The following is a 57,671-nucleotide window of genomic DNA, read 5'->3' as shown; positions in this document are numbered from 1 at the left end:
CCACTTCCCAAATATAGGGCTCCCAATTGCGGTTGCCCCAGTAGACGGGAATATTGTGGCCGCGCCGGGCGAGCTCACTTTCCAGGCGGGCACGCAGCGCCGCGTTTTGCCCGTTGATCGGCGAGCTGCCCCCGTTGAGGCGGTAGTGCACCGCCACTTCTTCGAGGCGGTCATCCGGGATGCCGCGCCCCGCCGTGACATTGCGCAGGAAGGGCAGCACGTCCTCCTGGCCGTTGGGCCCGCCGAAAGAGGCGAGCACGATGGCATCGTAAGCGGTCGGTTCGCTCACCCAGTGCTCCCCGCGCGCGGCGGCGTGCTGCACCGCGGGGCTTCCCGCGAGAATATGCTCGCCCGGGGCGCGGGTGATGCGCGTGGCACGCGGAGCTTTCCGTTCGGCCACCAGGGCGGCGCTGGTCTGTTGGCTTTGGTAGTCCATGAATCTCCTGTGTAAGCGCTGCTTATCCGTGAACACTGCTTATTGCGCGAGCGCTGTTTACTCGGTGACGGTGCGTCACCGATCCTTCTCCGTAAATGCCGTTTACGGCGTAAACACCGTTTAGGCTTCGTAGCGCAGAATCTTGGCGAGCTCGCTGGTTTCGCACCGCCGCCCGAAGAAGAAGGGCGTTTCGTGCTTCATCCAGCGCCGCGCCTGGGTGTAGCGCATGGCGCGCATGAGATCCACAATCTGGGTGGGATCTTCGGCTTCAAAGGCGAGCATCCACTCGTAATTCGACATCCCGAAGCACGCCACCGTATTGGCAAGAATCCCCTCAAATTTCGAGGCCGCCATACCGTGTTCGCGCAAGTGGACGGCGCGTTCTTTGCCGTCCATGAGGTACCAATCGGCGTGCCGCACGAAGGGGTAGGTGCACAGCCAGGTCAGCGGCTTATCGCCCACCAGGAAAGCCGGCGCGTGCATGCGGTTGAATTCCGCGGCCACGTGCACGCCGGGAACCTGCCAGGTCACGTCGAGGTTTTCAAACAGCGGCGTGGTGCGCAGATCACGCATGAAATCCTGGAGCGGGGCGAGGTCCTTCCCGTGCACCCACACCATAAGATCGGCATGCTCATGCAAATTGGACAGATCGTAGAAGCCACGCAAGGTAACGTCCGGATGCGCGGCAATAACGTCATCAATGCGCGCCGTGGCATTCGAAAGATCCGCGGGGGCCGGGCTGCCGGCCGGGCGATGAACAACTGTGTAAATCGTGTATTCGGTATCAGGATGGTGGTCGCCGCCGGAGACGCTCCAGTTCGGTTCCACATCTGCGGGTCGTTGAGTCATGTTCCCCATCGTACTGTCTCCTAAGTCTTTCGTCACTTGACACGCGCAGAAAAACTGTATCAGATTTCGGAGACTGCCGATTTTCGCCCGGCGCGGCGCGGGTGGCTCCCCTCCAGTATCGCCGAGTTTCGATGCGAAAGACGATTATTTTGCGGGGCGCCGCACACGTGGGTGTCGCCATCTTGGTACGACGACGCCGCCCCGTTCCCACTCCCCAACCCGCAAGCACTGTTCACGTGGCGCGCGGCTGCGCCCTGAGTTTGAGCGCCGGCATCGCACGGGCTTAGCGTATTAGTTCTCCGCCCGCGCCTCGTACTGGCGCACCCCGGAACTCACCCCGGCGAAGCGGAAGGGCGCGGTGGTCTGGGGCGGCGTCAAAAAATCAGCGGAATCCGTGCGCAGGGCGCCGTGCAAAACGCGGTAGGTGGGGAAATCGATGGGTTCGCGCGCGGCCAGCATCGCGGCTACGCCTTCCGCATCCGCCTCGGTTTCCCGCAGTCGTTCGCGGTAGCCGGCCACCGGGATGCCGGTGAAGAATTCCGCCACCGCTCCCGAGCCGTAGGAGAAGAGCCCGATGGGGGTATCGGTCAGATCACCCGGGTCGGTGCCGAGCAGGGAAAGGATGCCGATATAGAGGGCTGCCGTATAGGAATTACCTATCTGGCGCCCGTAGGTGAGGCCGCTTTCGATCACCTCATCGCCGCGCGGGTCGCCCGTGTGGGCCATGAGGCGGGCGTGGGCTTTGCGGGCCATTTTCCCGAAGGGCTGGTGGTGAACGAAACGAGCCAGTTGAGCTGCGGGGATGCCGCCCTGGGCGAGGTAATCATCATAGGCTCCAGTGAGGGCATCCATATAGGCGTCCATGGAGAGGTGGCCGTCCACCAGCGGGGTGCTGGAATCATTCGGGCGCCAGAAGTCATTAATATCCGCGGTGTAAACGCCGCTCACCGCGGGGATGGTGAGGAGGCGTGGCTCCGCGCTCACCAGGAAAGCCACGGCGCCGGCGCCCTGGGTGGGTTCGCCAGCTCCGCCCGCCGCGTACCGGGCAATATCAGCGGCGATCACCAGCACTTTTTCTTTGGGGTGGCGCGCCACAATACCGAGAGCGCTCTGGAGCGCCGCGGTCCCCCCGTAGCAGGCTTCTTTCATTTCCACGGTGCGCATGTGGTGCGGCAGCCCGAGGAGTGCGTGCAGGAAAACCCCGGCGGATTTCGACTGATCCACCCCGGATTCGGTGGCGAAGATGACGGTGCGGATTCCCTCCGTGCCGGTGGCGGCCAGCAGGCGGGCCCCGGCCTGGGCTCCCAGGGTGACGGCGTCCTCATCGAGGGCCGGGATGCTCATATGCTCTTGGCCGAGCCCCACGTGATATTTACCCACGGGCACGTCCAGGGCTTCCGCCATATCCCCGAGCGGCAGGCAGTAATGCGAGGTGGCGCAGGCCAGTGCGTCAATGCCGATATTCACTTAGTCCTCCTCACCACGTGAGTGCTGTTGACCGGTAGAGCCGCCGGGCTGCCCTACCGGAACACCGTTCACGGAAACACTGTTCACAGAAGCACTGTTGGCCGGCGCGGGTGCCCCGCCGCGTTCAAATTTACGGTGTGCGTGCATGAGCTCACCCGGATTGGTTTGCGCAGCCAGCAGGGATAGCTCCCCGCACAGCACGGTGGCGGCAATCATGGCTGCCAGGCGCCGGGAATTCTCCCCGGCCGGCCGGCTGCGATCCGCCAGATCCATGCGCTCCATCACCGCTTCAATTCCGGGCAGGTCCTTGCCATTGCCCACCGTCCCCACGATGAGATGCGGAAGGGTGCAAGACACATAAAGCCCGCCTTCGCGTTCTTCCACGTGGGTGAAACCCTGGGAGCCTTCCACGATATTGGCGGCGTCCTGCCCGGTGGCCAGGTAGACCGCCAGCAGCATATTGGCATAGTGGGCATTCGCTGACCGCACCGCCCCGGCCAGCGTGGAGCCCACCCAGTTCTTGCGGTAATTCAATTCGGCAATCCGGTGCGCATCACTGCGCAGCCGCTTGGCGATCACCTCATCCGGAATGAAAATATCGGCGATGGTGCGCCGCCCGCGCCCCAAAATACCATTGACGGCGGAGGGTTTCTTATCAATGCAGTAATTGCCGGAAATGGAGCCGTAGTCCAACTCCGGGCACACCGCCAATATCGCACCCATGAGAGCTTCGGCGGCCTGGGTGGTCATATTGTGGCCCGAAGCATCCCCGGTGGAAAATTCGAAGCGCACAAAAAGTAAATTCCCCACCACTTCGGGGTGGATATCCAGCAGGCGCGCGAAGCGCGACTGCCCGGCTACCACTCGCTCCCACTCGGAGCGCCGCGCCGCGATTTCGGTGACGGCGCAGAGAGCCGCCACGGCGTCGTCGGCAATAAAAAGCACGGAACGGGACATGCGCTCATCGGCCACGCACACGCGGATGCCGCCCTCCACCATGCGCGAGACGTCCGCGCCGCGGTTGCACGAAGGCCACAGCGGCGTTTCATAGGTGGCGAGCGGGACTTCCACGGCGCCGCTGAGGACGGGGCCGGAAATGTGAATGGGGCCCACCCATTTGGTGGGGATGGGCGTGTGCGAGTCTGGGGTGATTCTCGAGTCAGTCACGCCGCTCAGTCTACCGGCTCAAAGGCGGGGGCCGGCGCGCGGCTCTCCCCCTCCGCCGTCAGCGCACCGTCCTCCGGGCGTTCGAAAACGAAAGTGTTGAGGAAGGCGCGGGCGCGCTCCGAGGCGGGGCGGGTGAAGAAACGCTCGGGACTATCGATTTCCACGATTTTCCCGGCATCCATGAAAACCACGCGGTCCGCGATCGCCCGCGCGAAATTCATTTCGTGGGTGACGAGCAGCATCGTCATCCCGCCGCCGGCCAGCTCGAGGACCACGTCGAGCACCTCGCGCACCATCTCCGGATCCAGCGAGGCGGTGATTTCGTCCAGGAGCAGCACCTCCGGCTCCATCATGAGCGCGCGCACAATCGCCACCCGCTGCTTCTGCCCGCCGGAAAGCTGACTGGGGCGCGCATCGGCGCGGTTCGCCAGCCCGACGCGTTCCAGCAGCGCCAGGGCGCGTTCGCGCGTGGGGCCGGCGGGCGCTTTGCGCACCACTCGCGGGGCCAGGAGCAGATTCTCGAGGACGGACAGGTGCGGGAACAGTTCGTAATTCTGGAAAACCATCCCGATGCGGGCACGCGCCGCGGTCCAGTCCGTGCCCGGTTCCGCGAGGTTCTGCTCGCCGTACGAAATGCTTCCGGATTGGATATCCTCCAGTCCGTTGATGGTGCGCAGTAGCGTAGATTTGCCGCATCCGGATGGGCCGACGACGACAACAACTTCGGAAGGCGCCACCTCAAGCGAGACACCTTGGAGGGCATGCACGCCATTCGGGTAGGTTTTATCGACGTCCACTAAACGCAGCGTTTGTGCATGCCCGGCCGCGCCACGCACAGCGAGCGGGCTGGGGGCGGATGCACCGCCTAAAGCGCTCGGGCTGGGGGCGGATGCGCCGCCTAAAGCGCTCGGGCTGGGGGCAGATGCGGCGCCTAGGGCGTGCGAGCCGAAGGCGAGTTCCGGGTCGAGGGGCTGGGAATATGCCGGGCTTGTCATAGTGCTAGTTTCCTTTCCAAGTGGCGTGAATAGGCTGAGATCGCGTAGCAGACCACGAAGTAAATGAGGAAGACCGCGCCGTAGATCCACAGTGCGGCATCCGGGTAGTCGAAGCGTTCCCGGTCGATAATCGACTGGGCAACTTTGAGGATTTCGATGACGCCGATGAGGGAGACGAGCGCCGTCGTTTTAATCATGCGGGTTGTGAGATTGACGGTGAGGGGAATGAGCTGGCGGATCGCTTGCGGAAGAATCACGTGGCGCTGGAGCTGGCGGGTGGAGAGCCCCAGCGCGCGGGCCGATTCGTATTGGTGGGCGGGGACGGCGGCAATGGCGCCGCGCACCAGGTCCCCCATCTCCGCCGTCCCCCACAGGGTGAAAACGATAATCGCGGCGAGCTCGCCGGACATATCGAGGTGGAAGGTGCGGGTGGAATCGAAGTAGACGATGAAGAGGAGCACCACCTGCGGGATGATGCGCAGCACCTCCACGTAGGCGCGGGTGAGGAAACGGACCAGGCGCGAGCGCGCGTCCATGACCAGGCCCAGGAGTGTGCCACATACAAGGGAAAGCGCCATCGCGATGAGGGCGATGCGCACCGAGACCCACAACCCTTGGAAGAGGAGGGAAAGATTCTCCGGGTCGAGGAGCGGGCGCCAGCCTTCCCCGCCGCTCGTCGGAACGGTGGGCGCGGGTGCGGAGGTGAAGCGAGCGGGCAGGGAGGCGAGTGCTCCGTGCGTCGTCGTAAAATACGCGGATACGGAAGCGAGGGTGGCGTTAGCGAACGGCAGCATAGCGGCGCATCCTCCCTTCCAGCCAGCGCGCCCCGAGGGCGATGGGGAGCAGAATAATCGTGTAGCACACCGTGAGGAGGAGCAGTGCTTCCTGCGTGGTGGATTGCAGGCCCATATGTTCGCGGGCCAGGTACATGAGGTCCGGAACGGCAACCACGTACACCACCGAGGTCTCCTTAATGAGGAAAATAATATTCGCGGTGAGTGCTGGCATCGCCACGGCGACGGCCTGCGGGAGCAGGACCCGGGTGAGGACCTGGCGGCGGGTCAGCCCGAGGGCGAGGGCCGATTCGCGCTGGATGCGCGGCACCGATTCCAAGCCGGACCGGAAAGCTTCCGCCATATAGGAGCCACCCAGGAACGTCAGCCCGATAATCGCGCAGCTTTCCCCGGTGAGGGTGAGGCCGATTTTCGGGAGGCCGAAATAGAGGAAGAAAAGCTGAACAAGGAGCGGGGTATTGCGCGAAAGCTCGACGTAGATGGCCACAAGCTGGCGCGCGATAGGCACCCGGAAATGCGCGAGCGCCGCGCATACCCAGCCGAGGAGGAGGGAGGCGGCCACGCCAATGGCGCCGATGCGGAGCGTGACGAGCATGGCCTGCAGGTACAGGGGCCACGCTTCGCTCAGTACTGATAGATCCATGGAGTCTCCTCGCGTGATGTTCACTCTCCCCCGGCGCGGGCCGCCCGGGCGGCTTTTGTTGGGGCCGGGCGGCCCGCGCGTGTGGGAGGAGGGAACTTTTAGCGAGCCCCTCCCTCGATGACGAGTTCATCGGGAGAGATCGCGGTGCCGTAGACCGGGGCGAGGGTCTGCTCGAAGTCCTTGTGGAAGAAGTTTTCCTTGCCGAGGTCCACGAGGTTGTTATTGATCCAGTCGCGTAGCTCGGTATTCCCCTGTTGCACGGCGGCAGCGATGGTGGATTCTTCCCCGAAGGAAGCGATCCCGGTCACGAAATCCTTGTTTTGTTCGGTGAAGGCGAGGGCTTCGGTATTATCCGTAATCCACACATCCCCACGCCCATCGGTGAGGGCATTGGTGGCCTCGGTGTACTGCTCGTACTTGGTTACCTTCCATTCCGGGTGATTCGCGGTAATCCACGCATCCTGGCTGGTGCCCTTGACGATAATAATATTTTTATTCGCGAGCTCCGCTTCCGAACGCACCGGATCCTTCGCACTGGAGACGGCACCGAAGGACACCTTCATGTAGGGGTTAGCGAAGTCCACCTGCGCGGCGCGTTCCGGAGTCACCGTGAAGTTCGCGAGGATCACATCGACTTTGCCGGACTTGAGGAATTCCACGCGCGAGGAGGCATCCACCGGGACCCACTCGACCTTGACACCCAGGTCTTTACCGAGGCGGTCACCGTAAACGATGTCGTAGCCTTCGTAGGTGTTTTTCCCGACCAGCGAGCCAAAAGGTGCCTTGTCCGCGAAGGTGCCGATGCGAATCGAGCCGGCTTCTTTGATCTGTTCGGGGGTGCGGGCCCCTACGGTGGCGCTCCCCGCGCCGGTCCCGGAACCCGCGGCGGTTCCGGCGGAGTCACCCGAGCCGGATAGATCCGGGCTGGAGCACCCGGTAAGGGCCATGGTGAGCGCCGCCAGGGCGGACAGCCCACCCAGGACGCGACGACGAATACGTGAGGTTTGTGCAATTGCCACGGTTCTTCCTTACTTGGTGTTGGGGTGACCGTGGATAATGCGGGATTTTGGGAACGAGACGCAAGGCCGTGCCACCGCGGACATCGCATTATCCACACTTGTGCTATTCCCCGGGAATTGAGCGCCGGGGTACCGCTTGTCCGCGCTGGCTTATCCGAAAATGCCCGATCTTCAGTACGGGGTAACTAACTTTTCGGGTTCCGCTGACGAACTAGCGACAGCAACACATGCAACACATGGGGCACATGCAGGTACGCACACAGGCACCGCGCATCGCGGTGTGCATCTGAGTGGTCCTGTTCGCCATGGGGATTACGTTAGGCGCTCATCGCGCAGAAATCCAGTTGAGGAAAGAACCACCCCTGTGGGACATCTCATAAGGAGGTGCTGGAGTGGGGTTATTAGGGCAGGTCAGGCGCGACTGCTGTGCGGCGTTGTTCTACACAGACACAACGCCTAGACGCGGCAACCTCATATATCTCAGCGGTCACATGAGCCTCTGCGGGAGGCGATATGTTTTTCACAGCTGTACTTCACATGTCGTACGAGCGCAGTACAGTTCCCGAAAACTATCGCACGAAATGAGCGGCGTAATACCATCCGTTACACCAAGCCAAAGAGAAGGAGATTTGACGTTCCTCAAATTATCTTGTGATATGAACGGATTACTCGCAATGCTTATCCGCAGATCTCTGCCTTTACTACCTTTTACATCTTATACATCTTATACATCTTATACATCTTATACATCTTTTACTTCTTATACATCTTAGGAAGGCGAGTCGTTGGCCCGAGTCGTGCAGATCTAACTTGCGCTTGACACCAATTCAAGATCGGCAAAATAGCCGAGCGCAGTATCCCGCATCTTCTCCACATCCGATTTGCCTATCCCGGAACAAGTTGCATAGCTTACCTTGTCACTGACATCAGCGAGCGAAAGAAGGCTTTCTATGCTCACGCCGAGAGCGACCGAGAGCTGATAAAGAACAGCTCCCTCAACATCACCCATCCCAGATTCAAGCTTCACTACGGCATCAAGCGGAAGCTGTGCCATTGCCGCAAGTGCTTCGCGCGTAAGCCCCTGATGAGTGCGATATTTTTTAACCTGCTGGCCTACCGCGAGGGTGTAATCATTCATCAACTCCATCGTCGAACTCCTTGTTGATCTGGTGTCTCCCGGATCCAGAATATTACAACCGGTCATGCCGCATAGGGGAGCCGGAGTACTTTCATCTCCAATTCACGTGGGCAACCGTTAAGGGCGGATAATCACCTTCCGGAACAAGTATTTAGTTCGCTTCATTGCCTTCAACCGCTCCGCAATAGGAGTATTCGGCCAATACCGGAATCTTACAACCTCTCCGGTTTGTTTATTCACAAGAAAACTTGGCCCGCCCTTCGACGCTACGCCCGTACCAACCATCGGGTCATAATATTCATCATCCTCACCCCACCCGTAAGAATAAATCTTGTATGTAGGGTGAAGCTCATGTACGCATTCAGCCACGATACGCTCTGCTTCCTTTGCCGTAATCACTTCTTTATTCCTCCCCAAACAAGGTATTCCACATACGACTGAAACGTCGCGGGCGAATAATCACCCTACGGAACAAGTATTTAGTTCGCTTCATTGCCTTCAACCGCGCCGCAATAGGACTATTCGGCCAATACTGATATTTCTCCACATCACCGGTCTGCTTGTTCACGAGGAAACCCGGTTCCCCCTTCGATATATGGCCTCTATCCAACACTGGAGCATAATACTCATCGTCTTCACCCCACCCGTAAGAATAAATCTTGTATGTAGGGTGAAGCTCATGTAGTCGTTCAGCGGCGATGCGTTCTGCTTCCTTTGCCGTAATCACCGCTCTCATCCTCCCGAGCAGTTTGAGGGCAAAATATCACCTTGGGAACCAAATGCCTAGTTACTTTCATTGCTTTTAACCGAGCCGCAATAGGCCGATTAGGGCGATAGTGATGCTCCTCAACTTCACCAGTCTGCTTGTTCACGAAAAAACCGGGGCGCCCCTTTATTGTCTCATATTTAGGCAATACGCTAGGACTATAATACTCATCGTCCTCCAACCACCCACGAGAATAAATCGTACATTCCGGGTAATACTTACGCAGACGCCCAGCTGCGATCCGTTCCGCTTCCTCACCCGTAATCACGTCGCCCATCCTCTCCAAACAAGGTATTCCACACATGACCTGTAGGCTCGCATCCATCCAAATGGTTCACTTGGATAGAATCGAGAACCATGTCTTTAGTGTATCTACCTCTATCAGGTTTCTGCCTCAATTGGAGAGGCGATTATCTGAACTCATTCCCCGATGGTCTCTTCCTCAACGGAGAAGATGAGCTAGTTCAATGTTCACAGATAAAGGTGGGAGAATTACCCCCGCTCGATTCACAAACGCACGTCTCAAAACGTTGGTATTTCGGGGTTTTACAAAGGCTCAGGTTTTTCTATCCCTTATTTATCTCTCACTCCGAAGTGATTGCTGATATTCGGAATTTCCCCTGGCGTACCAACAGAAAATCCGGATTATTCCACTTTTAAGCTTCAACAGACTTGGTTCCTTGGAACCCGCCGCAAACCAGCTTTGCCAGAAAACTCATTACGCCCAGGCAGCTCCACGCCGCGCATACGCCTCAAGATCGACGCCGCGCAGCCGGGCCCGTTCGGCCAGCTCCCCGGTAATGAGCACCTGGCAGTGCCGCGCCGCACTGACCGTCCGCACCCCGAGCAGCGCCAGCAGTGCGCGCACCTGATCCCGCCAGGAACGCAAACCTGCCACAGCTGCTTCCTCCCCCTGAACCGCCAGCTCAAGGAATTGGCGAGCCACGCCGGCCGCACGCGCCCCCAAAATAAGCGAACGGACAACATCCAAAGGAGTGCGCACCCCGCCCGAGGCCAGCAGGTCAAGCCCGCTTCCGGCATCCGCCTCAAGCAAGCACAGCGCAGCCGACTGTCCGAAGCCCGCCAAATACGAGTATTCACGCGCTTCCCGCCGAGAGTTTTCAATGCGGGCGAAATCCGTGCCGCCCACTCCCCCGACATCAACCACCTGCACTCCAAGATCCGCGAGCACACGCTGCGTTTCCCGCGAAATCCCGAATCCCACTTCTTTGACAATCACCGGCACGCCGGCCTGCGCCACAATCTCCTCCACCGAGGCGCGCCAACCGGAAAATTCCCGCTCGCCTTCCGGCATAACAATTTCTTGCCCGGCATTGAGATGCAGCTGGAGGGCATCCGCGCCCACAAGCTCCACCACGCGCCGAGCATCCGCACCGCTGCGCCCCACCCCAATATTGCCCATGACGAAACCGCGCGGATTTTCCTCCCGAATCACGGTAAAAGACGAAGCAGCGGCCGGATCATCAAGGACCACCGAGGCCGATCCGCTCGCCATCGGCACGCCCACTTCCCGCGCCGCGATCGCCAGCACCCGGTTAATACGCCCGGTCGCTTCCGTCCCGCCGGTCATCCCGTTGATATAGAAAGGCACCGGCCACGTGAAGGGCCCGACCTGCGTGGACAAGTCCACCGCGGCGACGTCGCACGCGCCGAGCGCGTGATGAATCGGCGCCACGCAATCAAAATCATTACGGCGGATCTCCTGAGCCCGCGCGAGAGCCACGTGCTCGTCCTTGCGCGCCGCCCGGGAAGTATCCTGCCGCGCACTGGCTCCATCGCCCGTAGCGCGCGAACCGCTCGTATCAGCCGCGCCGGCAGCATACACCGCGTTCATCCTTCCACCACCGCCAGGTTCAGCGGTTCGACGCCGCCCGCGCGCCAACCCCGATATACCGCGTCTTTATCCACATCGCTTCCCACCAGGGCAATCCCGCAGTCACCCCCGCCAGCTCCGGATGATTTGGCAGCTCCCCCCAGCTCGGCGGCGACGTCGCATAAATGAGTCAGGCGCTTGGTTTCGATGGTGATACCCGAGCTGGCGCCCAGCTGGCGCAGGAGCCGGCGCGCGGCGGTGATCTCCGCGCCGATGCTGCCGCCAGTGCGCAATTGGGTGGCCAGGCGTTCCACCACGTCCTCGTATTCGTCTAGGAAACCGGGGAAGTAGGCGCCGCGCGAGCGGGCCTGTACCCCGGAAACCAGGTGTTCGGTGGAGGCGGGCAGGCCCGTCCAGCCCACCAAAAGTTCTTCACGGGCGGGGGCGGGCAGCGATTCCACCGCCCACGGATCCCAGGCCGGGGCACTCAGGGTCTCCGTTACGCTGTGGCCACGCACGTATTCGCTCAGGCCCGCGCGGTCCGGGGAACGGTAATAGACCCAGCCGCGGTAGGTGGAAGCAGCAATATCCCCGCCCGAGGCCCGCGGAGCCCGCTCCAGAACGGACAGCAGCGCAACCTTGTAGCGTTCCTCCAGAGTGAGTTTGAGATCGTAAAAACGATTGAGCACATCCACGATGGCCACCGTCACCGCTGCCGAAGAACCCAGGCCGTATTTACGGCCATCCTCTTCCACCAGGCCGGAGGTGATATCAAGGTTGTAGTGGCGGGCTTCCAGGCCACGTTCGCTGCGCAACGCTTCCACGATGCGGATGGCGTTGGCGGCGTAATCGGAGCCGATATCATCAAAAACGGGGAGAGCATTTTCGTGGCGCCAGTAGAGCGGTGCGAAACCGTTACCGTGGGAACGCACCAGGCCAGAGCCTTCTGCCGGGGTAAGAACAACGTCAATAAAACGGTTGACCGCGATAAGGATTGCCGGCCGGCCGGCTTCCACCACGGCGTACTCCCCCGCGATGTAGAGCTTGCCCGGCGCATTGGCGTGGATGCGCGCGGAGGCCTGCTCTGTATCTGCTCCACTCAAGCTATCTGCTTCGCTCACAACACCTCCCGTGTTCTTCCCGCGTTCCTTCGGCAACTGTAACGCACCGCGGGGCTGCTCTCACGCCGGCGGCTTAAGACACCGCGCGGTGGGCATCCGGTTCCGCTACAAGGTAAGCACCGTTCCCCGCGTGAGCAATGTTTACTTCGCCGAGGGCTTCGGCGTGGCGTGCCACTTCGGCGGCGAGCTCGGGGCGGGTCAGCAGCACCACATTCGGGCCGGCATCGGCGGTGGCATACACATCCAGTCCCACGCCGCGCAGGGTGCGGGCCAGCTCAAAAACGCGCCAGGATGCGGACGTCAGGTAATGAATCGGCGGTTCGGAGCTCATAATCAGGGCGTGCATGCGCAGCGCGGATAGCTCGGTGAGCTCGCCGATGCGCCGCATATCCCCCGCCTTGCAGGCTTCCACCATCTGCGCGGCCATCTCGCGAGTGGATTCCACCCAACCGCGGTAGTACGGCGAGGTAGCGCGGGTGGTGACCATCGCTTCCCGGGAAGTAATTTTCTTGTGAGCAGTGTTTAATACCACCGAGACCATGGCCAGCGGTGGGGCCGGGATTTCTTCGGCGAAAGATTCTTCATCTGTTCCGGCATGCCAGAGCGCCACCCCGCTAATAACCGAACGCGACGCCGATCCCGAACCACGCCGAGCTAGGCGAGAGAGGTGAGCGGTGTTTACATCCATCCCGTATTCGGTGGTGGCCGCGAGCGCCAGGGCCGCGAATCCGGAAGCCGAGGAAGCCATTCCGGCGCCGGTTGGCGCTTCGTTATCGCTGATGACCAGCAGTTTTTCGCTGCGCCCGGCCTGTGCGCGGATAACATCGAGCACTCGCTCTACCCGGCTAAGCGCCTTTTCGCTCGCTTCCTGGCCGTTGAGAATGAGTCGGTCACGCTGGGCGGCGGGGGCGAGGCGGGCTGTCGTCGTCGTCGGAAAAATATCGAGGGTGAGGGAAACGGACGGTGCGGCGGGAAGCATGAGCTCGTCATCCGCTTTCCCCCAGTATTTGATGAGGGCGATATTCGGGTGGGCGCGCGCAGTGCTCATTTGCTGGCCTCCACCCAGGTGGACCAGGCGTTTGCCGCACCCGCAGCGCTCAGCGCCGCGGCGATGTCTTTCGCGTGAGCACTGTTCTCTGCCAGGGCGATGACGCACCCACCGATCCCGCCGCCGGTCATCTTCGCGCCGAGCGCCCCGGCGCTGTGAGCAGCGTTTACCATGCTGTCTAGTTCCGGGGAGGAGACGCCCAGTTGCGCGAGGGTTGCGTGGGCGCGCCACATATTCTCCCCCATGTTCGCCCAGTCCCCCGTTGCGAGCTGCATTTCCGCGTCCGCCGCGTATCCGGCCAGGCGAGCGACCAGGGCCTCCACTTTGGCCGGGAACTTTTCGCGCAGCTCACGCACCGAACCGACGGCCTGCCGGGTGGCGCCGGGCACCCCGGAATCACCGATAACCACGTGGAGGGGGCGCGCCACGATGAGGGGCGTGACGTCCGGGCGCTGGAATTTAATAACAGTATCGGCGACGACGCCGTGGGCATCCATCCCGGAAGGGCGACCGTGGGCCACCCGTTCGGCTACCTGGATGAGGAGGAAACGCTCGGCGGGTGAGAGGCGCACTCCCGCGGCGTCGGCGATGGCCGACACGATAGCGGCAGCGACCGCGGCCGAGGAACCTAGCCCGCGCTCGTAAGGAATATCGGAATAAATGGTGACGTGGGCGGAGCTGCCCGGAGCCACGAAATCGAGGCCGGCGTCAATAGCGGCAACCACGGGGCTCAGGCGCTCCGGGGCGGTGGCGGCCGGGCCACGATAAAGTTCGGAACTGATGGTTGATTCGCCGGTGGTGATGGTGGCGTTGGCGATGACGGGAAGTACGTGAACGGGCAGGGAGATGGCCGGGGCGCCGTAGACCACGGCATGTTCGCCGAATAGGATCGCCTTGCCGTGCGCGCGGCCGACCCCGATGCGTACCTTGGGGATACGGGTTTGGGTATCGAACGCGAAGGATTGCGATTGGCTCAACTGTGCGGCTCCTTGTCACGGCCGCGAGCGGCCTACCTGTACTTGCCCTGGCTGCGCGGGGCACGGCTCCGCGCTGGTCATTCCCCTATGGTACCGAGAATTTGGTGGAGTGACGGTGAGGATAGCGCGCGCCACGTTTTCCGCGATTTTTCGCGCACGGCGAGTTTTCACCGCGTTCATGTGGGAAATACCGTGAGTGCATGGGTTTCTGCTAGAGAAGTCGCGGATCTCAAGTGGTGAAAAAGTGGGGGCGGAACGATAATCGCTCCGCCCCCACTTCGCTCGCGATGCTTACTCACTCGCGATACTTATTGCATACGCGCCAAGGGTTCGGAAACTTCTCCGGCGATGGCATCACGCCAGGCTTCCAAAAGCCTCAGGAATGCGGTGGCTCCCGGATCTTGAAGCCCGATTGAGCGGTCCTGCAGCCACGAGGCTCGGCCACGGCGCGATTGCAAATCGCGGGTTGTGATGACGGCTTCGGCAGCAGCCTTGATCGCTGCGTCCGTTGCGTCCGCGTCTTCCGCACAATCACGCACCGCATCGCACGCCGGAACAATGGCATCGAGGATCGTCTTGTCCCCCACCTTGCTCTTTCCGCGCTGAGCGATACTCTCCGCAGCAGCGCGCATGAATGCTTCAGCATCGGTTCGTGAGATCTCTTCTTTATCACCCCAGATCTTCGATCCAGCGAGAAGCCCACCGGCAACGAGCGCAGCCATCGTGGATGGGTTCGCATTCGCGAAAGCCTTCGCGCAGGTTCGCGTCACCTGCGAGGGCTTCTGGTTAGGATCGGCCGATTCCAACGCACCAATGACCGCATTGGCACCGGCCGAAATCGTAATACCCAAATCGCCGTCACCTAATAGCTGATCAAGATCCCTTAATTCATCCGCAGAATTGATAAGCAAACCCAATGCTTCTTTGATAGTCGAGATAAGTTCGGGAGTTTTCATTAGTGTTCCTTTTGTTCGAAGAAGGGCGAGTGTGCAGGCGCGTCGAGGAGCTCGAGAATCTCATCATCGAGCTTGAGGAGCGAAATCGATGCTCCTGCCATCTCCAAACTGGTTGCGTATTCGCCAATGTACTTGCGTTCGATCACAACATCCTTGGCCGTCAGCTGCTGATGCACGCGGCGGTAAAGAACATAGAGTTCTTCCAAGGGAGTTGCTCCCAAGCCATTGACGAGGACAGCCACCCGATCACCCGCCGTGATCTCCAGATCCGCGGCAATAGCCTCGAGAATTTCATCGGCGATCTCGTCAGCGGTGCGGAGCGGTTCGCGCCGAATTCCCGGTTCGCCGTGGATGCCGATTCCCATTTCCATCTCGCCATCGGGAAGGTCGAAACTCGGCTCACCCGTTGTGGGAAGAATCGTAGGAGACAGGCCCACACCCATGGTTGCCGTGCGAGACACCGTCTTCTCCGCGATTGCGGCGACCGTCTCAAGGTCATCGCCGCGTTCGGCCGAAGCTCCGGCGGTCTTGTAGGCGAAGAAGATTCCCGCAACACCGCGGCGATCTTCAGCCTTTTCCTTCGGCTGGGAAGCTACGTCATCCCGACCGAGCACCGTTTTAATCTCGATATCGTCAAGCTCAGCTAAATCGGTAGCGAGATCGAAGTTAAAGACGTCTCCTCCGTAGTTTCCATAAAGGAAGAGCACACCCTTGCCGCCGTCTACGGCCTTCGCTGCTTCGTAGCATTGCTGCGAGGACGGGGAGGAGAAAACGTTGCCGATGGCTACGCCCGAACACAGCCCCTTGCCGACGTACCCTTTGAAAAGCGGAAGATGGCCCGAGCCGCCGCCCGTCACAATTCCTACCTGCCCGGCGACCGGAGCGTCTGCACGCACGAGAATTCGCAGATCGTCGCCCGGGGTCTTCAGGTCTTCCGGCGCAGCTAGAAGGATGCCTTCGACCATTTCATCGACAAACTTATTCGGATCATTAATAATCTTTTTCATGATAATCCTTTGTGTTGGAAGGGGACTTAAACTTTCTTAGGGGTTGATCTATGGAAAACTTTCCTCCAGTCGATTTTGTCTATGACCAATACAGCAACCAGAATGACGCCTTGAGCAATCGCGTACTGGAATGGTGATAAACGCATAGCAGTAAAGCCAGACCGAACAATCTGAAGAGTGAGGGCCGCCAGAAATACTCCGAAGACTGTGGCGTATCCACCCGAAGGGTTCGTTCCCCCGAGCACCGCGATCACAATGACGAGTAGGACGTAGGAAGCGCCGTAATCTGCTGAGGCAGTTGGGTTACGCGCGATAAACACAACGCCCGCTAACGCGCCGATGAATCCGGTCAGCACATAGCTGCGCATCAGCAACGTGCTTGATTTGATTCCGGAATAACGCGCCGCAACCGGATTGGCGCCCTGCAGTTCAAGGCGCAGGCCCAGAGGTGTGCGATTGAGCAAGAATCCTACAACCAAGGCAACTGCAAGGAATACGAAGAACAATGTAGGTATGCCGGCAACCGCACTGACCCCGAAAGCTGTGAGGGCACTCGGTGAGCCGTACAGCGTTTTACCGCCAGTCCACACCACCGCCAGACCGTTGAAGATCTGCATTGTTCCCAGTGTTGCCAGAATCGGAGTAACACCAATTTTTGCGATGAGGAACCCATTGAATGCACCAGCTGCCACACCAACCAGAATTCCCAGCAGGATAATGAGAATCCCCAGATTTTCAGCCATGGCTGGATCACTATTCGCCACCGCTGTGAACGTCGTTGAGATAGTGATAGCAGTGAGGTTCGCGATGGAAACCAGGGAAAGATCGATTCCACCCGTCACCATTGAAATCATCATCGCAATGGAGAGCAAGCCAATTTCAGGAACGGCAAGAGCCATATTCTGGACGTTCACCATGGAAAGGAATGTTTCCGGGTTCGCAATAGCAAACACCACAAAGGTTCCCACCAGTAGCAACGACATCTGGGTGGTAGATCGGTTCATACGGAACGTCGAGTGAAATCTCTTTGTTGACCGGTCGATCTTTTCATTGAGCGACGAAATCTTATTCGTCGGATCTTTTACTTCTGTCATCATTTCACTGTCTCTTCCGGAAGAACACCAACCTGTTTCCGCGCACGTTTAGCGGAGATGGCCTGGATACTGACACCCACGATGAGGAGTACACCGACCGCCGCACGCTGCCACGCGCTTGGAACGCCCACGAGGATGAGGGAGTTATTGATGAGCTGCACTAGCAGCACGCCGAGAACGGTGCCCTTGACTGAGCCGTATCCGCCAAAGATCGACGCGCCGCCCAGCACAACAGCGGCGATAATATCGAGCTCACCTCCGATGAGTTCTTTCGGGCTAGCGGAGCGCCCCATGACCATATAGATAACGCCCCCGATCGCGGCCATCACGCCAACGATCATGTACACCCGCATCTGAACACTTTTGACGTTAATGCCCGCACGACGCGCGGATTCTTCGTCACCACCAATGGCGTAGATAAACCGCCCGAACATGGTTCTGTTCAGGAGCCAGCTAACTGCCAAGGTCAGCACCACCGCCGGAATAATCATGACGTGGAGTAAGGCCACACCATTTGCGGTGGGCAGGGTAACGAGGTTAACCGTGGAGGCGCTTGCCATTCCAGCAGGAAGATCGGCAATATACCGCGAGCCAACGTAGGTCATGAGGACACCTTGGAAAATGCCCTGCGTACCTAGGGTCACGATGAGCGTTGGGAGCCGGAATTTCGAGATGATGTAACCGTTGACGAGACCCAGCAACGTTCCGAGCACCATCGCGAAGAGGAAAGAACCAATCAGACCGAAATCCACCGCAAAGGTTAACTGTGCGGTCACCGTCGCATAGGCGGAGAAGACCGCAATCGCCGCGAAGGATACGTCAATCCCGCCCGAGATAATAACAAGCAGAACGCCGAGCGCGAAAATAAGTGGAACAATCGACGACCTAATAATCGCGAAGAGTGTCGAGATTTGTAGGAAATCCCTACTCACAATTGACATCACGACGACGAGGACGATGAGAACAGCAAGGAGAATTCCCTCGTTATTCTGGCCCCGTAGCTGCGACCAGATCGGAGTTTTACCCGCTCGTGTTATTTGTTTTCTCATGCGACTACTCGCTCTCTGATCGTCTCAACCGTCACCTCATCGCCTACGAGCTCGCTGCTGATGCGCCCCGCCGTCGTAATAAATACGCGGTTACAGCACGCAACGAGTTCTGGCGCGTCGTCGGAAATAATGATGATCGCGATTCCGTTTTCCGCCTGTTCGCGCAGAATCTGAAGGATCTCAGCCTTGGAACCGACATCCACGCCGACCGTCGGGCCGTTGAGAATAAGAACCTTCGGCTCCCGCGCAAGCCATTTCGCTACGACGACGCGTTGTGCATTACCACCCGAAAGTGATCGAACCGGGGCCGCAACATTCGGAGCCTTGATCTTCAAGGACTTGAAGTATTGGCCAATCGTTTCGCGAATGTCTTTTTTCTGGAGAGTTCCCGTCTTCGATGTGTGGCGATCAATCGACGCCGCGATCATGTTGTCGGAAATGGGTTTATCTAGGAAGAGGCCCTCCGTGAGTCGGTCTTCAGGAACATATCCGATCTGGGCTTTGAGGGAATCTTGAATCGAGGTGATTTTGACCGGCTTCCCCTCAACCGAAATTTCCCCGGAGTCATGGGGAAGGATGCCGAAGAGAGCTTCGGCGATCTCGGAACGCCCGGAACCCAGTAGGCCCGTGAAACCGACGACCTCCCCGGCGCGCACGTCAAAGGAAATATCCGCGAGCCGGCCCGGCGACGACAGCCCGCGAACTCGCAGCATCGGTTCGCCTTCTTTGGGAGTCACCACATGCCGGGAAACATCAAGGGTCTTTCCGGTCATGTATTCGGCGATTTTCTCGTTATCGAAATCCTCAACGGCGCTTTCGATGACGTTCTCACCGGATCGCATAATGGAAATCCTGGATGCGATCTGAGTTACCTCATCGAGCTTGTGAGATACGAAGACTAAAGCAACGCCCTGGGAGCGCAGATTCTCCACCACCGCAAAGAGTCTCTTCACCTCGCGTTGCGTCAGAGCTGTTGTTGGTTCATCCATGATGAGCAACCGAGCATCCGAGCACAGCGCTCGACAAATTGCCGTCAGCTGGCGATCAGCAACGGATAAAGACTCCACTTCGGCATCGAGATCGAGGTGAACCTTCAGGCTGTCGATAACTTCTTTGGCTCGAGCTCGAGCAGATGACCGGTTAAAGATCTTCCTCCGCTTCGATACCGAGCGGGTTACCACAATGTTTTCCGCAACTGAAAGATTGGGGAAGAGCGAGAAATCTTGGTAAATAACCTGGATTCCCAACTCCATCGCCTCGAGCGGTGTCAGCTTGCTGTACGAATGCCCTTCGACAACAATCTGTCCGCTATCGGGTGAGAGAACTCCAGAAATGACCTTAATCAGAGTGGATTTACCGCAACCGTTCTCGCCAGCCAAACACAGTACTTCACCGGATTTCACTTTCAACGAGACACCGGCGAGTGCAGTAACACCGTCGAAGGTCTTCACTATGTCTCTTGCCTCTAAGAAATAAGAAGCATCAGACTGAGCTGAAGTGTTCACGTACACTCCTCCTAGTGAGGTCGCAGGCCGAAGTAACTTCCCGAAGAAACTTCGGCCCGCGACCAATTCGATTAACTTCTAGAACTTGAACTGTTTAGCCTTCTCGGCATCGGCCTCAATTGAGGCATCACCAACCCAAACGTTGTCGTACCCTTCGAGCTTCTTGAGGGAGCGATATCCCTCAATTCCCAGATCGGTACCCGTTTCGATGGTTTCGCCATTCGCGAGCCGCTTGGCAATTTCAAGCTGGGCCTTGCCGGCAAGAGCGGGATCCCAGAAGAAAATCTTGTCAATAGAGCCGTTAGCAAGGTACTTCGAGGCAGCGGAAGGAATGGACGTTCCCATCACGCACACCTTGTCCTGAAGACCAGCTTCCTCTACCGCACGCGCGATTCCGGGCACGTCATTGCCCGCAGAGCCCTGGAATGCCTTGATATCCGGGTACTTACCAAGAATTTCCTTAGCCTTTTCGTATGCGGCGGTTTCGTTGTCGGTACTCTCAATAGGAGTCTCGACGCGCTGCATATTCGGGAACTTTTCCTGCTGGTACTTATAGGCAGCCTCAACCCATTCCATATGAGTCTTAGCCGTCAGCCCGCCAACGAACTGAACGTACTTGCCTTCGCCACCGGTGCATTGCCCGATGTTTTCCATAATCTGTTCGCCGTAGCTCACGTTATCGAAGGCTTCGATGTCAATATCAACATTCTGAATTCCGGTGGCTTCGTGGGCGACCACCTTAATTCCTTGCTGCTTAGCCTGCGCCAAAACAGCGGATAGCGCTTCGGGGGAATTCGGAACGACGGTGATCGCGGCGGGTTTCTGCGCGATCAGGTCCTGGATCACCTGGATTTGTTTCTCAGGACTGACGTCGTCGCCACCTTCGGTGCGGGTATCGTAACCGTTTTCCTTACCCCACTCGACGACGCCTTCATCCATGCGATCAAACCAAGCGATTCCCTTCACCTTGACAACGGTGACCATCGTCTTGTTATCCGGGGAGCCAGCACCGGCTTCCCCTCCAGAATTATTCCCCGCTCCGCCAACCGAGCCACAAGCAGATAAGAACAGACTGCCCGTGGCAAGCATTGCGAGACATGTACGGAGCTTCATGTGCACCTCCTAATTTTGGTGGAATCACTTGATTCCAACGGATCACGCCTTTATGACCTCAACATATGCGCGCACCACTGCGCACGCTTGCCATATTACAACAGTTTTTTGCTCGGTACCAGCTTTTTATTGCGCGATTTCGCGCACGTAATAGTTCGTTTTCCTGTAGAATTATCGACGTGATCCGTTTCCGTACCGTTAGGACGGATATGATATCTACGCGTACTGCTTCGTCCGTGTGGCGGTACGTTCCCGTTAAAAAACGTTAAAATATAAGCGAGGTGCATGGAAATGGAGTTTTTAGCACCTCACCATTCATTTTAGGAGGCGCTATGGGTCGACGAGACCAGATCCTGCGAATTCTCCAAGACACGGGTTTTCAATCAGTCGCTTCGCTCGCAAAACGTTTTCACGTTAATGTGTCGACAATTCGCCGTGACCTTGACTGGCTTTCCGAACATGGCGAAATACAACGCACGCACGGGGGCGCGCTACCTGCCATGGATGATTCTGACGACGATATCCCCATTGCTCACTTACGAGAGAAACGCGCTATTGGCCCGGCAATGGCCGAAAGGCTTCTCGAAGGGCAAACGGTATTCATTGACACGGGAAGCACCTGCCTGGAAGTCGCGAAAGCACTGCAACATAGAAATCTGACCGTCGTCACCCACGATCTTCTCGTCGGGATGGAAATCCTCAAAAAGCCATCCCTCAATCTGGTTTTTATCGGCGGTGATCTCCTACCCATGAAAACTCATATGTGGGGTCCCGTTGCCGTGGACCAGCTGGATCGCATCCGAGTCAACGTTGCCGTTTTTGGGGCAAGCTCGGTGATGGAAAGTGGAGTCTACGGAAATTCCAGCTACAACCTCGAGCTCCTGCGAAAAATTCGGTCAATCGCATCAGAAGCATTCTTCGTCGCAGATTCGACTAAGTTTGGGCGCGAAGCGCTTTACAAAGTTCTAGGTTTGGAAAGCTTTACTGCTGGGATCACGGATGCACTCATGGATCCACTCAAAGCGGCTTCCTACCCGATTCCACTTATTCGCGCGCCCTTCCCCGCCCGACATGAGGAAAAAGATTCACCTGAAAACGAGAAATAGGGAGATGAGGCCGTGCCCGCCGCAAATGCGGGCACGGATATTGAACGCCATGGTGACGTACGGATAAAAAACACTCACCATGGCACTTCATATTTGCCACCACACCACAAAACCCGACTTCCTGACGCGGCTCAATGGAGTCAGGCGCTCAGCAATTTGTATCTTCTACTCATCTCATCTGTGCAGAAAACGGCGGGCGAACATTTCCGCCCGCCCGCCGTTACTTTGACTATGTGCTACGCCTGCAGATTTTGTTCGATCCGGTAGTAGACCGAGTTCCAGCGCAGGTGCTCGCTAAACGAGTGGTACTTGGTGTTCTCGTCGATCACCGCTAGTTCGACACCCGCGATCTTCGCGAACGCACGCCATACATCAATACCAACCTGGGTAGTAAGCGCGGTATGGTGAGCCGCCCCCGTCTCCAGCCAGCAACGAGTTGAGGTTTGGAAATCCGGAAGAGGCTGCCATACCGCCCGCGCAACAGGAAGATTAGGCAAGGGCTTATCCGGCTCAACAACCTTCACCTTATTCGCAACCAAACGGAAACGATCTCGCACATCCGACATCGCGATAACCACGCCTTCAGCCGGAGAAGCAGTGAAGACTAACCGCACCGGGTCATCCTTACCGCCAATACCGAGCTCGTGGATCTCCAGCTTCGGCTTGTCGTTCGTAATACTCGGGCATACCTCAAGCATGTGGGCACCGAGAATCTTTTCCTCGCCACGAACCAAGTTATAGGAGTAGTCCTCCATCAGAGAAGCACCACCCGGAAGTCCGTACCCCATGACCTTCGCCAGGCGCACCAGAACAGCGGTCTTCCAGTCACCTTCAGCACCAAAGCCATACCCGTCGGCCATCAAACGCTGCACGGCAAGCCCGGGCAATTGCTTGAGAGCTCCTAGATCTTCGAACGTATCGGTGAACGCGCCGGCTCCTGCTTCTTCCAGGAAGGCCCGCAATGCGATTTCCTGACGAGCCCCATACCGGAGCGATTCAGCGCGTTCCCCACCCGGACGCAACTGTGGATCAACATCATAGGACTCAAGGTATGCCTCGATGAGTTCGTCTACATCGGATTCACTGACCTTATCGATGGCTTCTACTAGCTCGTTGATACCCCAGGTATTAATCGAAGTACCGAAACGGATTTCCGCTTCGGTCTTATCCCCTTCGGTCACTGCGACGTTGCGCATATTATCTCCGAAACGCACCACCCGCAGGTGTTGTGCTTCGTTCCAGCCCACCGCGGCTCGCACCCAGGTGCCGACTTCTTCATGGACTTCCGTATCGGTGTAATGGCCTACCACTGTTGTTCGAGCGACCCCCATGCGGGTGAGGATGTATCCGAATTCGCGGTCCCCGTGGGCGGCCTGGTTGAGATTCATGAAGTCCATGTCCATGCGTTCCCAGGGCATGACCTTGTCAATCTGGGTATGCAAGTGCAGCAGCGGTTTACGGGATGCTTCCAGGCCGCGTACCCACATCTTTGCCGGGGAGAAAGTATGCATCCAGGCGATAACCCCAACAACATCATCGTTCGCGCCGGCTTCAAGGAAGGTACGGAGAATATCCTCCGATGTTGTCAAAACTGGCTTCCACACGATTTTCACCGGGATATCCGGTGAATCATTGAGCGTAGTCGCTATGGTTTGCGACTGGGACGCTACCTGATCCAAGGTCTCCGGACCGTAGAGGAATTGACTCCCCGTCAGGAACCAGATCTCTTTATTTTCGAAGGGATTCTTCATCGTTACTCCTTTGTATCGGATTGGTATTGGTTAAAACTCTTTTCGTGTTTTCTTGCCACGTTTTATTTGCGGAGGTTTATTGTCCGTAGATGTTGCTGTACCGGTCATACAACCGGTCGATATTCTCTTGCGCGATCACGACAGGCTCTCCCAAACTCTTGGCCACATGCACGGTCTTCGCTACTTCCTCAACCATCGCAGCAGCCTTCACCGCCGCCTCCGCTGTCGCCCCGATAGTGAAAGGCCCATGGTTTTGCATCAACACCGCAGGCGAACGCGAACCACGAAGCGTTGCTACGATCCCACGCCCAATCGAATCATCACCAATAACAGCGAAAGGACCAACAGGGATGGGGCCCCCGAACTCGTCAGCCATCATCGTCAACACACAAGGAATCTCTTCCCCACGCGCCGCCCACGCCGTCGCATACGTCGAATGCGTATGAACAATCCCCCCAACCTCGGGCATATGCGCATACACATACGCATGAGCCGCGGTATCCGACGACGGCGCATAATCACCCTCAACAAGGTTTCCTTCTAGATCACAAACAACCATCTTCTCCGGGCTAAGCTCGTGATACCGCACCCCAGACGGCTTGATCACCAACAAATCATCCAAGCTCGGAGTCTGCCCCACAACAACCCTCTGGGACACATTCCCCGCCGTCCACACCACCAGATTCCAGCGAATCAGCTCACCATGCAGATCACTAACAACCTTGCGGGTCACCGCGATTTTCTCTCGCACATCACTCGAGTACTGTTTCACGACACGTCTCCTTCCACGTTGATCGGAGTATCTTCCTCACTTGCGGGCATCCAGGCCGGTAGACAATCAACCGCTCGTTCTACTATCGGCAAACCCGCTTCGTACAGGTCAAGGAACCTGGCAAAGCCTTCTACCTCTGCCCGCGCTGGTGCAATCGTGGAAGCAGTAGAAGAAGCAAATATTTCTTCATCCAGGAAATCAGCAAGGTTTCCACCCCCGCGTGCGGTGAACAAGGCCAGTAACGCCATCCCCCACGCGCCACCCTCAGCCGCGCCCTCACGCACAGTAATCGGTGTACCTGTCGCTGCGGCCAGGAGGCGTTGCATGACTAGTTTCGTTCTGAACACTCCCCCATGAGCACATAAAACATCTAGCCCAGCATTCTCACCACCTAAAACCCGCAACCCTAGTGCTAGGGCAGCGAACGTGGAATACACCTGGGCACGCATGAAATTACCCAAACTCAACACTGCCCCCGGGGAGCGGGTAACTACCGGGCGGCCCTCATCTAGTTTCACGATAGGTTCACCGGCCAGGTTATTGAACGCGAGAATACCTCCCGCGTCTGTTTCTCCTTCGAGTGCTGCGCCCAGGACTGCTTCATATACCGCGTCAAGACTCACATCGCCACTAGGGTTGAGCCGGCTGGCTACCTGGGCGAATAACTCGACCCAGCGGGCTAGTTCATCAGCGCCGTTATTACAATGCACCATCGCCACCGGATCACCCACCGGGGTAGTCACCGGGTCAATCTCCGGGTGTGCAGAAGTAAGTGCCTGCTCGAGGACAGCCATCAAGAAAATCGAGGTACCAACCGAAACATTGCCCGTACGCGGTCGCACCGCATTGGTTGCAACCATGCCCGTACCCGCATCCCCCTCGGGTGGAGCAAACCTGATACCAGGCTGGAGCACCCCAGACGGGTCAAGAAGCCGAGCACCCTCAGCAGTAAGCGTGCCCGCTTCCTCGCCGGCAACCATCACACGCGGCAACAAGCCCTCTACAGCTATACCGGTCGCGTCCTTAAACAAGGCTAAACACCGCGGATCATAACCAGGCCGCCCGGCCTTGCTGGCATCCTCGCTGCGGGTGATGGGGAACATTCCAGAGGCATCCCCCACCCCCAACACTTTCTCACCAGTCAGGTGCCAATGCACATAACCCGACAGCGTCGTCAAAAACGCTACCCGGTCGACATGTTCTTCCTTATCGAGTAGGGCTTGATAGTAGTGAGAAATCGACCACCGCAGCGGGACTGTCACCCCGAAAAGATCCGTCAGCTTCCCGGCCGCTTCTCCTGTCGTGGTATCCCGCCAGGTCCGGAACGGAACAAGAAGCTCATCGTTTTTATCGAAAGCCAGGTATCCGTGCATCATCGCGGAAATACCAATAGCCACAAACCGCTGTGGGCGCACCCCGAATTTCTGCTCGCACTCATCGGCGAGCATCGCGTAAGCACCCGCAACACCCTCCCACACAGAATCGAGCGGGTACGTCCAATGCCCATCCTTGAAATGGTTCTCCCACGCGAAGACACCCTGCGCGATCTGACGCCCACTAGGTAAAACAGCACACGCTTTAATCCGGGTAGAACCAAGCTCAATACCAAGCCCAACCTTGCCACCGCGCAGCAATTCCTGGGTATCACGTTGTTCCATCACGTCACTCTCCTTCGAGTACGCAGTCGAGATTGTCTACGGATTTAGTTCATACAAGTAAATCCAGCACGAGCCTATCCGGGGTGTCATCTATCTGCCACCACCGAGTGTTATCGCTAACATCTTGCTGCCAGTCTAACGTCACATCCTCAAAAATAGCAAGGGCGATAAAACTCTATTGACGATATAAACTGCATGAGTGCGATTACTCGCCATTCCAGCGGTCTTCGAAACGGAACCGTGTCCGCCAGCCTGGCAATGTAACACAAGAATGGCGGTGGTGAATTCACCTATTAAACGCGAAGGAGAACCTCGTGGCTCAGATCAAACGGGCACCCTCAATGGCAGAAGTTGCCCAAATCGCGGGAGTTTCTCACCAAACCGTTTCCCGCGTGGTCAACGATTTCCCCGGAGTCCGCCCCGAAACACGCCAGCGCGTCCAGGATGCTATCGCCACACTCGGATACCGCAGGAACAACTCCGCACGCACTCTGGCAACCAACCAGTCCTTCCTCATCGGGGTTATCGCCGTTGGATCCTTCCTCTTCGGCCCCACTCACACCCTCGCTTCTCTTGAACAAGCAGCACGCCATCACGGCTACACCACTCTGCTCGGCACCATCCGCACCGCCAATGAGCAAGAATTCGGGGAAGTCATCAACCAATTCCTCGAACGCTCCGTTGACGCCATCATCGTCATTGCCGCCCGCGAGTCCATGTCACGCTACGCCGAACAATTCGAAAACAACGTCCCCATCATCATGGTCGGCCCCGAAGTTGAAGGCACTGATTCACTATCAGCCTTGAGCGTTGATCAAAGCGGTGGAGCCCGCGCCGCCATCCGCCACCTAGCCCAACTTGGCCACAGCCATATCCTCCTCCTCAACGGCCCCGAGGACTGGACAGATGCCCAACTCCGTCGCCGTGCCGCACTGTCCCAGGCACGCGAACTTGGTGTGAGGATCCAGGAAACCGACGGGGATTGGAGCGCCAAATCAGGCTTCCAAGCAGGAATCACCCTGGCCACGCAAGAACCAGCAAACCGCCCCACCGCAGTCTTTTCCGCAAACGATGAGATGGCTTTAGGACTCCTGGCCGCCTTACATAAATGTGGGATAAGCGTTCCACGCGATATGTCAGTGGTTGGATTCGATAACGTATCCGGCACGGAGTACTACACCCCAGCCCTCACCACCGTTGGCCAGGACTTCGCCACACTCGGTCAACGCGTCATCGATGCTGTCCTAGACCTGATTTCCGGGAAAGAACCCGACGTTTCTCCGGTTCCCGCACGCCTGATCGTACGAGACTCCACTTCACCGGCAGTAACCCAGACGGACTAATCAATCCAAAAGGGAGTCCAAATCACCACTCCGCCGTGCGGACCAAAAGTAGATACCCTCCGTTACGCAAATAGACCTTAAGCCCTTGACGAAGCGTCCCCCACTCTCTTAGGCTGAAACCAGCGTAGACGTTAGCGCTAACATTCTGCATTCCTCTCGCCATAATGACGTGGGCGGGACGTAGGGAGACTGCGTAGTCTCGGAGGGGCTGTTATGACTACAGATAAAAAGATTTCTGGACGCTTCATTTATTTCTTCGGAGCATTCGGCGGAATTCTCTTTGGATATGACATTGGCGTGATGACCGGCGCTTTGCCATTCCTCCTTACAGATTGGGAACTGGCCGATTCCGCTTCTATCGTGGGGTGGATTACCTCCGGCGTTATGTTTGGGGCCATTTTTGGTGGAGCTTTGGCCGGTCAACTATCGGACCGATTTGGCCGCCGCAATATGATTCTCGCCGCTGCCGTTATCTTCTGCGTTGGCTCAATCCTCTGCGGTATCGCACCTGATGAAGGTGCCGTTTACCTCATCATCATGCGCATTCTCTTGGGCCTCGCGGTCGGCGCGGCCTCCGCGCTTGTCCCTGCGTATATGTCCGAGCTCGCCCCGGCGAAATTGCGCGGTAATCTCTCGGGATTGAACCAGACGATGATCGTTTCTGGAATGCTCCTGTCCTACATCGTGGATTACTTGCTCAAGGGACTGGAACACTCCCTCGCTTGGCGGCTTATGCTCACCGCGGCAGCAGTCCCTGCCGTCATCCTTTTCTTCGGCGTCTTGCGCCTTCCCGAGTCTCCCCGATTCCTCGTCCGGCGCGGAAAAATTGAAGAAGCACGACAAGTACTTAGCTATGTTCGCAACGCCGACGAAATCGACGCCGAAATTGAGCAAATCAGGAATACCGCAACCATCGAAAGCGCTAATGCAGCAGCTTCAAGCTGGGGAACGCTATTCAGCTCTCGCTACCGTTACCTCGTCATGGCCGGCGTTGGTGTCGCAGCGTTCCAGCAGTTCCAGGGCGCAAATGCGATCTTCTACTACATTCCGCTCATTGTCGAAGAAGCCACGGGAGTACCCGCTTCTGATGCACTGATGTGGGCAATCGTGCAAGGCGTAATCTTGGTAGCCGGTTCCCTGGTATTCATCGCCATCGCTGAACGCTTTAACCGCCGCACCCTTCTTACGCTAGGCGGAACGCTCATGGCACTCTCGTTCATCATGCCGGCCGTCATCAACTGGATCGCGCCGGGTGCGCATCCCATGATCATCGTCGCGTTCCTGAGCTTGTACGTTGCGTTCTACTCATTCACCTGGGCACCGTTGACCTGGGTTCTTGTCGGCGAGATCTTCCCCTTGGCAGTGCGCGGTCGGGCCTCCGGACTAGCCTCTTCCTTCAACTGGATCGGATCCTTTGTTGTCGGTCTCATCTTCCCGATTATGACCGCCAAGATGGCACAGGAATACGTGTTCCTCGTCTTCGGAATTATCTGCGTTTTCGGTGTTCTCTTCGTGCGATTCTGCGTCCCTGAGACCCGCGGTAAGTCCCTCGAAGAAATCGAAAATGAATCAACAGTCCAGCACAGTCGCTAGAGTCACCCGTATAAACTCATCTGTCCGTCGGTGAGACTAATCCCACTCTTTCCGATGGCAGAGCTACCATATTCAGTTTCGGCCCTCAGGATTCGCGTCTACGGCGATGTCCTGAGGGCCGATTCTATGTCTATCGCGGGCTTGTCAACCGTCATCAACGGCCGCTTGCAAGCTATCAGTTACCGGTACGTTTTGTATTGTTCCTGCGCTCCTCAGTCCGCCCCAGCCAGGCGAAACACCCGATGCCAAGGAACCACAACGGGAGCGTGTAAAGGATATAGCGGGAACCGTTATCGAAGAAGAACAGTACAAAATCCGCGATGCTCGCGAGCGCGATGGCAATGATTCCCACCCAGGTCAGTACGCCGCCGCGATCCTTCTTTTTGCGCTTCGCCACGAGGGCTCCTCTCTCCGCAGATATGGCTTATACCAACCGCCGGAAACGGCATTGCAGCCTAGGCCGGCCCCCGCCTCCCCTACCAGCGATACAACTCAGGCTCGTTTCGCCTGCTTGCTTCCAAACATTCAAAACGAGCCTGAACTCTGGGGTGGCCAACGGGGCTTGAACCCGCGACCTCCTGGACCACAACCAGGTGCTCTGCCAGCTGAGCTATGGCCACCATTTCGGCGAAAGAACGCCGATAAACAACTATAGCCGGTCACCGCGCGCAAAGACAATTCAGCGGCGGTGATAGCGGCCACGTTGTGAGCCGAATCGGCGCCCCGCCCGGCTGCGCCGTCGTGCTATTTAGTACCGCTACCAGGCCGTACGCACCGCAATCGCGTCCGCGAAACGATTGAGGTGACTCTCATCAAGCGACAGGTAAAGCGAGCCGTCGATCAGGGAAATCTCCATAACGTAAAACTCGTTCGGATCCCCCGGCGCGGCCGGCACGATATCCACGCGGTTGAAAAGCAGCAGGTGGTCGCGCCCGGTATGTTCGCGGATGAGCCCGTGCAGCACATTGCGCACCCGCTCGCCCCAGCGCCATTCCGATTCGCGCGCCGCGGAAACCGAGACCACTTCTTCCTGGATTTGGTCCGCGCTGCGGAAACGTGGGTGGAGCAGCGGAGCCTTTTCCACCCGGTAGGAAGCCAGACCGTTGAGGAAGATGAGCGAGACCTCACCGGTGCGGTCGATATTCTCCAGGTAGCGCTGCACCATCACGCTGCGCCCTTTGGCCAGTTCGTGCTGGGCGTGCAGAATCGCCTGGGAGCGCGAAGCCGGATCGGTGGCGGTATAGCGCCCCGTGCCGCGCCCGCCCGAGGACACCGCGGGCTTGACCACAAAATCGCCGTGCGCCGGGAAACGGGTATGGACCTGGTGTTTCGTGAGGTTTTCCTCCGGTTCCAGCCAGGTGGTGGGAATGGTCGGCAAACCCGCCGCTTCCAATTCCCGCAGGTAATGCTTATCAGAATTCCACGCCATAATTTCAGCGTGGTTGAGAATCCGTGGAACGGAGCGGGCCCAGGAAATGAAAGCCTGCGGATCGCGCCCGTAATCACGAACTGAGCGGACAACGACGACTCCGGCGTTATTCCAGTCGTAATCGGGATCGTTCCACGCTACGACGCGCGGTTCGATATGGCGCTCACGCAGGGCATCGGGCAGGCCGGCCTCGTCCACGTCGAGCTTCGGTAAGTCTTTGCTCGTTGCAAGAGTAACAATGGGATCAGACACACTCTAACTCTACCCCGGCTAGTCTTATGGCGTGGCGATCCTTGACTCTTCTCCTTTATTAACAATTTTCGTTGTGGTGGCCCTCGGCTCCATCCTCGGGGCAATTCCGCTGGGCCGGATACGTATCGGCGCGGCCGGCGCGCTCTTTGTGGGCTTGGCCATGTCTGCGCGCTTCCCCGAACTCGGGGCGGGTATGGACGTGGTGCAGTCCCTCGGGCTCTCCCTTTTCGTGTACACGGTGGGCATCGCCTCGGGCGCGGCCTTTTTCGCGCAGCTGCGGCGCAATCTTTCCTTGCTCCTGGCGTCCGTGGTTGCGGTGTTCCTCGCCGCGGGCACCGCCGTGGTGATGGGCATTCTTTTCGGTATCGAACGACCGTTTTTGGCGGGCCTTTTCACAGGGGCGACGACGGCGGCACCGGCGCTCGCCACCGCTACCCGACTCACGGACGGTTCCACACAGCCCGCTATCGGATATGCCTTCGGGTATCCCCTGGCGGTCATTATCGGCATTATCCTGGTTTCCCTCATCGTGGGGCGGGCCTGGCCGGGGCTGCGCGATACCCCCTCGCTAGCCGGGAGTTCGCTCGATCCGCGCACCATAACCGTGGAACACCCCATGAACCTGCGCGATATTCCCGAGTGGGCCGACGGGCGCGTGCGGGTATCGTATTTGCGGCGCGGCGAGCGCGTGCGGGTGGCCCTCCCCGGTGAGGACCTTGAGGTAGGGGACGACGTCGTTGTTGTTGGTTTGGCGGCGGATGTGGAGGCGGCCGCCGCACACCTCGGGCATTTGCGCAGCGAACACTTAGCCGATGATCGCAGCCACGTGGATTTCAACCGCCTGGTGGTGTCCAATCCGGATGTGGCGGCGCGTTCCATCGGGGAACTCAACCTGCCCGCCAAATACGGCGCGGTGGTGACCCGGGTGCGGCGCGGGGACCTGGAGCTGCTGGCCCGCGATGATTTCATCCTGGAGCCGGGCGACCGGGTCACCGTGGTGGCCCCGCGCGAACGCTGGGATGCCATCGCGGATCTTTTTGGGGATTCCGAGCGCTCCATTTCCGAGATCGACGTGCTGAGCCTATCGGTGGGGATGGTGGCCGGGTTGCTGCTCGGCTTCGTGACCTTCCCGCTGCCGGGCGGTCAGGTGTTCCAACTGGGTACCGCGGCCGGGCCGCTCATCGCGGGAATGTTCTTGGGGGCGGCGCGGCGCACCGGGCCCTTTGTGTGGGCCATGCCGGAGGCCGCGAATCTGACGATGCGCCAGCTGGGGCTCACCCTGTTTTTAGCGGGTCTGGGGCTAACGGCCGGGCCCGGTTTCGCGCAGATCGTGGTCTCCCCGCAGGCGGTGGGCGCGGCGGTGACGGTCTGCGTGATCACGCTGGTATCCTGCGCGGCACTGCTGGTGGCCGGCGCCTGGGTGCTGCGGCTTTCCGCGCCGCGGACCGCCGGGGCTATTGCCGGTTTCCTGGGCCAGCCCGCGGTGCTGGATGCGGCCACCTCCCGAGTGGGCGATGAGCGCATCGATAATGCCTACGCCACTCTCTTCGCTTTCTCGATTGTGGTCAAGATTTTCCTGGTGCCCGCGGTATTGGTGCTGTAGCGGGCCACCACTAAGGTGAGCCGCGGCGGGGAAGCGAGTGGGCGGGCCGGGCGGCGGCGTCGTACCGCGGCTAAAGTAGGGACGAAGATACGAAACCGTTTCCGGAAAATACGGGAAGTGAGGCGTGAGATGCGCGATATGGTGCGCAAGGCGGCGGCGAGTGCGGCGGCGCTGGGCCTGGCGGGCGCGGGGGCGCTGCTGCTGGGCGGCTGCGATGCTGGTGAGACCACCGAGGCCGGGAGTTTTATGCGGCAGGCGGGTGCGTCTATGTACGTGGTGAGCGTGGACGGGCGCGAGCTGATCTCCAAGGTGGTGGATTGCAACGGCGGGGAATCCCAGGTGATGACCGGGCTTTTCGAGCCAGCGAATAACCTCGTGACCTGGAAGGATATCGACGGTAAGGAGATCGGTACCTCGGTGGCGCATTTCGCCGAGGACGGGAAGAGCATCACGCTGGCCAATGAGGCCACCCCGAATGCCGGGGCCACCTACGTGCGCGAGGGCACGCCGGAAGCCGAGCTCATGGCGCGCGGGCAGAAAAGCGAGTGCGCGCCGAAGTAGAGAGCTCGGCTTATCCGGCGTGTGCTACCGGTTTTTAGGATGCTCGTGGCATTCCGGGTGCGACCGGTATTCCACGGACTACCGGCATTTCGGGTGCTATTAGCATCCCGGGGTGTAACCGATATTCCGTTGCTACCGGCATTCGAGGGCGAAACGCTTGAGGTCGCTCAGAACCTCGCGGCTCTCCTCCAGCCACACCTGCCCCACCGGGAAGACGTGGCCCAGGGTGGCCCCGCGCGGGGGCCGGTAGGAATGGCATTCCACCGGGATTCCCTTGCGGGAGAGATAGCCGGCAAAGAGCAGGGTCTCGAATTCGATAAAGTCATCTGAACTCGTGACCAGATAAGCCGGTGGGAGCTCGCAGCGCGAAACGAGCTTTTCGGCGCACAGTAGCTCTTCGCCGAGCACCTGCACGGCGCGGTCGATGAAGCCCCCCATCTCCGTCAGATAGGCGAGAGTGGGAGTGGCGGCGTCGTCGTTCCCACCATCGCGGCGGCCGGAAACGAAAGGCACCAGATCCGAGAGGTCGAAAAGACCGGAGACGAAAGCCATGCCCGCGACGGCGAGCCGCTCCTCCCCCAGAACGGAAGGCGCCGGAGAGTGCGGCGCGGTGCCCGTTGCGTCAGGCGACGTTCCCGGCGCAACCGGCGCAAGAGCAGATGCGTCCAGGGCCGCGAAAATTTCAGGATTACGCAAGGCCGCAACCGCGTACAGCCCCAGGGTCGCGCCGGCGGAATCCCCCGTGATTACAACCGAATCCGGATCAATCGGGTAATCATCGAGGTGCCGCGCAATCCAGGCGCAACCCGCGAGCACATCGCGGAGCTGGTCGAGGAAATCAGCAGCCGGGGCGAGCCGGTAGCTCAGCGAGAAAACCGCGCAACCCCGCTCCGCGAGATGGACTCCGAAATTCTTGTTGAGATCCTTCGTTCCGTAGACGAAACCGCCTCCGTGAATATCGATGTAGACCGGCAGCGCTTTGCCGCCGCGCAGGTACGCATCGTGGGGAAGGTAGAGATCCAGGCGGTGGAAGGGGTTGGTTTCCCCGTCGGGAAGATAGGGAATATCCGCGATGACATCTACCGTGTCCGGGATGTGCCAGCGTTCGCACCGCACGATATCAACATCGAGAACGAATGATTTCCGCACCTCGATGGCGCGTTGCCGGATCGCGGCGTCAACGCCGGCCAGATCCTCATCAATAGGCGTCCACGTGCGGGCCCGGGCAATATTCTCCGGGGTATCAGGATGCATGTGTTGTCCTCACTACTTGGTTCATGAGCACTCGGCTATTCAGCACTCGGCTATTCAGCACTTGGCTCATGACACTTGAGTTAATTGCACTCGATTAATTGGCGCGCGGCTACTCCGCCGGCATATCTTCGAGCTCAACACCGGCAGTTTCCGGAAGCGCCTTCATCACGAAGATCAAGCTCACGGCAGCGAAGACGGCGTAAAGCAAGTAGACGTTACCCGTGCCAATGGCATCTTTCAAGGGCGGGAAAGTGGTCGAGACCAGGAAGTTCGCGATCCAGTTCACCGCGCTTGCCACCGCAACGCCGAGGGCGCGGATGTTGTTCGGGAAAATCTCCCCGAGCACAACCCACATGACCGGGCCCCAGGTGAAGCAGAAGGCCAGGTAGAAGATGTAGACCGAGACCAGGGTAATCGGACCCCACATGCCCGGCAGGGTGATGGATGCGCCGTCGACTTCGGCCTGGTAGAAACCAAGGGCGGCAACTCCCAGGAAGATCGTCATGACGGTGGAGCCGGTGATGAGCAGGAAACGGCGGCCCACCTTGTCAACGATGAACATCGCCAGGATGGTCGCGATGATCGCGCCGATGGTCCGGTAAACCGAAATATTCAGGGCGAGCTGTTCGCTGAAACCAACCGACTTCCAGAGCGAGGAATCGTAGTAGAGGATGATATTGACGCCGGAGAGCTGCTGGAGGGCAGCGACCGCCATGGCGATCCAGACCACCTTGCGCAGCCCGAAAGTCTTGCCGCGCAGGTCGGAGAGCTTCGCAGCTTTTTCGCCGGAGAGGGTTGCGCGGATTTCCCGGACTTTGCCTTCCGGATCCTGTTCGCCGGTGAGGCGCTTCAAAATCGCGGCAGCTTCCTCATCGCGGCCCTTCATAACGAGGAATCGCGGGGATTCGGGGAGTTTGAGGGAGACGATGAGCATAATGAGGGCCGGCACGATCATGCTGAGGAGCATGATGCGCCAGGTGGGCATCCCGAACCAGAAGGTTTCGTCGGCACCGCCCGAAGCCTTCGCGTAGGTGGCATTCACCACCACGGCGGCGAGGATACCGAAAGCAATGGCCATCTGCTGGAAGGAACCGAGGAATCCTCGCATCTGAGCCGGCGCGACCTCAGCGATGTAGGCCGGGCCGATCACCGAGGCGAGGCCAACGCCAAGACCGCCAATGAATCGGAAAATAATGAAGATCCAGACGCTCGGGGCGATCGCGGAGAAAATCGAGCACACCACGAACAGGATTGCCGCGATGAAAATTGTGGGGACACGGCCCAGGCGATCAGCAATATGGCTGGTAAACCATGCGCCGATCACGCACCCGAAGAGGGCGCAGGAAACCGAGATACCACTCATGAAGGCGCTCAGGTCCCAGCCGGTTCGGGAACCGGCGATGGAATCGACCGCACCGTTGATAACGGATGTGTCGTATCCGAAGAGAAAACCGCCGACGGCGGCGGCCAGGCAAACAATAATAATGCGGCGTTTGATGACCGGGTCCAGCGGGGCTTTTGCCGCTGGCGCCGGGGTACCGGACTGTGCCGGGCTACCGGACTTTGCCGGGGTGCCGCGCTGTTCTTTATTACGCGTCATTGCGCATCTTCCTCTCTATCAACCGCCTCCTTCTCCCATTCGAAGGAGGCACTGTCGAAAGCCGGGGTAAGTGCGTAGCGTGAAGCGCCTGCGTGCTACTTCCTGCTTCGCGTGAATCTTGGCTGGTGTTGTGCTTCTCAGCCGTTGTGATTCTTGGCTGTTCCTTACCCCTCGCGCCACTGAGCCTAGGCGAAATTTTCCGGGCGGTAGTGCCGAAATGTGGCACACTCTATGCTCAAACGTGACATGGTTGGCGGCCTCGCACCTTTTCTCACGAAGAATGGGGTCATCACCTCATATCTGGGAGCTATCCCCTTATACCTGGGAACTATCCCCTCATACCTAACCAGATTCCAGGGCGGCTCGCTACTATGAGAGATGAATCCGCGAGGAGTTAAGCATGATGGATAATCGCATACACAGCCCGAGGGAGCCCATCCTCAATCGTGCTTTTTGTGAGGTAGGTTCCATGCCTGCCGAATACCCAGCGCTGGTGCTGGTCCACCGCCACCCGGAAGTGGTTCCGACCCACTGGCATTCGGGAGTTGAGGTCAATTACGTTGTGGAGGGTGGCGGGAGCGTGACTATCGATTCGCGCGTTGAGGCCCTCCACCCGGGAAAACTCTGCATTATCAGCCCCTATACTCCCCATTCGTTTATTACGGAATCGCGCGGCGGGAAAGCGCCACTCATTCTGTCCATTACGTATGACAGCAGCCGCATTGAACGAATTTATAAGAAGGCTGATCTTTATGTGATGTCCGTGGATTCAGCGCGGGCGCGTGATGAGGATCGCCAAGCGCTCATTGACTTATGCCTGCGCATGATCGACACCACCCGCATGCTCGGTCCGGAACGGGTTTTCGGAATTAACGCGATTCTTTTCGACATCCTATTTTTGCTCTACCAGAACTTCGTTGTTCGGTGCCGCCCGCGCGGAGTGCGCCGCGCTACCGACACCACGATTCTCGCGATTGTGAGCGATATCGAGCGCCGCCACAAGGAACCGCTGACCGCCGCAAGCGTGGCCGAAGCGCACGGCTATTCGCGCGAGCATTTCAGCCGACTTTTCCGGCTTAGCACCGGAATGACCTTCAAACAGTACGTGACGCAATTGCGGGTCGAGGACGCGTATTACCTACTCATGGAGGAGCAGGTCCCCACCCTGGAAGATATTGCCCAGCGGGTCGGTTTCCCCAGCACCCGGGCGCTCAATCGCGCTTTTGTGGAGCGGCACGGGATGACGCCGCTGGAATATCGCAGAACGCGGTTAGGGACGAGCAGGTAAAAAACGCACGGGGAAGAAAACGCGGCGAGGAAAAGCGGTTGGCAATGCAGTGGGCAATGCGGTTGGCAAAGGGCAGCCACCGGGAGGAATAATCCCGGGGCTGCCCTTCACCTCGATTTTTACGGTTAGCGGCGCGGAAGCCGCTTCAGCAGGCTAGGCGGCCGGAGTTTCGGCCGGAGCCTCTGCCGGCGTTTCTGCCGGAGCTGCCGAAGCCGGCTTAGCCGAACCAATCTGAACCTTGCGCCCCTGCGAACCCGCGGTGGTCTTCACCGAGACGGTCAGCACGCCATCACTCAGATCCGCATCCACCGTGGTGGTATCCACCGCCTGGTCAAAGCCGAGGCTGCGGGAGACGGACCGCGTGCGCGTACCGCCCTCAATTTCCTCTTCCTGCGAGGCCTTGAGGGTGATGTGATCCGGGTAAACGTTGAGGTCAATATCCTCCGGAGCGAACCCGGGAACATCGAAGAGAACTTCGTAGCCGTCCTCAGTTTGCTTGAGCTGCGAACGGTATTGCAGCGCGAGATTCTCCAGATCGGAACGCCGCCCGTTCACCATCCGAGTGGGAACGGCGAAAAAGCCATCAAAGGGGCTGAGGAACCGGTCCACCGCGTTGGACACTGTGCGATCAATATCGTATGCCATGGTCAATCCTTCTTTCACTTCTATGAACGACGACGCCGCGCGCCTTGCGGCGCCCGGGCCTATCGCCCTGACACCAACCTCAACCTCCACCGCCCTGTATTTGTTCCACTCAGGAGTAATTGTTCACTCTAGGCTCAATAGTAGTTGAGTCAGTAGCGCTCAGGTTTAGAGAAGGTACATACCGCGACCGCCACCTAACGCGCGCGGCGTATATCCCGGATGAAAGCAAGGAAGAAAAGAAGGCCAGCCCCGGCGAGCGCGGCACCCAGGCCGGTATAGAAGAAAGCAATGAAGGAATCAGGCAGGAGTCCGCTGGCACGCAGGCCAATTCCGCCACCCATCATGATGGCCATAACGAGGTAGGAGCGTGCGTCAAAGAAGTGCCACAAGGGCCGCGCCGGGCGCGGATGGGAGCGAATACGCCGGATATGTTTCCCGGCAACTTTGGCGAACATCGCCCCGAAGGCAACGAAGACGAGCATTGGAAGCAGGCAGATCCAGGGCGCACCCATGGTGGAGCCCGCAATACTCTCCACTCCAATGCGCGCGACGTTCACTCCTGCCAGGCACCACACCCCGCCAGCAAACGCAATCAGCCCGCTCTTAGAAATCCGGAAATAGGGACAGTCGCTCATGAATACTCCTCTACCGCAGTCACAGCTGCCGGGCGCGCGATTCGCGCCGTTCACACAGCCAGTGCCGCTCAGTTTGCGCCACCCAGGTCGAGCTACTAGTTCGCGCCGCTCGCACCACCCAGCTCGAGCCACTAGTTCGCACCGCTCGCACCAACCACACCGGTCCGTTCACGCCGCTCGCGCCAGCCGCTTAGTTCGCGATCAAGAATAACGCGACAGGTGTCGCTTAGATAGTTGCGGGACGGATCCGCAATTCCGCCCTACGCGTAGCCCTAAAACGCTCCTATGCCGCAGTGCTGAGAAGTGGTGGCGTAAAACCAATCCGCGACGTACGCTAGTCACATGACCGTTTTCCGCACGATAATGCGGAAAACCCCGTAGCTTGAACACTACGGGGCCTGCTGTACACCGCCTGGGACTCGAACCCAGAACCCACTGATTAAGAGTCAGTTGCTCTGCCAATTGAGCTAGCGGTGCTCGTTATTCTTTTATGTTTGCCGCCCGCGGCAACGAATAGATACTTTACTCAGGCCCACCACCCAGCGCAAGTTAAGAAGCCTATCTAAAGCTGTTTCCTCCCTCACACCACTTCCGCACCGCCAGATAAGCGCGAGATAGCGCGCTTCTCACCACCCTACAAACGGTATGCCACGCGATTGCGGCAACCCTTAACCCGGAGATTAAGGGTCTACAGGCACTCGCCCGGCGCGCTATCGCAGCCACCCATTTCACGCCCATGCCCCCCGCTTGCGCGAGGAAGAGATACCAGCGGTATTCCCCTTGTTGTAATCCTTGGAATTACCCCTCGCTTGCACGGGGAACAGTGCATGAAAGAAAACATCGCCGGCCTTGACCTAGAATTACCCCCGCTAACACGGGGAACAGAATGACATCGTCCGCTTCCTTGGCAGCCTCATCGTCCGCGCCTATCCCGGTAACTAGCATGCCACCCCGATCAAGGACAGGGCGACTGCCGGTTCCTTTACTGCGCAGGGAAAGCCCTGCTCATGGGCGGCGGCGTCGTACATAAGAGTGAGACTGCCGGTACCTGCAGCATATACAGCGCGTGGGTCCCGTTTGCACAGGAAAGATTCGAACGCGGTCACATCGCTATCTATTTCTTCAGAATTTACTGGATGAACACCGCGCATCCGTTTCGGCAGATTTTTATGTCGTAGGAGTGTGGCACCCTTAAGTCATGAGTTCACAGCAGTCAGATCAGCCCGGGGCCGCGGCGTCGCGCCCTCGTCCGCAACTCAATGTTGCCCTGGACCTTCTGGAGGATAAGTATGGGCTCAATCCGCCTGATGACGCGCTTTATGAGGCGTTCACCCAGTGGGCGGAAAGCACCGGGCGGCCGCTTTACCCCCATCAGGAAGAGGCGCTGCTCGCCGCTATTGATGATGCTCATATGATTGTCTCCACGCCCACCGGCTCGGGGAAATCGCTCATTGCGCTCACCGCCATTTTCTGCGGGCTCGCGCGCGGGAAAACCGCGTATTACACCGCGCCTCTCAAGGCTTTGGTATCGGAAAAGTTTTTCGAACTCATCAATGTTTTCGGCGCAGATAACGTGGGAATGGTGACCGGGGATTCCACCATTAATGCCGGCGCTCCCGTGGTGTGTGCCACCGCCGAAATCGTGGCGAACCTGAGTCTGCGTGATGGTGCGGCTGCGGATATCGGCGTGCTGGTCCAGGATGAATTCCACTACTACTCCGATCCGCAACGCGGTTGGGCCTGGCAAGTACCGCTTCTGGAACTCACCCATACCCAGCAAGTCCTTCTTTCCGCCACGTTGGGGGATACCACGTGGCTGGCGGAGGATCTTGAGAAGCGCACCGGGCGCGCCGTCGAACTTATGAGTAACGCGGAACGGCCGGTACCGCTGTCCTTCTCGTATTCCTATCAGCCGCTCGGTGAGCTCCTCCTGGAACTCACCTCCACGCATCGGGCGCCCGTGTATGTGGTGCATTTTTCGCAGCGGGAAGCGGTGGCGCAGGCCCAAGCTCTCCTCACCCACGCGCTCGTTTCCAAGGAACAGAAAGCCCGCATCCAAGAAGCCCTCGGGGATTTCTCCTTCGGGCCGGGTTTCGGGAAAATTCTCTCTAAGCTGCTCCGTTCCGGTATCGGCGTGCACCACGCGGGCCTCCTCCCCCGCTACCGTCGGCTCGTGGAAAAGCTGGCGCAAGCGGGCCTGCTTCCGGTTATTTCCGGTACAGATACCCTCGGGGTCGGTATCAACGTTCCTATTCGCACCGTTGTGATGACGGGGCTGGCTAAATTTGATGGCCAGCGCAATCGGCACCTGAGCGCACGTGAATTCCACCAGATCGCGGGCCGGGCCGGGCGGGCCGGGTTTGATACCAAAGGCGATGTGATCGTGCAGGCACCCGAATTTGAAATTGAAAATGCCCGGCTGGTGGCCCGTGCCGGGGATGATCCGGTCAAACAGCGCCGCATTCAAAAGAAGAAGCCCCCGGAAAATACGGTGCTGTGGTCGGAAAAAACCTTTGAGTACCTCAAGGGTGCCGCTCCGGAAACTCTGACGTCCCAGATGCGGGTCTCCCACTCGCTCATGCTCAATTTGTTCCAGCGTCCGGGGGATAACGTCGCGGCCGTCACCACGTTACTCACGGATAATCACGAACCGCGCACGGCATCCAACCAGCTTATCCGGCAAGCCATCCGCATCTATATGTCTCTGGAGCGCGCCGGGGTGATCCTCCATCACACTCCGCAATGGCTGGCTGAGCACCCGGGCCACTCCCCCATCGAATACGCGCGCGAAGTTCCTTTTGATTTTGCTTTGAACCAGCCGCTGGCACCCTTCGCGCTGGCTGCGCTGGATATTCTTGATCCGGACAGCCCCGAGTACGCCCTTGATGTCATCTCGGTTATCGAAGCGGTCCAAGATAACCCCATGCAGGTTCTATACGCGCAGGAACGCGCGGCGCGCGGGCGTGCCATCGGGCGCATGAAAGCCGCGGGTATCGGCTATGACGAACGCATGGCCGAAGCAGATAAAATCACCTGGCCGCAACCCCTCGCGGAAGAACTAGGCGCAGCGCTCCAGATCTACCGGCAAACCAACCCGTGGGTGGATGATTTCCAGCTCTCCCCCAAGTCCATCGTGCGGGAAATGATCGAAAACGCGATCACCTTCTCCGAATTTATTTCTCGCTATGACCTGGCCCGTTCCGAAGGAACCCTGCTGCGTTATCTCACGGACACCTACAAAGCACTCCGGCAAACCGTTCCGCTGGAAGCCCGCACCCCGGATCTTGAAGACATGACCGGCTGGCTGGGCGGCCTGGTGCGCTCGGTGGATTCCAGTCTGCTGGACGAATGGGAAGCCCTGCGCGATGGCCGAATCACCGCCACGGAGATCGCCAATCTTGACAGCGGCGCAGGGGGCGCCCGCGAGCGAGCTTTCGGGGCGGATGAGGATGGCAAAGTCACGCTCTCGCGTAGCCCGCACGCACTGCGAGTCTCCATCCGCAATGCACTCTTCCGCTTCGTGGAAGCCGTGGCGCACGAAAATCTCGACTGGCTTGATCGAGCCGCCCTGGATGATGGGGCCGGTGTGGCCCGCGGGGACGGCATCCCGCTCTGGCTGGGCGGCCCGGTCTGGGATGGCGATACCTGGATGGATGCTACCGACGCCTACTTCGATTCCTACCAAGAGATCGGCATTGGGCCCGAAGCACGCTCCGCACAACTCGTCACCATGCTGGAACACCCCGACCGAGCAGATTTCATCACCGCCGGCGTCCCTGCGGAACACGTGGATAGCGTTATGGACAACCTGAGCTCCGCCACCGGGCGCCTGCGCGCCTGGTTAGTGCGTCAAGTTTTTGACGACGGCGCAGGTGACAACGCCTGGGGATTCTGGGCAGTTGTGGACCTTGAGGCAAGCGATGCTGCTGGGCATGCCGTCCTCGACGTTATTAGCGTGGGAGAACTATGAGGCCGCTACCGGTTCAAAGCCGCTACCCGGCACTGAAAGCCTGACGCCAGTTCTGGGGCGATTGTTTCAGTTATGAAACCGCTCATGCAGTTCTGAGATCATTTCACCAGTTATGAGATTATTTCACCAGTTCGCGGCACAGAGACCTACCATAAACACCGGCGGATACTCGATACCTGTGGAGTTGATACAAAACATGACATACACGGAGCACGACAAGCTTGCTCACCTCGCTGAACTATCCAGCATCACCCCAACCGCGGAGGAAATCCCCGGGCGCATCAACCTCGTGCGTGACGCCCTACGCGGAGCGGAAGAAGCTGCCGGAATACCGCTCGGCACCGCCCGACTCCAAATCGTGGTGAAACACCAGCCCATCACCGCCATCCGCGCCGCGCTCGCCGCCGGCTCCCGCCTCATGGGTCAAAACTTCATCCAACAACTACAGGACGTAGAAGCCCAGCTCGCGGTGCCCGAAACGGCACCAGACTCAACTGAACGCCTCATTCATGACGCCAGCACCTGGGAAGGAAGCGGCACCGCCCCGGCCAGCGCTGGCAACCCACCCCACTGGACCCACGTCATCGGCCACGTGCAATCCAATAAGGCCGGGCGGGCCCTCGAACTGGCCGATTGCATCGAAACCGTGGACAGCCTCAAATTAGCCCAGCGCCTCAACCGGCTCCAAGGCTGCCTGCTTGAGGAAGGCCACGCCCACGGGCCCTTCTCCATTTACGTGCAAGTCAATTCCTCCGGAGCCACCAGCCAATACGGAATCGACCCCGAGCAAGTAGAAGAACTCGTCGGCCAGATCGCGCAGCTCCCCCACCTGCGGATAGACGGCCTCATGACCATCGGCGCGAATACCAGCGACGTACGGGAAATCTCCCGCTCCTTCGCGCTCGTGCGCGAACTGCGCGACCAGCTCCAGCGCGAGCACCCCACCGTACGCGAACTCTCCATGGGCATGACCAACGATATGGGCATCGCCGTGGCGGAAGGCTCCACCCAGGTGCGGGTCGGCAGCGCCATTTTCGGGCCCCGGCCCGCGGCCTGACTAGCGCTAGTATTCCGGCGCGCCCGCGCCCTAACGACGGCTATGATTCTGGTGCGCCCGCGCCCTAACTACGCGCCGAAACCGGCACAACCATCGGAGTACCCGTCACCGGATCTGGGATCACCACCGCGGTCAGCCCGTAAATCTCCGCGATATTCTCCGGAGTAAACACTTCCTCAGCCGAACCCGAAAAAACAATACGCCCGTCCTTCATGGCGATGACATGGGAGGCGTAACGCGCCGCCTGATTCAGATCATGCAGAACCGCAACCAAAGTCCGCCCCTCCCGATTCAGGCGGGCACACAAATCCAATAGCTCAATCTGGTAGGCAATATCCAAATACGTCGTCGGCTCATCCAAAAAAATAATCGGAGTATCCTGGGCCAGCACCATCGCCACCCACACCCGCTGGCGCTCCCCACCAGACAGCTCCCCCAGCAGCGCATCAGCAAAATCCGCGGTCCCCGTAGCCGCCAAAGCCCGAGCAACAGCCTCCTCATCACGCTCCGAAGGCCGCGAAAACACGCCCTGATGCGGGTAACGCCCCCGCCCTACCAGCTCGGCAACCGTAATCCCCTCAGGAATATGCGGCGACTGCGGTAGCAACGCCAGCTCCCGCGCGAAATCCCGCGAACCCATCGCCGCAATGTCCCGCCCATCCAGCAGCACCCTGCCGCTCGCCGGTGCAAGCAACCGCGCCAAACCCCGCAACAACGTGGACTTCCCGCACCCGTTCGCCCCCACAATCACCGTGAACGACCCATCCGGAATCGCCACATTCAGGTCCCGCGCCACCGCCACATCGCCGTAGCCGAGGCAGAGATCCTCCCCGCGCAGCCGCGCGGCACCGGTAGAAACGCCGACAGCCGCACTATCCGCAGCGCTGGCAGCCTCGCTGCCTGAGGCCCCGGAGGCCGCACCCATATCCACGCCCTCGTTCTCACGCATAGTTATCGCCCCTTCCGTTGCGATAGCACCACAACCAGCACATACATCCCACCGACCACCGTGGTAATCGCCCCCACCGGAACCGGCCGAGCCAGCGCAAATTGGGCGAACAGATCAGCCAGAAACAAAATCGAGGCACCCGCCAGCGCGCTATGCACGAGCGAAATTCCGCCCCGCCCAGCCACCACCCGCCCCACCTGCGGAGCAGCTAAGGCCACAAAAGCAATGGGTCCGGCCGCCGCCGTCACCACACACGTCAAAGCAATACCGACCGCGAGGATCCCCCGGCGAGCCTTCTCGACCGGCAGGCCATGGGCAGCTGCGGCGTCGTCGCCCAATTCCAGTTGCCGCAAGGGCCGCACGCAACACGCCACCAGCGGCACCAGGCACGCAAGAATTCCCAGCGCCGGCCCCACATTCGCCCACGACGCCTGCCCGAGCGACCCGGCGCCCCACACCGCGAGGCTGAGCGCCACCTCGTCCGAAGCCCGCAAGAGCAACCAGGTATTCGCCGCGCTGAGCATTGCCGTCATGCCAATCCCCACGATAATAAGGCGAAATCCGGACACGCCGTTGCGGTAGGCCAGTGCATAAATAATTATTCCGACGACGACGCCACCTGCCAGCGCGCCCATACTCACCGCGAGGGCTCCGCCCACGAGGAATGTCCGGGTGAGAATAACGCCGGTATAGGCGCCAGCGTTGAAACCGATAATATCCGGCGAACCGAGCGGGTTACGGGTGAGAATTTGGAAGAGCGCGCCCGAAAGCCCGAGCGCTGCCCCAAAGGCGACCGCGGCGAGGATGCGTGGCAGGCGCCAGGTAAGAACAACCTGGGCCGCGAAATCCCCCTGACCTGCAGCCACCGCCCTCATCGAATCCGGGGAGAAACAGGCGGCCACCTCCGCCGGAGTGAGAGGTAAATCGCCGAGGAGCAGAGCCCCGAGGCAACCGACCACCAGGACGAGGCTCACCACGGCCGCAACCAGGCGGGAACGGCGTCGTCGTGCCGCGGTGGAGCGAGAACGCTGGAGCCGCGCGGTTACTGGCACTACGGGGCTTAGCTCTGGCGCGGCGGGAACGGACTGCGGCGCGGCACCCGTATGCGGTGCGGCGGGTTGCGGCGCTGCGGGCTGCGGCGCTGCGGGCTGCGGCGGCGTACTCATAGCGTGAAAGCCTTTCGCCGGCGGACGAGGTAGATGAGGACCGGGGCGCCCAGGAAAGCGCTCACCACGGAGACCGGCAGTTCGCCACTGGGAAGGATGATACGCGCGAGAATATCCGAGGCGAGGAGCAGGGCCGGCGCCCAGATTGCGGACAGTCCCACGACCCACCGTTGATCCGCGCCGGCAAAAGAGCGGATGGCATGCGGTGCCATGAGGCCGATGAAGGCGATGGGGCCGGCGATGGCAACCGCTCCTCCGGTGAGGAGCGTCATCGCCGCTATGCCTGCCAGGCGAATGGTGGTGACGTTCGCGCCGAGGGCCCGGGCGGTATCGTCGCCGAGGGCGATGATATTGAGAGCCGGGGTGAGCGCGGCGGCCACGATGAGCCCGAGAGCGAGGAGCGGGAGGACCGGCAGGATCACCTCCCAGGGGCGGTTTTCCAGCGTGCCGGCCGTCCAGACGAGGATTTCGTTGAAAGTGCGCGGGTCGGCCAAGCGCAGGACACCCACGACGCCGTTGAGCACAGCAGAAAGCGCCACCCCGGCCAGGATGAGGCGCACCGGATCCGCGCGACCGGTACGCTGCAATCCGATCAGGAGCACCACCGCGGTGGCCGCGAGCGCACCCGCCACCGCCCACCACATGTAGACGCTCGGCCGGCTGATGCCCGCGAGCGCGATGGCGAGGGTGACCGCAAAACCGGCACCGGCCGAAACCCCGAGGATTCCCGGTTCGGCCAGCGGGTTGCGCGAAATTGCCTGGATAAGAGCGCCGGCAACCCCGAGTGCGGTACCGATAGCGATGGCGGCGACGGTGCGCGGCGGGCGCAAAGTAAGCACTGCTTGCGCGTCCATGGAATCGCGGTCCGCGCCGGAGAGGATAGTAAACAGTGTTCCCGGGGAGATGGGGCGGGCGCCGATGCAGATGGAGAGGATGGCTAGCACGAGAACAGCGATCACTCCGACGAGGAGAGCCGCGGCGCGCCGGCGCGCGATGGTGCGTCCAGGGGCGGCGTGGGCGGCTCGGGAACTGCGGGGAGGCGTGCCACCTCCGGAGTGGCCGGCCGCGGCAGGGGCCCGGCCCGGGTTCCGGTGATCCGCGGATGTCGCGGGAGCGGGACAGGCGCGGCGTCGTACCGAAAAACGCAGGTGGGCGGTGCTGTTCATAACGAGAACAGGCTACCCCAATTAAACAACGCCAGCGTATCCTAATAGGGCATCTGTGGTTTCAGTGACAACCACACGACCACCGCAGCCGCAGGTGCGTCCGGCCGCGAGTGCGGCATCCACGAAAGGAAGTTATGAAGAAGTCCCTGACCGCGTGGGCAGGCACCGTCCTGGTGGCTTGCCTGGCTTTTGCCGGATGCGGTTCTCAGAAGAGTAATGATTCTGCCGATTCTTCGGCGTCCCCTGCCTCGTCCTCCTCCGCGGCGGCAAGTTCCGCGGCGGATGGGACCACCACAAACGAGGCCGTGTTCCCCGCAACGATTGATACAAAATTCGGACCCGTCACCGTCAAGGAAGCCCCGCAGCGCGTGGTCGCTCTGGGCTGGGGCGATGCCGAAGTGGCGCTTTCGCTGGGCGTGCAGCCGGTGGGCGCGGCCGACTGGCTGGCTTTCGGCGGCAACGGCGTGGGCCCGTGGGTGAGCGAATCGTACGAGAAAGCCCCGGAAATTCTGGGCACCATGGAGCTTTCGTATGAGAAGATCGCGGCGCTCAAGCCGGATCTCATTCTCGATGTGAAGACCTCGGGCGATAAGGAACGCCACGATAAGCTTTCCCAAATCGCCACGACGGTCTCGCTGCCGGAGGGCGCGGATAATTGGCTGACGTCCACGAAGGACCAGGTCACCATGATCGGCGCGGCGCTGGGCAAGCCGAAGGCCGCCGCGGCACAGCTGGACGCGGTGGAGAAGAAGTTTGCCGAGGTCACGGCCGCGCACCCGGATTGGCAGGGTAAGTCGGTGACTGTGGCGACCAAGACTTCCGAGGGCTGGGGCGCCTACCTGAAGGGCGATACCCGCCTGGAGTTCATGACGAAACTGGGCTTCGTGCAGAATCCGAAGGTGCAGGAGCTGGCCACCGCCGATAGTGGTTTCGCCGTGCAGCTGTCCGCCGAGCAGCTCGATGCTATCGATGCGGATCTGATTGCGGCGTTCCCGATTTTCATTGATACCGCGCAGATTACCGACGACGCCACCTGGCAGAAGGTCCCGGCGGTTGCTGCCGGCCACGCCTTCGTGGTGGACGGCGACCTCTCCAATGCGTTCTCCCTGGGCACCCCGGCCGCGCAGCTGTGGGCTCTGGATAAGCTGACGCCGCTTATTGAGAAGGCTGTGAAGTAAATACTCTTGCGGCGAAGCGCCTGAGGCTGCCCGCTCATGGACGATAATCCTAAAGCTTCCACCATGGGCGTGCGCATAGATACGCACGGAGCGCCCCGGAAAAACCACTCATATGAGTGATCTTTCCGGGGCGTTTTCTGTGGCGCGAAGTAACGCCGTGACGCGCGGGCGGGTTCGCAGCCGCGACATGCCGGCATTCGCCGCCACTTCGCGTCGCGACGCAACGGAACCTAGCGTTCCAGCAGCTCAGCTACCCGATTGAGCCACTCCTTCCGTTCTGTCACCACGTCCACCATGCTCGCGGTGCCGGGCAATGCTCCCGGCCCGCTATCGGGCATATGTGGGGCCCGCGAATAGGTCCACACCTGTTTTTTCGGTTTCTCGAAAGACGGGTCACACACCGGGATCCGGCTGAGCATGTCGTCCGCGCCGCGTCCCAGATAGAACGGGAACGACGGCGCAAAGGCTTTCTTCCCCAAGTAGGTAACGAAAGCAGGACTGCGCAGCGCGGCGTCCACCTCCTCCTGATGCCCCGGGCAGGTGACTCGCACGAGGAACTCGGCTCCGGCCAAGTAGGTGCGGCGGATGACCGCGTTCGAGTTTTGCTGGTCCGGGGTGAACGCCAGGTTTTTGTCCGAATCACTTTGTTTCCGGATCCACAACTGGCGTGTTCGGAACTCAAGCTCGTCATTGCGGAGGCCGCTTTTAGTAGCACGGGGATTAATGGTCTGAAATTCATTGATGAGACGACCGGGGCGATCAACCCTTACTGCAAAATCAGCTCCTTCCAGCCACTCTGGCCATTCTTCGCGCGGAGCGCCTAGAGCGCCCGCGAGGAGACCAAGGAGACCGGACCGGGTAGGCCTAAGTTCCGAATTGACCACGTTCCCCGTCACTCGCGGCCCCGCCCAGGATTGCACGGGACCCGCTAGACGCAGGAATGTTGGATTACTCATTCTGGCCACCCAAGATCCACGCCACGACCGTGTCAACCAGGCCGTCCTTCGAGGTGGGCTCCACTCCAAACAGCTCTTCCAGCTGGGGGAACGTTCCCGTAAGGGCCAGTGCGCTCCCGAAGTTATCAGGATCGAAACGGCGAGCAGCATGGAATTGGTCCCCGAGAGCCCGCACGGACGGCTCCAGGTATCCGCCTTGGGAGCTGGTCTTCACCGGCGTTTCAAAGCTGTAGGCGCAGCGGTAGCGCTGCTCTTCAGCAAGGACGACGACGGGCTGCGTGTAGGGCGCCGTGGAATGCTCCTTACCGCGCGGTTGGCCGTAAATAAGAGCGGTAATCATCTCGCGTAGGTTTTCCTCCGCCTCCGGCTTGCCAAAAGCGGTCCAGCTAACTTGAAGCTGTTCGCGATCAATGGTTACCGTGCGGTAGAAAATACCGCTGGTAAATTGGCTGATCCCTAGGTAGGTTGCCCCACTGCGGGATTCGTCCCCGGCGAACTTATTCTGCTCCCGAATATCGTCAACGGTCGAGAAATAGTCAGTGCCAATGGTGGCAGCGTGGGTGGTCACGGCAGGAGATACGCTCAGCGCCGCTTCTGTACCCTTCTCAGGTTTCGCCGCAAACATACGCCCAAAAGCGGCGATGGCCAGGGAACCGGTGCAACCGTTAAGCACGAACTCCGTATCAGGATCGACTTCGCCAGCCACAACCTGCGCCGCAACCTGAATCTCTTCCCCACTCAACCAGATCGAACGATCCGCTTCAGCAGCTCCCGCACCATCATCGGCATCAGCTTTCGCCTGCTTCTTCGTGAATTGACCGACGAGAGCACGAGCCTTTGTCAAGGTTTTCTTCGGGTCTAGATCGGGGGAAAGCTCGAGGGCGGCGTCGCGAATAACTTCCTCAAGCTTGCCAGAGCGCACTGAAACGTCAAGGCTGGCCTTTTCGTAAGCAACGCGTGCACCACGTTTGATGGCCTGCGAGGAATGCATGGCGCGGAGAACACCGCCCTCCATGAGGCGCTTGGGGGTTCCCGAATCGTCACGATTGAGATTCGAGTAGCTGATCGGAGTAAGGAAATGCAGGGTTAGGTGACGGTACATGATTGGTCCTCTCGGTTATGGTTTTAGTTTTCAGAAGCTTTGGCAGGAACGGTTTCAGGTTGATCTGAAACCGCAAGTTGAGGTGCGGAATAGAATTCCTCTATTACTCGCATTCGAATGTGCTGAGATTGAGGTGACAGGCCGTTCCCCCAGCGCATCAACGTATCGGCAATATCGAAATAATTGACGGGAGGAACTGGGCCAGGAATCGTTGAGGCCACCTCAAAAATTCGTTTGATGGATCGGGCTGCTTCTTCCATATCTTGGGTATGCAGGTAAGCCAGACGCGCGGCAATCATTCCTGGATTATCTGGTGAAACTGATTGTGCGCGTCCGTTTTTGTTCTCAGCGGTTGCCACGCGATATGCCCACCGCCCCAAACTGTTGCGGCGCTTACCCTCACTGGAATGAGGCACCCGGTCATATTCCGCGGCCAGGGCTGCTACCCGCAGCAAGGCATTACGTTGCTCGGGGCGTGCATCTTCTGGCACCGCAGGTAGTACATAGGGATAAGCACGCACTTGAGTGAACGGTGTTGCGCCCTGCCGAATTGCTGCACGCGCGGCGCGATAGTCAGGATCTTTACGCCGTTGCAAGATTTCGTACAGTAACGCCTTCCAAGGCTCCCGTTGCGGGGTATCTATCTGCGTCATTGTTATTTCTCCTCATAAGCCGTGGAAACATCAAATTGTTTTGTGACAGCCCGAATATGGCGAGCAACATTCGAATAAACTGCCGCGAAGAGCGCCAGATCTTGACCCCGGTAGGGTGCGATCGCTTCTTCGAAAGCTCCGAGCGCAACCTGAGCAGCCCCGCCGCGAGCCGCACGGATTTCTTCAGGACGCCGCTCAGCGGACGCCACTTGAGAAAGGAAATCTTCATAAGAGCGGGTGATCGCGCGCCAGAAAATATCCGATGCCGAATCCCGATAGTTTTCAAGCGAGTCAAGAACCGTAGGCAAGCCATTAGGCGCGACGGAGACTGCCCCGCGTGCGCGTCGGAAAGGTTGGATCACACAATAGTGCAGAGCCTGGATGAACTCTGCATGGCGCCGAACTTGGCCCTGTGCTCGATCAGATAGCCCGAAAGCCCATAGACGCGGATCTGCCACATCAACCCGCGAGGAACGGATAACTGGAGAAGAGGCGGTTCCTTCGATGTAATGGCGGATAAATATCAACCGACAGTCAGAGGAAGAAACAATGCGATCATGCGCTTCTGCCACTTGTGCCAGCCTGCCGCGGGCAGCCCACTCCACTGCTAGATCCGTCGCGTCCCTCCCAACGTCCATCCGCTGAGCTTTTAACTCGCCGGACTTATTAGGCAAATACAGGTAGAAGGGATCGCTCTGATCGCGCTCAACCCAATAGGCTTTTCGACTTTCTTTCGTTGATCCTGCTTCTGGAGGAACCCAGGCCGGTGGAACGCCACCTATGCGCACACCGGCGAGCTCGTTATCCTCCCAGTAACAGGCAGCACTATTGGATGACCAGGTAGCCCGCCATAGCGGATGATCAGTTCCGCCCCGAGATCCGGTTCGATCTGCCCATGCTGGTAAACCGTCGCCTTCTACCCATGAGCGTGGGATCATCGCTAAAAGCGTATGAAGAAGCGATGAGCCTTCCCAAATCAGTTCGGTAGCCGTCATTCCTGCGCCGACAAAATGGAAACCAGGACTTCCCATTTCAGCTTTTTGACCAGCATAAGAGTTATTTCCAGCTGGCGAATAGCAGTGATAGGCGAGAAGGTAAAGCGCTGCATCTTCCAGGGAAAGGGTGTCGCGCTGCGTTAGCAGACTCCAGAATTCTTCACCTTGATCGGAGATCATGGAAGGTAGCAGCTTCTTGAGCCGCAGCTCCCCTTTCCCGAGCTTGCGCTCATTATCTTTCGCATTACGCATCGGCTCCGCCGGCCGTTGCATAAATGGCTGCTGGTCATCGAATAACAAGGCCCCCGGTGCGAGTATGTCGATGGCTTTGTCAATCGCCTCGGGTTCAAGCCCCTCCGAGAGAATGCGTTCCCATTCGATCCGGAATGGATCCCGCTGGGTGTGATTGGACTGCCTTAAAACCACGGCAACAACTGCCGCTAGCAGTCGCAACTCTGCACCATACACATAGCCCGGGACGGTCTTATCCAGGACCACCGGTTCGCGGCCCATTTTTTTGTCGGAGGGCTCTTTTAGAATATGAGCATCGAGAAGCGCATCACGAACCGTCAAGCGCCCGCGTGGCGTAACCAGTAACGGAATGTCCGTCAAAGCATTGATCTTTTCCATGCTTCCTCTCCTTTGAGATGGAATGAGACTAACAAGAGTGGAAAGCTTTGTCAATCCATTTGACCCGTCTTTACAATTGCGTTTCTCCCCGCTAATATGAAACTCAAGATAAGGGAGAAACCCAGCCTCGAAAACGCTGTTACCCCCGCTTACGCGGGGAAAGCGGCCTATCTAGGCAATCCATTAGACCCTGAAATACCCACGCTAGCCGTGGAAACCGCTCGCTAAGAGCCTAGTCGACGGAGACGAATATGGCAGATCAACACACATCGGAACCCCAGCCGATCTTCCTAACAAAAGTACCGGTGCACACCCTTCTCTCACGCGTTGCCCTTCACAAACCAGAGCGCGGATGGACACTGAAGGACCCGCAAGTACGCCACCGCGCGATCATGGCGCTCTTCCCACAGACCAACGCGGAACACCCCCGGGCGGAAATGGGGATTCTTTTCCGCTTGGATCACGTTCCCGGAGATGCCCCATTCTTCCTTATCCAATCCCGCGAACCGGTGCCGCAACTCAACCTCCCCCACGAGGCCGCGATGAAAGAGGTTGAACTCAAGGAACTCCCAGCTGGAACTCCAGTTTCGTTCCGGATCGCTATCAATGCGATTCAACGCATTGGCACCGGGGGAACTCGGTCAATTCCGCTCGACGGGGAGGAACCTGCCCCTGGAGTCCCAAGTCTCTCTGAATGGCTGAGCGCAAAACTATCCCCTGCCCTCACGAATACAGAGATCATTGACGCGCGGCGCGAAGTTCTCACCACCGGTTCGGGAAAAGACAAACAACGTGCCGTCCAGATTGATACGATCAACGGAGTTGCCACCGTGGGAGATAGTGGAGCACTACTCGCAGCCCAAACCAACGGAGTTGGACGTGCAAAAAGCTACGGCTGCGGACTCCTCTCCATCCAGGCACTATCGTGACGGGCACACACCCCAGCATATGGGCCAAGCAGCGCGGTACGGAAACGTCCTACCCACTTCTTGCCCACTTGCTGGATACCGCAACTACTGCCGGAGTCCTCTATGAGACTTGGCTGAGGCCCGGTCTGCGCAAAGTTCTCGGACCTGCGGGGAAACGGGAAGTGGTGGAATGGGTGGCCGGATCGCATGACATTGGAAAAGCCTGTCCGGTATTCCAGTACCAGCAAACCCAAAAGGGACCGCAGTGGGATGAGATTCGGACCGCACTCCGTACTAACGAACCGCAACTTGGTGACATTTCCGAGTGGTCTCGAAACTTCTACGAGGATTACGCTCCCGATATCCGCCACCACCAGAAAATGTCAGCGCTCCTGCTTCATGGGACGAAGATCAATCCGGACGCATACGCAGCGCCATCGTGGAGATTCCTCTCCGCACTTGGGCATCACGGCCGCTTTGAGACCCCATCCTGGAACACTGAAGAGACCGACTACCTTTTCGAAGATATGGAAAGCACCGGCTGGCTTGCCCTGGCCGATGATCTCCTCACTTGCTTGGAAGAAGGCATCGGCATAACCCGGGCTGATCTTCCGGCCGAGCTTTCACCAACCGCAACAATCTTACTCTCCGGCCTCACCGTGCTAGCCGACCGCATTGCCTCAGGCACCGAATGGGTAGCCGCCCAACAGGAACTCCTCGCGGCCGGAAAACTCACCCTTGATGACCCAGCCGGGTGGATTACCGCGTGCCGTGCCCGCGCTCGCGCTCGCATCGAAGAAACCGTCGGGGTGTACCACGGCTGGGAATCCGCAGAGCAAAGTCAACGGGCAATCCTCGGTAACCGCACGCCCCGCCCACTCCAAGAAGAAGCCACCCGGGTAGGTGGCGGACTGTGGAATGTTATGGCGCCCACCGGCGTGGGCAAAACCGAAGCGGCCCTACTCCGGCATGCCACCGCGAACGAACGCCTTATTTTCCTGCTTCCCACCCAAGCCACCTCGAATGCGCTCATGCGTCGCATACAGCGCTACTACGCAGATACTCCCAATGTGGCTTCGCTCGCGCATTCCCTCGCCTCCACCGAAGATTTTTATAATCAACCGGTCACCATGGGGGAGGACTCCGGTGCTACCCCGCGTACCAGCAGAACCACATCCACAGAGAATGGCGCTAGCACGGCCGGCCTTTTCCCCACCGACTTCGTTCGCTCCGGAAGCTCCCGCCTCCTGGCACCCGTATGCGTCGGCACTGTGGACCAGGCACTCCTGGGCGCCCTGCCGGCAAAATGGACCCACTTGCGGCTCCTCGCCCTGGCCAATGCCCACGTTGTTGTGGATGAGGTTCATACGCTCGATCAGTACCAGAGCGGTCTCCTCAGCAACCTTCTGCTCTGGCTGCGCGCCACAAAGACCCGGGTCACCTTCCTCTCCGCAACCCTTGCCTCCGCACAACGTGCCACCTACCTCGAGGCTTATACAGGCCAACCCCCGCACGACGCCGCACAATTCCCGCTGCTCGAAAATACGGATACCAACGGAACCCAGCTGCGGAGTATTCGCCCCGACGGTCCGCCCCGCACCCTCGCGATTGACCGCAGTACCGAAAAATACTGCCAGCTCACCACCTTCCACCGTGATTGGGTGCGCGAACAGCGCCGGCGTTACCCCCAGGCCCGCATCGGAGTCATTTGCAATACGGTTGCGCGCGCTCAGGAGCTCACCCGAGCCCTCGCCGCCGAGGGCAACGTTGTTATCCTCCATTCCCGCATGACAGCTGAGCATCGTCGTCGTAACGCTGAACTCCTCGAACGCGAAATCGGATCGGGCAGCGCGGGCGCCGCGCTCACGGTCATCGGAACGCAAGCAATCGAAGCATCGCTGGACATCGACCTCGACCTGCTCCGCACTGAGCTATGCCCGGCCGCATCCCTCATTCAGCGTGCCGGGCGCCTGTGGCGTTCCGCCGATCCGAACCGCGCCACCCGGGTGCCGGGACTGAGCGGGCCGCGAGTGTCCGTCGTCGCTATTAATGGCAGCGAGGGGCAGCAGCTACCGTACCTGGCCAGTGAACTGGCGCGCGTGGAGAAATGGCTTAAGGCTCATACTGACATCCGGATTCCGGAGGATTGCCAGGAATTTGTGGACACCGGCACTCTGCTGCTGGCGGATATCGAGGAAGATAAACCCGATGAACTCAATGAATTCGCGAAGAAATCGCTGGCGGCAATCCGCGCCCGGAACGCTACGTACGATATGAAGGAGTGCCTGAGCGAAGGCTCCCAGGTGAAATCCTTCGCTGCCATGACGCAGCGTGATAAAAACCTCGGGGACGAGCGTTCAACCAGACTCATCGAAGTAGAAACCACCCGCTTGATTGTATGCGGTGATCCGGATATTATTCCCGGCGCCTGGACCGGGGACCCTGAAGATTTGATGAAGCTGCGCGGCAGTGACCGTGAAGGCATACGCCGCGCCTTGCGTGCGTCCGTTCCGGTCACGGTTACTGGTCGTGCGAAAACGCTGTTTACGGATGCGGCGTCGCTTGAAAATGCGCCGTCGCTACTTTGCCGCTACCACGTTTTAAACGACGGCGCAGCCCATTACGACCCGCTCATCGGGCTCGTTGTGCCGGGTAGCATTCCGGATCCCACGTGCTCTGGCACGCCCGCACAGCCCACCACCGGGAAGGAGTGAACATGGCTTACTCAGATGAGGCTCTGGCCTTCCGCACTATTAAGGCGAGCGAGCAGGTGCGCCTCGAGGACCGAGTTTCCTTCCTCTACCTCGAATACGTGCAAATTCGCCAATCGCGCACGGGCGTGGTGGCTTATGACGCTGGCCGGGAAGGAAAGAACGGGTCCTTGGAAGGAACCCGCGCGCGGGCAATCCAACTCCCCATCGCCGGGTTAGCAGTGCTTACTTTGGGCCCCGGAACCTCGATTTCGAGCGCGGCACTCACTTCTTGTGCTCGCGCCGGAACCACCGTTCTTATCACCGGTGGGGGAGGTGTGCCCCTGTATACCCATGCCACGCCGCTGACCTCAAGTGCGCGGTGGGCCATTGCGCAAGCTCGGTTGGTGAGTAACGAAGCCCGGCAGCGCGAAGCCGCGCTGGTGCTCTACAAAAAGCAGCTGGGGGTGGAGAATGCGCCTGGTAGTTCTATCGCAACGATGCGCGGCCTGGAGGGGCAGCTCATGCGCAATACCTACCGCACTATGGCGGCAAAATATGGAACCGGGAGCTTCACGCGTGATACTTCCTCGGATGACCCGGTCAATGCCGGCCTCAACTTAGCGAACTCAATCCTCTACGGGTGCGCAGCTTCGGTGTGTGCGGCGCTGGGAATCAACCCGGCGCTGGGGATTATTCACCGCGGTGATGCGCGTTCCTTACTATTTGACCTCGCGGATCTGTACAAACCAAGCGTAACGATTCCCCTAGTTTTCGCGGCGGCGCGCGAAGAAGACCCCATGACGGCGGTCCGCAAAGCGGTGCGGAGAGCTATCGTGGACCACCGGATTCTTCCCGATATGCTCGCCACCATCATGGACATCCTCCAGCCTTTCCTGCCCGCACGCGACGACGACCGGCTTATCTCCGGAAATAACGTCGAAGTTTCCGGCCACACCCAATACGGATAGGAGACCGGAATGTTCGTTGTTGTTAATGCGGTGGCCATTCCAGATCACCTGCGCGGATACTTGAGCAGATTTCTTTCCGAGGTGACCACTGGATTGTACGTGGGCGTTGTTTCCGCGCGAGTGCGGGACAATTTGTGGGAAAGTGCGGTATCCGCCGCGGGTACCGGCAGCCTCACTCTTATTTATAACGACGCCGCCCGGGAGCAAGGCTTCGCTCTGCGCAGCACGGGAACCGGCAGTCGCCCAGTCCTTGATCTGGACGGCATGCTACTTATCGGGACGGGTGCGGAGGAAGCAGTTGGTACGGAAGCGGATGATGTAGATCTGCCAGGTGCTTCGCTTAGCTCTCCTGATTCGGTTAGCACCGCGCCGATTCATCGCGAACGGAGGAACCGGGTTCGCAAGCGCACGGTCACGATAGCCAAGCGGGATGATCGGGAGCACGAGCCCGTGTCCGATAAAGATAAGCATAACGGAATAAGCTAAATTTGATGAGTGGGAACTGACGTGGTTGCTGCGCCCAGCGCACCGGTGTACCTCCCGGAGATCCGCAAATCTGGAACTCTGTTCCATTGCGATTTCCAGGTCCGCCGCCGATAAACAACCAGGTCAGGCAGTCTGTTCCCCGCGCGAGCGGGGGTAATTCCAAGGGATACTTCAAAGAGCTGCGCTGAGCGGCCTGTTCCCCGCGCGAGCGGGGGTAATTCCGCCCTCGAATAAGCAAGCTACCCGCCCGGCGCCTGTTCCCCGCGCGAGCGGGGGTAATTCCGCGGCTACCGCGCTTGACGGTGTTGCTAGTTTCTGTTCCCCGC

48 protein-coding genes, 2 tRNA genes and 1 pseudogene (1 of these 51 running past the window's edge) are annotated in these 57,671 nt (G+C 59.3%); 13 read left to right on the top strand and 38 right to left on the bottom strand.

The window, feature by feature from the left end; genetic code table 11:
• The 20 genes and pseudogenes from ACRQEC_RS08515 to ACRQEC_RS08420 form a co-directional block, all read right to left on the bottom strand.
• Nucleotides 1-436: the 5' end (the start) of a ferrochelatase gene (locus tag ACRQEC_RS08515; protein WP_301575424.1), read on the bottom strand. The gene continues 830 nt to the left of window position 1, outside the view; the window shows 436 of its 1,266 coding nt (coding positions 1-436); its start codon is at nucleotides 434-436; the stop codon falls past the left edge of the window.
• Between the two features lie 120 nt (nucleotides 437-556).
• Nucleotides 557-1,285 carry a hydrogen peroxide-dependent heme synthase gene (gene hemQ, locus ACRQEC_RS08510; RefSeq protein ID WP_284890460.1) on the bottom strand — a complete coding sequence of 243 codons (729 nt, stop codon included), beginning with the start codon at nucleotides 1,283-1,285 and terminating at the stop codon, nucleotides 557-559.
• Nucleotides 1,286-1,576: 291 nt separating this feature from the next.
• Complete coding sequence (locus ACRQEC_RS08505; RefSeq protein WP_284890462.1) at nucleotides 1,577-2,752, bottom strand: hydroxymethylglutaryl-CoA synthase; 1,176 nt, start codon at nucleotides 2,750-2,752, stop codon at nucleotides 1,577-1,579.
• Entirely contained in the window at nucleotides 2,753-3,919 is a 1,167-nt protein-coding gene (locus ACRQEC_RS08500; RefSeq protein WP_284890463.1) for a hydroxymethylglutaryl-coenzyme A reductase family protein, read from the bottom strand.
• Between the two features lie 5 nt (nucleotides 3,920-3,924).
• A complete protein-coding gene (locus ACRQEC_RS08495) occupies nucleotides 3,925-4,914 on the bottom strand; it encodes an amino acid ABC transporter ATP-binding protein (protein WP_284890464.1) in 990 nt (329 codons plus the stop codon).
• Entirely contained in the window at nucleotides 4,911-5,708 is a 798-nt protein-coding gene (locus tag ACRQEC_RS08490; protein WP_284890465.1) for an amino acid ABC transporter permease, read from the bottom strand. Before ACRQEC_RS08490 ends, ACRQEC_RS08495 begins: the two co-directional genes overlap by 4 nt.
• Complete coding sequence (locus ACRQEC_RS08485) at nucleotides 5,692-6,351, bottom strand: amino acid ABC transporter permease (RefSeq protein ID WP_284890466.1); 660 nt, start codon at nucleotides 6,349-6,351, stop codon at nucleotides 5,692-5,694. Before ACRQEC_RS08485 ends, ACRQEC_RS08490 begins: the two co-directional genes overlap by 17 nt.
• Before the next feature lie 98 nt (nucleotides 6,352-6,449).
• The gene (locus ACRQEC_RS08480) at nucleotides 6,450-7,370 is read right to left on the bottom strand and encodes a transporter substrate-binding domain-containing protein (protein WP_284890467.1); all 921 of its coding nucleotides are present in this window, start codon (nucleotides 7,368-7,370) and stop codon (nucleotides 6,450-6,452) included.
• 805 nt (nucleotides 7,371-8,175) lie between these two features.
• Nucleotides 8,176-8,517: a helix-turn-helix domain-containing protein gene (locus tag ACRQEC_RS08475; RefSeq protein WP_284890468.1), complete on the bottom strand. Its 342-nt coding sequence runs from the start codon at nucleotides 8,515-8,517 to the stop codon at nucleotides 8,176-8,178.
• 394 nt (nucleotides 8,518-8,911) lie between these two features.
• Nucleotides 8,912-9,235 carry a hypothetical protein gene (locus ACRQEC_RS08470; RefSeq protein ID WP_284890470.1) on the bottom strand — a complete coding sequence of 108 codons (324 nt, stop codon included), beginning with the start codon at nucleotides 9,233-9,235 and terminating at the stop codon, nucleotides 8,912-8,914.
• A gap of 757 nt (nucleotides 9,236-9,992) precedes the next feature.
• Complete coding sequence (gene fni / locus ACRQEC_RS08465; protein WP_284890472.1) at nucleotides 9,993-11,129, bottom strand: type 2 isopentenyl-diphosphate Delta-isomerase; 1,137 nt, start codon at nucleotides 11,127-11,129, stop codon at nucleotides 9,993-9,995.
• A complete protein-coding gene (locus ACRQEC_RS08460) occupies nucleotides 11,126-12,229 on the bottom strand; it encodes a phosphomevalonate kinase (protein ID WP_284890474.1) in 1,104 nt (367 codons plus the stop codon). The genes fni and ACRQEC_RS08460 overlap by 4 nt, the downstream gene beginning before the upstream one ends.
• 73 nt (nucleotides 12,230-12,302) lie before the next feature.
• Nucleotides 12,303-13,277, bottom strand: a complete 975-nt coding sequence (gene mvaD, locus ACRQEC_RS08455; RefSeq protein WP_284890476.1) for a diphosphomevalonate decarboxylase — start codon at nucleotides 13,275-13,277, stop codon at nucleotides 12,303-12,305.
• A complete protein-coding gene (gene mvk, locus ACRQEC_RS08450; protein WP_284890477.1) occupies nucleotides 13,274-14,254 on the bottom strand; it encodes a mevalonate kinase in 981 nt (326 codons plus the stop codon). The genes mvaD and mvk overlap by 4 nt, the downstream gene beginning before the upstream one ends.
• 308 nt (nucleotides 14,255-14,562) lie before the next feature.
• Entirely contained in the window at nucleotides 14,563-15,210 is a 648-nt protein-coding gene (locus tag ACRQEC_RS08445; protein ID WP_026428450.1) for a DAK2 domain-containing protein, read from the bottom strand.
• A complete protein-coding gene (locus ACRQEC_RS08440) occupies nucleotides 15,210-16,217 on the bottom strand; it encodes a dihydroxyacetone kinase subunit DhaK (protein ID WP_284890478.1) in 1,008 nt (335 codons plus the stop codon). The genes ACRQEC_RS08445 and ACRQEC_RS08440 overlap by 1 nt, the downstream gene beginning before the upstream one ends.
• A 26-nt stretch (nucleotides 16,218-16,243) precedes the next feature.
• The gene (locus ACRQEC_RS08435) at nucleotides 16,244-17,314 is read right to left on the bottom strand and encodes an ABC transporter permease (RefSeq protein ID WP_284890480.1); all 1,071 of its coding nucleotides are present in this window, start codon (nucleotides 17,312-17,314) and stop codon (nucleotides 16,244-16,246) included.
• Nucleotides 17,311-18,276 (bottom strand): annotated as a pseudogene (locus ACRQEC_RS08430) (ABC transporter permease); the annotation flags it as partial. The pseudogene ACRQEC_RS08430 and the gene ACRQEC_RS08435, both read right to left, overlap by 4 nt.
• 80 nt (nucleotides 18,277-18,356) lie before the next feature.
• On the bottom strand, nucleotides 18,357-19,811 hold the full coding sequence (locus ACRQEC_RS08425) for a sugar ABC transporter ATP-binding protein (RefSeq protein ID WP_435734007.1): 1,455 nt from the start codon (nucleotides 19,809-19,811) through the stop codon (nucleotides 18,357-18,359).
• A gap of 132 nt (nucleotides 19,812-19,943) precedes the next feature.
• On the bottom strand, nucleotides 19,944-20,978 hold the full coding sequence (locus tag ACRQEC_RS08420) for a substrate-binding domain-containing protein (protein ID WP_026428445.1): 1,035 nt from the start codon (nucleotides 20,976-20,978) through the stop codon (nucleotides 19,944-19,946).
• Between the two features lie 332 nt (nucleotides 20,979-21,310).
• On the opposite strand from ACRQEC_RS08420, the gene ACRQEC_RS08415 reads away from it, so the two are divergent.
• Nucleotides 21,311-22,084, top strand: coding sequence for a DeoR/GlpR family DNA-binding transcription regulator (locus tag ACRQEC_RS08415; protein ID WP_284890483.1), 774 nt, complete (start codon nucleotides 21,311-21,313; stop codon nucleotides 22,082-22,084).
• 236 nt (nucleotides 22,085-22,320) lie between these two features.
• Here ACRQEC_RS08415 and araA read toward each other — a convergent pair whose 3' ends face one another.
• The 3 genes from araA to ACRQEC_RS08400 form a co-directional block, all read right to left on the bottom strand.
• Nucleotides 22,321-23,835, bottom strand: a complete 1,515-nt coding sequence (gene araA, locus ACRQEC_RS08410) for an L-arabinose isomerase (protein WP_284890484.1) — start codon at nucleotides 23,833-23,835, stop codon at nucleotides 22,321-22,323.
• A gap of 76 nt (nucleotides 23,836-23,911) precedes the next feature.
• Nucleotides 23,912-24,607: an L-ribulose-5-phosphate 4-epimerase gene (locus tag ACRQEC_RS08405; protein WP_284890485.1), complete on the bottom strand. Its 696-nt coding sequence runs from the start codon at nucleotides 24,605-24,607 to the stop codon at nucleotides 23,912-23,914.
• Nucleotides 24,604-26,265, bottom strand: a complete 1,662-nt coding sequence (locus ACRQEC_RS08400; protein WP_284890512.1) for a xylulokinase — start codon at nucleotides 26,263-26,265, stop codon at nucleotides 24,604-24,606. Before ACRQEC_RS08400 ends, ACRQEC_RS08405 begins: the two co-directional genes overlap by 4 nt.
• A gap of 314 nt (nucleotides 26,266-26,579) precedes the next feature.
• On the opposite strand from ACRQEC_RS08400, the gene ACRQEC_RS08395 reads away from it, so the two are divergent.
• On the top strand, nucleotides 26,580-27,608 hold the full coding sequence (locus ACRQEC_RS08395) for a LacI family DNA-binding transcriptional regulator (protein ID WP_284890486.1): 1,029 nt from the start codon (nucleotides 26,580-26,582) through the stop codon (nucleotides 27,606-27,608).
• Between the two features lie 213 nt (nucleotides 27,609-27,821).
• Nucleotides 27,822-29,201 (top strand): sugar porter family MFS transporter, encoded by a 1,380-nt coding sequence (locus ACRQEC_RS08390; protein WP_284890487.1) that lies wholly within the window; start codon nucleotides 27,822-27,824, stop codon nucleotides 29,199-29,201.
• A 175-nt stretch (nucleotides 29,202-29,376) separates the two neighbouring features.
• On the opposite strand, the gene ACRQEC_RS08385 is transcribed toward ACRQEC_RS08390, so the two are convergent.
• The 3 genes from ACRQEC_RS08385 to ACRQEC_RS08375 form a co-directional block, all read right to left on the bottom strand.
• Nucleotides 29,377-29,598 (bottom strand): hypothetical protein, encoded by a 222-nt coding sequence (locus ACRQEC_RS08385; RefSeq protein ID WP_284890488.1) that lies wholly within the window; start codon nucleotides 29,596-29,598, stop codon nucleotides 29,377-29,379.
• Nucleotides 29,599-29,745: 147 nt separating this feature from the next.
• Nucleotides 29,746-29,821, bottom strand: a tRNA-His gene (locus ACRQEC_RS08380).
• 137 nt (nucleotides 29,822-29,958) lie between these two features.
• Entirely contained in the window at nucleotides 29,959-30,882 is a 924-nt protein-coding gene (locus ACRQEC_RS08375) for an ATP-grasp domain-containing protein (protein ID WP_274733471.1), read from the bottom strand.
• A gap of 31 nt (nucleotides 30,883-30,913) precedes the next feature.
• Here ACRQEC_RS08375 and ACRQEC_RS08370 point away from each other — a divergent pair, with 31 nt between their 5' ends.
• Nucleotides 30,914-32,485, top strand: coding sequence for an aspartate:alanine exchanger family transporter (locus ACRQEC_RS08370; RefSeq protein ID WP_284890489.1), 1,572 nt, complete (start codon nucleotides 30,914-30,916; stop codon nucleotides 32,483-32,485).
• A 129-nt stretch (nucleotides 32,486-32,614) separates the two neighbouring features.
• The gene (locus ACRQEC_RS08365; protein WP_026429582.1) at nucleotides 32,615-33,046 is read left to right on the top strand and encodes a hypothetical protein; all 432 of its coding nucleotides are present in this window, start codon (nucleotides 32,615-32,617) and stop codon (nucleotides 33,044-33,046) included.
• A gap of 132 nt (nucleotides 33,047-33,178) precedes the next feature.
• Here ACRQEC_RS08365 and ACRQEC_RS08360 read toward each other — a convergent pair whose 3' ends face one another.
• Together ACRQEC_RS08360 and ACRQEC_RS08355 are read right to left on the bottom strand one after the other, a co-directional pair.
• Nucleotides 33,179-34,300: an alpha/beta hydrolase gene (locus ACRQEC_RS08360; protein WP_284890491.1), complete on the bottom strand. Its 1,122-nt coding sequence runs from the start codon at nucleotides 34,298-34,300 to the stop codon at nucleotides 33,179-33,181.
• A gap of 109 nt (nucleotides 34,301-34,409) precedes the next feature.
• Nucleotides 34,410-35,900: a sugar porter family MFS transporter gene (locus ACRQEC_RS08355; protein ID WP_284890492.1), complete on the bottom strand. Its 1,491-nt coding sequence runs from the start codon at nucleotides 35,898-35,900 to the stop codon at nucleotides 34,410-34,412.
• Between the two features lie 400 nt (nucleotides 35,901-36,300).
• On the opposite strand from ACRQEC_RS08355, the gene ACRQEC_RS08350 reads away from it, so the two are divergent.
• Nucleotides 36,301-37,188 (top strand): AraC family transcriptional regulator, encoded by an 888-nt coding sequence (locus ACRQEC_RS08350; RefSeq protein WP_301575422.1) that lies wholly within the window; start codon nucleotides 36,301-36,303, stop codon nucleotides 37,186-37,188.
• 153 nt (nucleotides 37,189-37,341) lie between these two features.
• On the opposite strand, the gene ACRQEC_RS08345 is transcribed toward ACRQEC_RS08350, so the two are convergent.
• The 3 genes from ACRQEC_RS08345 to ACRQEC_RS08335 form a co-directional block, all read right to left on the bottom strand.
• Nucleotides 37,342-37,833: an Hsp20/alpha crystallin family protein gene (locus tag ACRQEC_RS08345; protein WP_301575421.1), complete on the bottom strand. Its 492-nt coding sequence runs from the start codon at nucleotides 37,831-37,833 to the stop codon at nucleotides 37,342-37,344.
• Nucleotides 37,834-38,027: 194 nt separating this feature from the next.
• Nucleotides 38,028-38,468 carry a hypothetical protein gene (locus ACRQEC_RS08340; protein WP_284890495.1) on the bottom strand — a complete coding sequence of 147 codons (441 nt, stop codon included), beginning with the start codon at nucleotides 38,466-38,468 and terminating at the stop codon, nucleotides 38,028-38,030.
• Nucleotides 38,469-38,872: 404 nt separating this feature from the next.
• Nucleotides 38,873-38,945: transfer RNA gene (locus tag ACRQEC_RS08335), tRNA-Lys, on the bottom strand.
• A 721-nt stretch (nucleotides 38,946-39,666) separates the two neighbouring features.
• Here ACRQEC_RS08335 and ACRQEC_RS08330 point away from each other — a divergent pair.
• The gene (locus ACRQEC_RS08330) at nucleotides 39,667-42,438 is read left to right on the top strand and encodes a DEAD/DEAH box helicase (protein ID WP_284890496.1); all 2,772 of its coding nucleotides are present in this window, start codon (nucleotides 39,667-39,669) and stop codon (nucleotides 42,436-42,438) included.
• A 196-nt stretch (nucleotides 42,439-42,634) separates the two neighbouring features.
• Nucleotides 42,635-43,495, top strand: a complete 861-nt coding sequence (locus ACRQEC_RS08325; protein WP_284890497.1) for a YggS family pyridoxal phosphate-dependent enzyme — start codon at nucleotides 42,635-42,637, stop codon at nucleotides 43,493-43,495.
• Nucleotides 43,496-43,559: 64 nt separating this feature from the next.
• Here ACRQEC_RS08325 and ACRQEC_RS08320 read toward each other — a convergent pair whose 3' ends face one another.
• From ACRQEC_RS08320 to ACRQEC_RS08310, 3 genes are read right to left on the bottom strand one after another with little or no spacing between them, the layout of a single operon-like run.
• Nucleotides 43,560-44,444: an ABC transporter ATP-binding protein gene (locus ACRQEC_RS08320; protein WP_284890498.1), complete on the bottom strand. Its 885-nt coding sequence runs from the start codon at nucleotides 44,442-44,444 to the stop codon at nucleotides 43,560-43,562.
• A gap of 2 nt (nucleotides 44,445-44,446) precedes the next feature.
• The gene (locus tag ACRQEC_RS08315; protein ID WP_284890499.1) at nucleotides 44,447-45,610 is read right to left on the bottom strand and encodes a FecCD family ABC transporter permease; all 1,164 of its coding nucleotides are present in this window, start codon (nucleotides 45,608-45,610) and stop codon (nucleotides 44,447-44,449) included.
• Nucleotides 45,607-46,776 (bottom strand): FecCD family ABC transporter permease, encoded by a 1,170-nt coding sequence (locus ACRQEC_RS08310; protein ID WP_284890500.1) that lies wholly within the window; start codon nucleotides 46,774-46,776, stop codon nucleotides 45,607-45,609. Before ACRQEC_RS08310 ends, ACRQEC_RS08315 begins: the two co-directional genes overlap by 4 nt.
• Before the next feature lie 134 nt (nucleotides 46,777-46,910).
• Here ACRQEC_RS08310 and ACRQEC_RS08305 point away from each other — a divergent pair, with 134 nt between their 5' ends.
• Nucleotides 46,911-47,954 (top strand): iron-siderophore ABC transporter substrate-binding protein, encoded by a 1,044-nt coding sequence (locus tag ACRQEC_RS08305; RefSeq protein ID WP_284890501.1) that lies wholly within the window; start codon nucleotides 46,911-46,913, stop codon nucleotides 47,952-47,954.
• Between the two features lie 230 nt (nucleotides 47,955-48,184).
• Here ACRQEC_RS08305 and cas5e read toward each other — a convergent pair whose 3' ends face one another.
• The 4 genes from cas5e to ACRQEC_RS08285 are packed head-to-tail and all read right to left on the bottom strand — an operon-like array spanning nucleotide 48,185 to nucleotide 52,290.
• Nucleotides 48,185-48,910, bottom strand: a complete 726-nt coding sequence (gene cas5e / locus ACRQEC_RS08300; protein WP_284890502.1) for a type I-E CRISPR-associated protein Cas5/CasD — start codon at nucleotides 48,908-48,910, stop codon at nucleotides 48,185-48,187.
• Complete coding sequence (locus ACRQEC_RS08295) at nucleotides 48,903-50,012, bottom strand: type I-E CRISPR-associated protein Cas7/Cse4/CasC (RefSeq protein ID WP_284890503.1); 1,110 nt, start codon at nucleotides 50,010-50,012, stop codon at nucleotides 48,903-48,905. The genes cas5e and ACRQEC_RS08295 overlap by 8 nt, the downstream gene beginning before the upstream one ends.
• Nucleotides 50,013-50,035: 23 nt before the next feature.
• Entirely contained in the window at nucleotides 50,036-50,665 is a 630-nt protein-coding gene (gene casB / locus ACRQEC_RS08290; RefSeq protein WP_284890504.1) for a type I-E CRISPR-associated protein Cse2/CasB, read from the bottom strand.
• Between the two features lie 2 nt (nucleotides 50,666-50,667).
• Nucleotides 50,668-52,290, bottom strand: a complete 1,623-nt coding sequence (locus ACRQEC_RS08285; protein ID WP_284890505.1) for a type I-E CRISPR-associated protein Cse1/CasA — start codon at nucleotides 52,288-52,290, stop codon at nucleotides 50,668-50,670.
• A 251-nt stretch (nucleotides 52,291-52,541) separates the two neighbouring features.
• On the opposite strand from ACRQEC_RS08285, the gene cas6e reads away from it, so the two are divergent.
• The 4 genes from cas6e to cas2e are packed head-to-tail and all read left to right on the top strand — an operon-like array spanning nucleotide 52,542 to nucleotide 57,345.
• The gene (cas6e, locus tag ACRQEC_RS08280) at nucleotides 52,542-53,219 is read left to right on the top strand and encodes a type I-E CRISPR-associated protein Cas6/Cse3/CasE (protein ID WP_284890506.1); all 678 of its coding nucleotides are present in this window, start codon (nucleotides 52,542-52,544) and stop codon (nucleotides 53,217-53,219) included.
• On the top strand, nucleotides 53,216-55,912 hold the full coding sequence (cas3, locus tag ACRQEC_RS08275) for a CRISPR-associated helicase Cas3' (protein ID WP_284890507.1): 2,697 nt from the start codon (nucleotides 53,216-53,218) through the stop codon (nucleotides 55,910-55,912). Before cas6e ends, cas3 begins: the two co-directional genes overlap by 4 nt.
• 2 nt (nucleotides 55,913-55,914) lie before the next feature.
• On the top strand, nucleotides 55,915-56,859 hold the full coding sequence (gene cas1e / locus ACRQEC_RS08270; protein ID WP_284890509.1) for a type I-E CRISPR-associated endonuclease Cas1e: 945 nt from the start codon (nucleotides 55,915-55,917) through the stop codon (nucleotides 56,857-56,859).
• Between the two features lie 9 nt (nucleotides 56,860-56,868).
• Nucleotides 56,869-57,345, top strand: coding sequence for a type I-E CRISPR-associated endoribonuclease Cas2e (gene cas2e / locus ACRQEC_RS08265; RefSeq protein ID WP_284890511.1), 477 nt, complete (start codon nucleotides 56,869-56,871; stop codon nucleotides 57,343-57,345).
• The last annotated feature ends 326 nt before the right edge of the window (nucleotides 57,346-57,671 follow it).

It is taken from the genome of Actinotignum saccati, from assembly GCF_051265055.1.
Taxonomy (GTDB): domain Bacteria; phylum Actinomycetota; class Actinomycetes; order Actinomycetales; family Actinomycetaceae; genus Actinotignum.
The sequence above is the reverse complement of the archived record's forward strand: the minus strand, read 5'-3'. Positions and strand labels throughout refer to the sequence as shown.

Coding starts and splice junctions, on each gene's coding strand:
- ACRQEC_RS08310 (WP_284890500.1), bottom strand. CDS start 46,776: ATGAACAGCACCGCCCACCTGCGTTTTTCGGTACGACGCCGCGCCTGT.
- ACRQEC_RS08340 (WP_284890495.1), bottom strand. CDS start 38,468: ATGAGCGACTGTCCCTATTTCCGGATTTCTAAGAGCGGGCTGATTGCG.
- ACRQEC_RS08420 (WP_026428445.1), bottom strand. CDS start 20,978: ATGAAGCTCCGTACATGTCTCGCAATGCTTGCCACGGGCAGTCTGTTC.
- ACRQEC_RS08325 (WP_284890497.1), top strand. CDS start 42,635: ATGACATACACGGAGCACGACAAGCTTGCTCACCTCGCTGAACTATCC.
- ACRQEC_RS08330 (WP_284890496.1), top strand. CDS start 39,667: ATGAGTTCACAGCAGTCAGATCAGCCCGGGGCCGCGGCGTCGCGCCCT.
- cas5e (WP_284890502.1), bottom strand. CDS start 48,910: ATGAGTAATCCAACATTCCTGCGTCTAGCGGGTCCCGTGCAATCCTGG.
- ACRQEC_RS08440 (WP_284890478.1), bottom strand. CDS start 16,217: ATGAAAAAGATTATTAATGATCCGAATAAGTTTGTCGATGAAATGGTC.
- ACRQEC_RS08415 (WP_284890483.1), top strand. CDS start 21,311: ATGGGTCGACGAGACCAGATCCTGCGAATTCTCCAAGACACGGGTTTT.
- casB (WP_284890504.1), bottom strand. CDS start 50,665: ATGACGCAGATAGATACCCCGCAACGGGAGCCTTGGAAGGCGTTACTG.
- ACRQEC_RS08445 (WP_026428450.1), bottom strand. CDS start 15,210: ATGAAAACTCCCGAACTTATCTCGACTATCAAAGAAGCATTGGGTTTG.
- ACRQEC_RS08475 (WP_284890468.1), bottom strand. CDS start 8,517: ATGGAGTTGATGAATGATTACACCCTCGCGGTAGGCCAGCAGGTTAAA.
- ACRQEC_RS08295 (WP_284890503.1), bottom strand. CDS start 50,012: ATGTACCGTCACCTAACCCTGCATTTCCTTACTCCGATCAGCTACTCG.
- hemQ (WP_284890460.1), bottom strand. CDS start 1,285: ATGACTCAACGACCCGCAGATGTGGAACCGAACTGGAGCGTCTCCGGC.
- fni (WP_284890472.1), bottom strand. CDS start 11,129: ATGAACGCGGTGTATGCTGCCGGCGCGGCTGATACGAGCGGTTCGCGC.
- ACRQEC_RS08355 (WP_284890492.1), bottom strand. CDS start 35,900: ATGACGCGTAATAAAGAACAGCGCGGCACCCCGGCAAAGTCCGGTAGC.
- ACRQEC_RS08350 (WP_301575422.1), top strand. CDS start 36,301: ATGATGGATAATCGCATACACAGCCCGAGGGAGCCCATCCTCAATCGT.
- ACRQEC_RS08305 (WP_284890501.1), top strand. CDS start 46,911: ATGAAGAAGTCCCTGACCGCGTGGGCAGGCACCGTCCTGGTGGCTTGC.
- ACRQEC_RS08365 (WP_026429582.1), top strand. CDS start 32,615: ATGCGCGATATGGTGCGCAAGGCGGCGGCGAGTGCGGCGGCGCTGGGC.
- ACRQEC_RS08490 (WP_284890465.1), bottom strand. CDS start 5,708: ATGCTGCCGTTCGCTAACGCCACCCTCGCTTCCGTATCCGCGTATTTT.
- ACRQEC_RS08495 (WP_284890464.1), bottom strand. CDS start 4,914: ATGACAAGCCCGGCATATTCCCAGCCCCTCGACCCGGAACTCGCCTTC.
- ACRQEC_RS08285 (WP_284890505.1), bottom strand. CDS start 52,290: ATGGAAAAGATCAATGCTTTGACGGACATTCCGTTACTGGTTACGCCA.
- mvaD (WP_284890476.1), bottom strand. CDS start 13,277: ATGAGCACTGCGCGCGCCCACCCGAATATCGCCCTCATCAAATACTGG.
- cas2e (WP_284890511.1), top strand. CDS start 56,869: ATGTTCGTTGTTGTTAATGCGGTGGCCATTCCAGATCACCTGCGCGGA.
- araA (WP_284890484.1), bottom strand. CDS start 23,835: ATGAAGAATCCCTTCGAAAATAAAGAGATCTGGTTCCTGACGGGGAGT.
- cas1e (WP_284890509.1), top strand. CDS start 55,915: ATGGCTTACTCAGATGAGGCTCTGGCCTTCCGCACTATTAAGGCGAGC.
- ACRQEC_RS08390 (WP_284890487.1), top strand. CDS start 27,822: ATGACTACAGATAAAAAGATTTCTGGACGCTTCATTTATTTCTTCGGA.
- ACRQEC_RS08315 (WP_284890499.1), bottom strand. CDS start 45,610: ATGAGTACGCCGCCGCAGCCCGCAGCGCCGCAGCCCGCAGCGCCGCAA.
- ACRQEC_RS08435 (WP_284890480.1), bottom strand. CDS start 17,314: ATGATGACAGAAGTAAAAGATCCGACGAATAAGATTTCGTCGCTCAAT.
- ACRQEC_RS08345 (WP_301575421.1), bottom strand. CDS start 37,833: ATGGCATACGATATTGATCGCACAGTGTCCAACGCGGTGGACCGGTTC.
- ACRQEC_RS08320 (WP_284890498.1), bottom strand. CDS start 44,444: ATGCGTGAGAACGAGGGCGTGGATATGGGTGCGGCCTCCGGGGCCTCA.
- ACRQEC_RS08400 (WP_284890512.1), bottom strand. CDS start 26,265: ATGGAACAACGTGATACCCAGGAATTGCTGCGCGGTGGCAAGGTTGGG.
- ACRQEC_RS08360 (WP_284890491.1), bottom strand. CDS start 34,300: ATGCATCCTGATACCCCGGAGAATATTGCCCGGGCCCGCACGTGGACG.
- ACRQEC_RS08485 (WP_284890466.1), bottom strand. CDS start 6,351: ATGGATCTATCAGTACTGAGCGAAGCGTGGCCCCTGTACCTGCAGGCC.
- cas6e (WP_284890506.1), top strand. CDS start 52,542: ATGGCAGATCAACACACATCGGAACCCCAGCCGATCTTCCTAACAAAA.